The 57,671-nt window shown below is 50.2% G+C and carries 43 protein-coding genes and 13 pseudogenes (2 of these 56 running past the window's edge); 33 read left to right on the top strand and 23 right to left on the bottom strand.

The window, feature by feature from the left end:
• The 4 genes from nrdE to K7R23_RS10845 all read right to left on the bottom strand — a co-directional run.
• On the bottom strand, positions 1–1,802 hold the 5' portion of the coding sequence (gene nrdE / locus K7R23_RS10860) for a class 1b ribonucleoside-diphosphate reductase subunit alpha (protein ID WP_012907247.1). 343 nt of this gene lie to the left of the window's left edge; only the first 1,802 of its 2,145 coding nucleotides appear in the window; it begins with the start codon at positions 1,800–1,802; the stop codon falls past the left edge of the window.
• On the bottom strand, positions 1,775–2,185 hold the full coding sequence (nrdI, locus tag K7R23_RS10855) for a class Ib ribonucleoside-diphosphate reductase assembly flavoprotein NrdI (protein WP_012907248.1): 411 nt from the start codon (positions 2,183–2,185) through the stop codon (positions 1,775–1,777). The genes nrdE and nrdI overlap by 28 nt, the downstream gene beginning before the upstream one ends.
• On the bottom strand, positions 2,182–2,427 hold the full coding sequence (gene nrdH, locus K7R23_RS10850) for a glutaredoxin-like protein NrdH (RefSeq protein WP_024132867.1): 246 nt from the start codon (positions 2,425–2,427) through the stop codon (positions 2,182–2,184). Before nrdH ends, nrdI begins: the two co-directional genes overlap by 4 nt.
• A gap of 262 nt (positions 2,428–2,689) precedes the next feature.
• Entirely contained in the window at positions 2,690–3,016 is a 327-nt protein-coding gene (locus K7R23_RS10845; RefSeq protein ID WP_012907250.1) for an ElaB/YgaM/YqjD family protein, read from the bottom strand.
• 162 nt (positions 3,017–3,178) lie between these two features.
• Here K7R23_RS10845 and K7R23_RS10840 point away from each other — a divergent pair, with 162 nt between their 5' ends.
• On the top strand, positions 3,179–3,523 hold the full coding sequence (locus K7R23_RS10840; RefSeq protein ID WP_012907251.1) for a DUF2002 family protein: 345 nt from the start codon (positions 3,179–3,181) through the stop codon (positions 3,521–3,523).
• Between the two features lie 33 nt (positions 3,524–3,556).
• Here the strand turns inward: K7R23_RS10840 and alaE are convergent, their stop codons facing one another.
• A complete protein-coding gene (gene alaE, locus K7R23_RS10835; RefSeq protein ID WP_012907252.1) occupies positions 3,557–4,006 on the bottom strand; it encodes an L-alanine exporter AlaE in 450 nt (149 codons plus the stop codon).
• Between the two features lie 487 nt (positions 4,007–4,493).
• Between alaE and stpA the strand changes: the two genes are divergently transcribed.
• Positions 4,494–4,895, top strand: a complete 402-nt coding sequence (gene stpA / locus K7R23_RS10830; RefSeq protein WP_012907253.1) for a DNA-binding protein StpA — start codon at positions 4,494–4,496, stop codon at positions 4,893–4,895.
• 47 nt (positions 4,896–4,942) lie between these two features.
• On the opposite strand, the gene K7R23_RS10825 is transcribed toward stpA, so the two are convergent.
• Both K7R23_RS10825 and K7R23_RS10820 read right to left on the bottom strand, forming a co-directional pair.
• The gene (locus K7R23_RS10825; RefSeq protein ID WP_012907254.1) at positions 4,943–5,467 is read right to left on the bottom strand and encodes a rhodanese family protein; all 525 of its coding nucleotides are present in this window, start codon (positions 5,465–5,467) and stop codon (positions 4,943–4,945) included.
• A gap of 9 nt (positions 5,468–5,476) precedes the next feature.
• A complete protein-coding gene (locus K7R23_RS10820) occupies positions 5,477–5,776 on the bottom strand; it encodes an ArsR/SmtB family transcription factor (protein ID WP_012907255.1) in 300 nt (99 codons plus the stop codon).
• Between the two features lie 183 nt (positions 5,777–5,959).
• Between K7R23_RS10820 and K7R23_RS10815 the strand changes: the two genes are divergently transcribed.
• The 3 genes from K7R23_RS10815 to K7R23_RS10805 all read left to right on the top strand — a co-directional run bounded on the left by K7R23_RS10815 (position 5,960) and on the right by K7R23_RS10805 (position 8,462).
• Complete coding sequence (locus K7R23_RS10815; RefSeq protein WP_012907256.1) at positions 5,960–6,118, top strand: YqaE/Pmp3 family membrane protein; 159 nt, start codon at positions 5,960–5,962, stop codon at positions 6,116–6,118.
• Positions 6,119–6,251: 133 nt separating this feature from the next.
• Positions 6,252–6,701 carry a peptidoglycan-binding protein LysM gene (gene lysM, locus K7R23_RS10810; protein ID WP_012907257.1) on the top strand — a complete coding sequence of 150 codons (450 nt, stop codon included), beginning with the start codon at positions 6,252–6,254 and terminating at the stop codon, positions 6,699–6,701.
• 270 nt (positions 6,702–6,971) lie between these two features.
• The gene (locus K7R23_RS10805; protein ID WP_024132869.1) at positions 6,972–8,462 is read left to right on the top strand and encodes an alpha/beta hydrolase; all 1,491 of its coding nucleotides are present in this window, start codon (positions 6,972–6,974) and stop codon (positions 8,460–8,462) included.
• Here the strand turns inward: K7R23_RS10805 and K7R23_RS10800 are convergent.
• From K7R23_RS10800 to K7R23_RS10790, 3 genes and pseudogenes are all read right to left on the bottom strand, one after another.
• Entirely contained in the window at positions 8,459–9,973 is a 1,515-nt protein-coding gene (locus tag K7R23_RS10800) for a tripartite tricarboxylate transporter permease (protein WP_012907259.1), read from the bottom strand. The genes K7R23_RS10805 and K7R23_RS10800 overlap by 4 nt on opposite strands.
• A gap of 8 nt (positions 9,974–9,981) precedes the next feature.
• Positions 9,982–10,413 carry a tripartite tricarboxylate transporter TctB family protein gene (locus K7R23_RS10795; protein WP_012907260.1) on the bottom strand — a complete coding sequence of 144 codons (432 nt, stop codon included), beginning with the start codon at positions 10,411–10,413 and terminating at the stop codon, positions 9,982–9,984.
• 14 nt (positions 10,414–10,427) lie between these two features.
• Positions 10,428–11,234, bottom strand: a pseudogene (locus K7R23_RS10790) (tripartite tricarboxylate transporter substrate binding protein); the annotation flags it as partial.
• 60 nt (positions 11,235–11,294) lie between these two features.
• Between K7R23_RS10790 and tctD the strand changes: the two are divergent.
• Positions 11,295–11,969, top strand: a complete 675-nt coding sequence (tctD, locus tag K7R23_RS10785) for a transcriptional regulator TctD (protein ID WP_012907262.1) — start codon at positions 11,295–11,297, stop codon at positions 11,967–11,969.
• Positions 11,956–13,368 (top strand): sensor histidine kinase, encoded by a 1,413-nt coding sequence (locus tag K7R23_RS10780; RefSeq protein ID WP_012907263.1) that lies wholly within the window; start codon positions 11,956–11,958, stop codon positions 13,366–13,368. Before tctD ends, K7R23_RS10780 begins: the two co-directional genes overlap by 14 nt.
• A 116-nt stretch (positions 13,369–13,484) precedes the next feature.
• Here K7R23_RS10780 and K7R23_RS10775 read toward each other — a convergent pair whose 3' ends face one another.
• Both K7R23_RS10775 and iraM read right to left on the bottom strand, forming a co-directional pair.
• On the bottom strand, positions 13,485–13,841 hold the full coding sequence (locus K7R23_RS10775) for a hypothetical protein (protein ID WP_012907264.1): 357 nt from the start codon (positions 13,839–13,841) through the stop codon (positions 13,485–13,487).
• A 312-nt stretch (positions 13,842–14,153) separates the two neighbouring features.
• Positions 14,154–14,510 (bottom strand): anti-adapter protein IraM, encoded by a 357-nt coding sequence (iraM, locus tag K7R23_RS10770; protein WP_043013323.1) that lies wholly within the window; start codon positions 14,508–14,510, stop codon positions 14,154–14,156.
• 1,647 nt (positions 14,511–16,157) lie between these two features.
• Between iraM and K7R23_RS10765 the strand changes: the two genes are divergently transcribed.
• The 9 genes from K7R23_RS10765 to K7R23_RS10725 all read left to right on the top strand — a co-directional run bounded on the left by K7R23_RS10765 (position 16,158) and on the right by K7R23_RS10725 (position 24,764).
• A complete protein-coding gene (locus K7R23_RS10765; RefSeq protein ID WP_024132871.1) occupies positions 16,158–16,907 on the top strand; it encodes a GntR family transcriptional regulator in 750 nt (249 codons plus the stop codon).
• 10 nt (positions 16,908–16,917) lie between these two features.
• Positions 16,918–17,391 carry a PTS sugar transporter subunit IIA gene (locus tag K7R23_RS10760; RefSeq protein WP_012907267.1) on the top strand — a complete coding sequence of 158 codons (474 nt, stop codon included), beginning with the start codon at positions 16,918–16,920 and terminating at the stop codon, positions 17,389–17,391.
• Complete coding sequence (locus tag K7R23_RS10755; RefSeq protein WP_012907268.1) at positions 17,388–17,675, top strand: PTS sugar transporter subunit IIB; 288 nt, start codon at positions 17,388–17,390, stop codon at positions 17,673–17,675. Before K7R23_RS10760 ends, K7R23_RS10755 begins: the two co-directional genes overlap by 4 nt.
• A 77-nt stretch (positions 17,676–17,752) precedes the next feature.
• Entirely contained in the window at positions 17,753–19,111 is a 1,359-nt protein-coding gene (locus tag K7R23_RS10750; RefSeq protein ID WP_012907269.1) for a PTS galactitol transporter subunit IIC, read from the top strand.
• Positions 19,104–20,588 carry an FGGY-family carbohydrate kinase gene (locus tag K7R23_RS10745; protein WP_012907270.1) on the top strand — a complete coding sequence of 495 codons (1,485 nt, stop codon included), beginning with the start codon at positions 19,104–19,106 and terminating at the stop codon, positions 20,586–20,588. The genes K7R23_RS10750 and K7R23_RS10745 overlap by 8 nt, the downstream gene beginning before the upstream one ends.
• 64 nt (positions 20,589–20,652) lie before the next feature.
• A complete protein-coding gene (locus K7R23_RS10740) occupies positions 20,653–21,513 on the top strand; it encodes a class II aldolase (RefSeq protein ID WP_012907271.1) in 861 nt (286 codons plus the stop codon).
• 9 nt (positions 21,514–21,522) lie between these two features.
• Positions 21,523–21,792, top strand: a complete 270-nt coding sequence (locus tag K7R23_RS10735; RefSeq protein WP_012907272.1) for an HPr family phosphocarrier protein — start codon at positions 21,523–21,525, stop codon at positions 21,790–21,792.
• Between the two features lie 325 nt (positions 21,793–22,117).
• Positions 22,118–23,488, top strand: a complete 1,371-nt coding sequence (locus tag K7R23_RS10730) for an MFS transporter (protein ID WP_012907273.1) — start codon at positions 22,118–22,120, stop codon at positions 23,486–23,488.
• Positions 23,489–23,501: 13 nt separating this feature from the next.
• On the top strand, positions 23,502–24,764 hold the full coding sequence (locus K7R23_RS10725; protein WP_012907274.1) for a gallate dioxygenase: 1,263 nt from the start codon (positions 23,502–23,504) through the stop codon (positions 24,762–24,764).
• Here K7R23_RS10725 and K7R23_RS10720 read toward each other — a convergent pair.
• Entirely contained in the window at positions 24,761–25,987 is a 1,227-nt protein-coding gene (locus K7R23_RS10720) for a LysR substrate-binding domain-containing protein (protein ID WP_012907275.1), read from the bottom strand. The genes K7R23_RS10725 and K7R23_RS10720 overlap by 4 nt on opposite strands.
• Positions 25,988–26,115: 128 nt before the next feature.
• Here K7R23_RS10720 and galB point away from each other — a divergent pair, with 128 nt between their 5' ends.
• Genes galB through K7R23_RS10700 form a run of 4 tightly spaced genes read left to right on the top strand, consistent with a single transcriptional unit; the run spans position 26,116 to position 29,525 of the window.
• The gene (gene galB, locus K7R23_RS10715; RefSeq protein ID WP_012907276.1) at positions 26,116–26,856 is read left to right on the top strand and encodes a 4-oxalmesaconate hydratase; all 741 of its coding nucleotides are present in this window, start codon (positions 26,116–26,118) and stop codon (positions 26,854–26,856) included.
• A complete protein-coding gene (locus tag K7R23_RS10710) occupies positions 26,853–27,566 on the top strand; it encodes a 4-carboxy-4-hydroxy-2-oxoadipate aldolase/oxaloacetate decarboxylase (protein WP_012907277.1) in 714 nt (237 codons plus the stop codon). The genes galB and K7R23_RS10710 overlap by 4 nt, the downstream gene beginning before the upstream one ends.
• Before the next feature lies 1 nt (position 27,567).
• Positions 27,568–28,650 carry a 4-oxalomesaconate tautomerase gene (locus tag K7R23_RS10705; protein WP_012907278.1) on the top strand — a complete coding sequence of 361 codons (1,083 nt, stop codon included), beginning with the start codon at positions 27,568–27,570 and terminating at the stop codon, positions 28,648–28,650.
• Entirely contained in the window at positions 28,650–29,525 is an 876-nt protein-coding gene (locus K7R23_RS10700; protein WP_012907279.1) for an NAD(P)-dependent oxidoreductase, read from the top strand. Before K7R23_RS10705 ends, K7R23_RS10700 begins: the two co-directional genes overlap by 1 nt.
• Positions 29,526–29,529: 4 nt before the next feature.
• Here K7R23_RS10700 and K7R23_RS10695 read toward each other — a convergent pair whose 3' ends face one another.
• Positions 29,530–29,877, bottom strand: a complete 348-nt coding sequence (locus K7R23_RS10695) for an anti-adapter protein IraM (RefSeq protein WP_012907280.1) — start codon at positions 29,875–29,877, stop codon at positions 29,530–29,532.
• 1,608 nt (positions 29,878–31,485) lie between these two features.
• On the opposite strand from K7R23_RS10695, the gene K7R23_RS10690 reads away from it, so the two are divergent.
• Both K7R23_RS10690 and K7R23_RS10685 read left to right on the top strand, forming a co-directional pair.
• Positions 31,486–32,109 carry an NUDIX hydrolase gene (locus K7R23_RS10690; protein ID WP_012907281.1) on the top strand — a complete coding sequence of 208 codons (624 nt, stop codon included), beginning with the start codon at positions 31,486–31,488 and terminating at the stop codon, positions 32,107–32,109.
• Positions 32,110–32,336: 227 nt separating this feature from the next.
• A pseudogene (locus tag K7R23_RS10685) lies at positions 32,337–32,423 on the top strand (sugar dehydrogenase); the annotation flags it as partial.
• A gap of 59 nt (positions 32,424–32,482) precedes the next feature.
• Here K7R23_RS10685 and K7R23_RS10680 read toward each other — a convergent pair.
• Both K7R23_RS10680 and K7R23_RS10675 read right to left on the bottom strand, forming a co-directional pair.
• Positions 32,483–32,722 (bottom strand): EamA family transporter, encoded by a 240-nt coding sequence (locus tag K7R23_RS10680; RefSeq protein WP_232796118.1) that lies wholly within the window; start codon positions 32,720–32,722, stop codon positions 32,483–32,485.
• Complete coding sequence (locus tag K7R23_RS10675; RefSeq protein WP_231851569.1) at positions 32,719–33,228, bottom strand: hypothetical protein; 510 nt, start codon at positions 33,226–33,228, stop codon at positions 32,719–32,721. Before K7R23_RS10675 ends, K7R23_RS10680 begins: the two co-directional genes overlap by 4 nt.
• On the opposite strand from K7R23_RS10675, the pseudogene K7R23_RS25955 reads away from it, so the two are divergent.
• The 4 genes and pseudogenes from K7R23_RS25955 to K7R23_RS10655 all read left to right on the top strand — a co-directional run.
• A pseudogene (locus K7R23_RS25955) lies at positions 33,222–33,428 on the top strand (hypothetical protein); the annotation flags it as partial. The gene K7R23_RS10675 and the pseudogene K7R23_RS25955 sit on opposite strands and share 7 nt — an antisense overlap.
• A gap of 236 nt (positions 33,429–33,664) precedes the next feature.
• A pseudogene (locus K7R23_RS10665) lies at positions 33,665–33,995 on the top strand (phage tail fiber C-terminal domain-containing protein); the annotation flags it as partial.
• Positions 33,996–34,016: 21 nt separating this feature from the next.
• Positions 34,017–34,253 (top strand): phage tail fiber C-terminal domain-containing protein, encoded by a 237-nt coding sequence (locus tag K7R23_RS10660; protein ID WP_024132872.1) that lies wholly within the window; start codon positions 34,017–34,019, stop codon positions 34,251–34,253.
• A gap of 158 nt (positions 34,254–34,411) precedes the next feature.
• Positions 34,412–34,932: pseudogene (locus K7R23_RS10655) on the top strand (T3SS effector NleG family protein).
• Between the two features lie 965 nt (positions 34,933–35,897).
• On the opposite strand, the pseudogene K7R23_RS10650 reads toward K7R23_RS10655, so the two are convergent.
• Positions 35,898–36,493 (bottom strand): annotated as a pseudogene (locus tag K7R23_RS10650) (T3SS effector NleG family protein).
• 189 nt (positions 36,494–36,682) lie between these two features.
• On the opposite strand from K7R23_RS10650, the gene K7R23_RS10645 reads away from it, so the two are divergent.
• Positions 36,683–37,261, top strand: a complete 579-nt coding sequence (locus K7R23_RS10645) for a type III secrection system effector, WxxxE family (RefSeq protein WP_012907283.1) — start codon at positions 36,683–36,685, stop codon at positions 37,259–37,261.
• 210 nt (positions 37,262–37,471) lie between these two features.
• Here K7R23_RS10645 and tnpB (K7R23_RS10640) read toward each other — a convergent pair.
• The 5 genes and pseudogenes from tnpB (K7R23_RS10640) to K7R23_RS10620 form a co-directional block, all read right to left on the bottom strand.
• Positions 37,472–37,841, bottom strand: a pseudogene (gene tnpB / locus K7R23_RS10640) (IS66 family insertion sequence element accessory protein TnpB).
• Positions 37,842–38,102: 261 nt separating this feature from the next.
• Positions 38,103–43,465: pseudogene (locus tag K7R23_RS10635) on the bottom strand (DUF3491 domain-containing protein); the annotation flags it as partial.
• Between the two features lie 2,211 nt (positions 43,466–45,676).
• A complete protein-coding gene (locus tag K7R23_RS10630; protein WP_232796117.1) occupies positions 45,677–48,148 on the bottom strand; it encodes a hypothetical protein in 2,472 nt (823 codons plus the stop codon).
• 238 nt (positions 48,149–48,386) lie between these two features.
• Positions 48,387–49,083, bottom strand: a pseudogene (locus tag K7R23_RS10625) (transposase); the annotation flags it as partial.
• 38 nt (positions 49,084–49,121) lie between these two features.
• Positions 49,122–49,490: pseudogene (locus K7R23_RS10620) on the bottom strand (ATP-binding protein); the annotation flags it as partial.
• A gap of 45 nt (positions 49,491–49,535) precedes the next feature.
• Here K7R23_RS10620 and K7R23_RS25950 point away from each other — a divergent pair.
• Positions 49,536–49,841 (top strand): annotated as a pseudogene (locus K7R23_RS25950) (hypothetical protein); the annotation flags it as partial.
• A 107-nt stretch (positions 49,842–49,948) separates the two neighbouring features.
• On the opposite strand, the gene K7R23_RS10615 reads toward K7R23_RS25950, so the two are convergent.
• The gene (locus K7R23_RS10615; protein WP_012908650.1) at positions 49,949–53,329 is read right to left on the bottom strand and encodes a DUF4765 family protein; all 3,381 of its coding nucleotides are present in this window, start codon (positions 53,327–53,329) and stop codon (positions 49,949–49,951) included.
• 498 nt (positions 53,330–53,827) lie between these two features.
• Here K7R23_RS10615 and K7R23_RS10610 point away from each other — a divergent pair.
• The 5 genes and pseudogenes from K7R23_RS10610 to K7R23_RS10590 all read left to right on the top strand — a co-directional run.
• A pseudogene (locus K7R23_RS10610) lies at positions 53,828–54,863 on the top strand (IS110 family RNA-guided transposase).
• A 77-nt stretch (positions 54,864–54,940) separates the two neighbouring features.
• Positions 54,941–55,618 carry an IS66-like element accessory protein TnpA gene (gene tnpA / locus K7R23_RS10605; protein ID WP_012904569.1) on the top strand — a complete coding sequence of 226 codons (678 nt, stop codon included), beginning with the start codon at positions 54,941–54,943 and terminating at the stop codon, positions 55,616–55,618.
• Positions 55,618–55,965, top strand: coding sequence for an IS66 family insertion sequence element accessory protein TnpB (tnpB, locus tag K7R23_RS10600; protein ID WP_012904570.1), 348 nt, complete (start codon positions 55,618–55,620; stop codon positions 55,963–55,965). The genes tnpA and tnpB (K7R23_RS10600) overlap by 1 nt, the downstream gene beginning before the upstream one ends.
• A 19-nt stretch (positions 55,966–55,984) precedes the next feature.
• A complete protein-coding gene (locus tag K7R23_RS10595; RefSeq protein ID WP_012904571.1) occupies positions 55,985–57,556 on the top strand; it encodes an IS66-like element ISCro1 family transposase in 1,572 nt (523 codons plus the stop codon).
• A gap of 31 nt (positions 57,557–57,587) precedes the next feature.
• Positions 57,588–57,671: pseudogene (locus K7R23_RS10590) on the top strand (GNAT family N-acetyltransferase) (its annotated part continues 72 nt past the right edge of the window); the annotation flags it as partial.

Here is a 57,671-nt window from a genome sequence, read left to right as displayed (position 1 = left end):
CTGGAGGTCGCATGATTGATATAGGAGATCGACCCGGTTGGCGGCACCGCCTGCAAATTCTGGTTATAGATGCCGTAGCGCATCACGTCATCGCGCAGCTGTCGCCACATTTCCCGCGTGGGGAGCGTAATGCCGCTGCGGGCGAACAGGGCGCGCACCTTTTCCGTTTTCGGCTGCCAGTCGCCTTGCAGATACTGGCTGAAATACTCACCGCTGGCGTAGCGCGACTGTTTAAAACCGGCGAAGGCCTGACCACGCTCGCGCGCCAGCTTCATTGAGGTGTTCAGCGCATGCCAGGTGATGGTGTAAAAATAGAGGTTGGTGAAGTCCAGCCCCTCCGGCGATCCGTAGGCGATGCCTTCCCGCGCCAGATAGCCGTGCAGGTTCATCTGCCCAAGCCCGATTGCATGGGAAGCGGCGTTACCCGCCTCAATGGAGGGAACGCTACGGATATGGCTCATATCGGACACCGCCGTCAGGCCGCGAATCGCCGTTTCCACGGTGCGGCCAAAGTCCGGCGAATCCATCGTATGAGCGATATTCAGCGAGCCGAGGTTGCAGGAGATATCGTGTCCCGTCTGCGCGTAGTCGAGATTATCGTCATACGTGGAGGCGCTGTTGACCTGCAAAATCTCCGAGCACAGGTTGCTCATATTGATGCGCCCGGCAACCGGACTGGCGCGGTTCACCGTATCTTCAAACATGATGTACGGATAGCCGGACTCGAACTGGATTTCCGCCAGCCGCTGGAAGAAGTCGCGGGCGTTGATGTATTTTTTGCGCACCCGCGCATCGGCAACCAGTTGATCATAAAGGTCGCTGACCGCAATATCGCCAAACGGCTTGCCGTAAATCCGCTCCACGTCATAGGGGGAAAAGAGCGCCATCTGCGCATTCTCTTTTGCCAGCCGGAAGGTGACGTCCGGGATAACGACGCCGAGCGACAGCGTTTTAATGCGGATCTTCTCATCGGCATTTTCGCGTTTGGTATCGAGGAAACGCAGAATATCCGGATGATGGGCGTGCAGATATACCGCTCCCGCCCCCTGGCGCGCGCCGAGCTGGTTGGCGTAGGAAAAGGCGTCCTCCAGCATTTTCATCACCGGGATCACGCCGGAGGACTGGTTTTCGATGCGTTTAATCGGCGCGCCCGCTTCCCGCAGGTTAGAGAGCAGAAACGCCACGCCGCCGCCGCGTTTCGACAGCTGAAGCGCGGCGTTCACCGCCCGGCCAATCGACTCCATATTGTCTTCAATACGCAGCAGGAAGCAGGAAACCAGTTCGCCGCGCTGCTGTTTGCCGCAGTTTAAAAAGGTAGGCGTGGCAGGCTGGAAGCGACCGGCGAGGATCTCATCGGTTAACTGTCTCGCCAGCGTTTCATCTCCACGAGCGAGGGTCAGCGCCACCATTACCACCCGGTCCTCAAAATCTTCCAGATAGCGTTTGCCATCAAAAGTTTTCAGCGTGTAGCTGGTGTAAAACTTCCAGGCGCCGAGGAAGGTCTGGAAGCGAAAGCCGCTGGCGTGCGCGTGGGCGAACAGATCGATGACGAAAGCGCGAGGGTAGCGGTTCAGCACGCTTTCGTCGTAATAGCCTTCGCGGACGAGGGTTTCAAGACGCGCCTGCTGGCTGCTGAACGTCACGCTGTGGGGACGAACGTGCGCGGCAAAAAAGGCATCCACCGCCTCTCTGTCCTTTTCAAACTGAATGCGGCCTGCTTTATCGTACAGGTTGAGCATCGCATTCAGCGCGTGATAATCCGGCGTTGCCTGCGCTACGCGTTCTGCGGTTGTCGTTGCCAAAATTCGCTTACTCCTTTTCGGACGTTTTCAATGTCGGCCGGTGTGCCCATCAGCTCAAAACGGTAAAGCCAGGGGACGGCGCATTTTTCGGCGATCACCGCGCCTGCGCGACCGTAGGCCTCACCGAAGTTACGATTGCCCGAGGCAATCACGCCGCGGATCAGCGCCCGGTTGTGTTCATCATTTAAAAAACGGATCACCTGTCGCGGCACCGCGCCAGCCGTACCGCCACCGCCGTAAGAGGGCACCAGTAAAATGTACGGCTCGTCTACCCGCAGGCGTTTGCGCTCATCAAGCGGAATGCGGAGCGCGGGCAACCCCAGACGCTGCACAAAACGATGCGTGTTTTCGGAGCTGCTGGAGAAATAGACGAGCGGGTTCATGCCCTGGCCACGCGAGGTTCGACAGGCAAGCGGTTGATCATGTCCGGGCGGAATCCTGACCAGCTGATATCTCCGGCAATCACGACCGGCAGCTGGCGAAAACCCCGGGCGCGCAGCGTCTCTGCCGCTTCCGGCAACAGATCGACATTCACCGTCTCAAATTCAAAACCGCGGCTTTCCAGCGCCCGTCTGGTCGCGTGGCACTGAACACAGTCATTGCGAGTGTAAATAATAATGCGCATGATTCGTATTTCCATTTAGAATGAAAAGAACGGCGCGAAATGACGCGTCGGGTTAGGTATGTGCTGATACAGGGAATACTAGATGTAGTTGGTTTAAGTTTCAACCATACAAGATATGGGAATTTCCGATTAATAATGCGTCTGTTGAGAAGCTCAACGGGAAGGGGGCCGTGCGGCGTTAAGAACACCGGGCCCTTGCCCGGCATGAAGTGGAGGCAGTGAAATGCCGGATAAGCGCAAGCGCCATCCGGCATCGGTGTTGTTAGCGACGCAGGCTCAACAGCGCGCCAACGAAAATGCCGACGGCCGCCGCCGTCCCTACGCTACACCACGGTTTTTCGCGCACGAAGGTATCGGCGCAGCCTACCGCGTCCCGTGCCGCTTGCGACATGCGCGTGCGGCCCTGCATGCGTGCGCGGGTTTCTTTCAGCAGCGCCTGCGCTTTGCGACGTGCGGTTTCCGCTTCGTCCTTCGCATCGCTTCCCCATGACTTCAGTACGGCTTCCAGGCTGTCTGCTAACTGGTTGACGTCATTGTGAATGTCCTGCACGCCTTCATCGACATCGTTGCGGTTCGGTCTGTTAAACATATGATCCTCCAGTGATTTCGCTATCGCTATTCAGTTTAGTTCATATTTTTAACTTCTGAGACGCATCACGGCGTTCGCGCGTGTTTATGGACTTTTCTGAAAGCGTTGCTAATGCTGAATCAGGTAAGGTAAGCCCGCAGTAAAAGAGAATGAGGAAAAAATATGTATTTACGACCTGACGAGGTGGCGCGCGTACTTGAAAAAGTGGGGTTTACCGTCGATGTGGTGACACAGAAAGCGTACGGTTATCGACGTGGCGAAAATTATGTCTATGTGAATCGCGAAGCGCGCATGGGACGGACGGCGCTGGTGATTCATCCTACCCTGAAGGAGCGCAGCTCATCGCTGGCGGAACCCGCCTCAGAAATTAAAACCTGCGATCATTATCAGCACTTCCCGCTTTATCTGGCCGGCAGTACTCACGAACATTACGGTATTCCGCACGGCTTCAGTTCACGCATTGCCCTTGAGCGCTATTTAAATGGTCTGTTCGGCGAAGCGCAATGACAAAGCGGCTGGCACTGCCAGTCGCCTGTCGTGTTACGCTTTGACCTGTTGATAACGGCTGACCTTAAACAGACGGCGGCAGTAGTCAAGAAAATAGCCGTACACTGCGCCCATCAGCATCGATACCACAATATTCGAGCTGACCGCGGCGGTAATCTGGTGCCAGTCTGCGCCGACCGTCAGCAGGATTGCGACGTAAACGGGGGACTGGAAGGTCACATAAGCCAGCACATCCGCCAGGTTTTTCGCCCAGCCCGCGGCGCTTACCCTGCGCGCGCCTTTCATAATTAGATCGCGATACATGCCGTATGGCCAGGCAATCAGGATATTGACCGGAATGGCGACCAGGCGGGAAGAAAGGGATTGTTCGAAAGTCATTCCGGAAAGAAAAACCTCGATCAGCATATTCACGACAGAACAATAAACAACCATCGCAAACGTATCTGCAACTGCATGACGCAAGCGTGACTGCGGTGAGAACATGCTAATGCTCCTTTTAAAAAGGGGAAAATCGGCGTAAATCGCGATTTTGATAGTGTTTTAGGTTGCTGTTTTCGCTTTGTTATAGGTTATATGTCTGCATTGTAACTATCAACTAGTTAAATCTTTTTATTTTTACGCATTTTGTCGATAAAATACTCTGCGACAGCCTGTCGGATGGAGTCTGCGGAATTTTCGTTGTCAAATGGAGGAAAACTACCATAAATCAAAGGGTTGTTTTTCTGAACGGCGCAGAGAACAACGCTGCGGCGCCTGCCGCGCGCAACCGGTCGGTTGGGCGTCCTTCAGCCTATATATCAGCGGGCGTGAAAATTAGCGTGAATATTATTTATAGTACCCGCCGCAATATATCCACGGCCACGATCCGGGCAATTCCCGTACAATTTCATTGAGTCTGGAAATTGATTTTATAATCGAATACACTACCCGGCGTAATACAAATTTTTAGCGTTATAAGGTTTTAATTATTATGAATGTGATGTTACAGAACTTAAATAATATTCGGACACTACGCGCAATGGCTCGCGAGTTCTCCATTGACGTCCTTGAAGAAATGCTTGAGAAATTCAGGGTCGTCACTAAAGAAAGACGTGAAGAAGAAGAACAGTTACAGCGTGAGCGCATGGAACAGCAGGAGAAAATTAAAACCTGGGTGGAAATGCTGAAGGCGGACGGTATTAACCCGGAAGAGTTATTTTCCAGTGAAACAACGAAAGCGCGGACCGGGAAAAAACGTCAGCCGCGTCCGGCGAAATATCGTTTCACCGATGTGAATGGCGAAACCAAAACCTGGACCGGTCAGGGCCGTACGCCAAAACCGATCGCCAGAGCGCTGGCTGAAGGAAAATCTCTCGACGATTTCCTGATCTAATCACCCGGGCGGTGAGGTTATCCTCACCGCATATTTTACGGCGTTTGTTATGCGCGGCGGTTCCACGGCATTTTGTCGAGCAGACGCGCCATCCCGCAAAAACCGGTAATGCCTGCCAGTATTAGCCCCGCTCCGACAAAACCGCTCAGCAGGAAGAAGCCGCTGTTGACGGCATAGCCCAGCGCTACGCCAGCCAGCGTCAGCCCGCCTACGGCAATCTGCACCTGACGTATCAGCGGCAGCGGCTGCGTTTTATCTTCCGCGGTGGGGAATCCCACGCTTTTCCAGCCTTCAATCCCGCCTTCCAGCAGCCAGACTTCTGCCGGCGCCGCAATGGCCGCAAGTTTCGCCGCATTGTTTTGCGTGCGTTTGCCTGCCTGACAGTGAAAGATAATCTGTTCGCCCCGGAGACTGGCCGGTAAACCGTCCTGTTCCAGCGCCGTCAGCGGCGCAAGGTGCGCCTGGGGAATGTGTTCGCGCAGGTATTCGTCGGCATCGCGAATATCAATCAGCTTCGCGCCTTGCGCAATGCGGTCGTGCGCCTCGCGCGCGGAAATCGTCATCCCGGTCATGTTTACTCCTTATGGACAATATACGGTTTTTAATGTGGCGATAAGGGCATTCACCGCCGCATTTTTGATGGAATAGAGGATGCGCTGCGCATCGCGTCGGCTCTCAATCAGCCCCTCTTCGCGCATTCGCGCCAGATGCTGGGAAGTGGCGGAAGGGCTTAGCCCGGTGATTTTCGCCAGTTCTCCGGCGCTGGTGCCCGGCGAACCGCAGAGCATACAGAGAATCAGCAGCCGCTTCGGGTGACTCATCGCTTTAAGCAGAGTGGCCGCCTGTTCTGCGCTGGCCTGTAGCTGTTCAAGTTCGTTCATATCTGTTTTAGAGTTTGCTAAATTAAGTAAATCCTAAACTAGTGGCGCGCATAAGGCCAGTGTAAAGAGCGTAAAAGAGGGTAAAAGCGAAGAGAGAAACTGGCGTCTTAACGTAAAATTACTATGCTTAGAGATAAATTCTCTTTTTTAAACAATAAGTAATTTTGCTTGTATGGAGAGTATATGGGTTTCTGGAGAGTGGTTTTTACGATAATACTGCCGCCGCTTGGCGTACTGTTAGGTAAAGGATTTGGCTGGGCGTTTATTCTGAATATCGTGCTGACCTTACTGGGCTATATCCCGGGTCTGATTCATGCCTTCTGGGTGCAAACCCGCAATTAAGTTTTTTCTTAATTCATTACGCGGCCCGATAGCATTCAGCTATTCGGGCCAGCTTCAAATTGCCTTTCAGAAATTTTAAGTAAAACTTTCTGCTACACTTCGGATGTGTTTATTGTAAACAGTCGAGGTGAATATGGGACTTTTCAACTTTGTAAAAGACGCGGGTGAAAAACTTTGGGATGCGGTAACCGGCAATCACGATAAAGACGATCTGGCGAAAAAAGTGCAGGATCATCTGAACAAAACCGGTATTCCCGACGCCGATAAAGTGAATGTACAAATTGCCGACGGTAAGGCGACGGTGACCGGCGACGGTTTAAGCCAGGAAGCGAAAGAAAAAATTCTGGTGGCGGTCGGCAACATTTCCGGTATCGGCAGCGTGGACGATCAGGTGAAAACCTCTGCACCCGCCAGCGAAAGCCAGTTCTACACGGTAAAATCGGGCGATACCCTGAGCGCCATCTCGAAACAGGTTTACGGTAATGCCAACCTGTATAATAAAATCTTTGAAGCGAATAAGCCGATGCTGCAAAGTCCGGATAAAATTTATCCGGGTCAGGTACTGCGTATTCCGGAGGAATAATCGCTTTCAGGATCTCCTCCCGGCAGCTTGCCTGCGGGAGCATCTGAACCGGCGTCAGCCTGCGCTGGCGCATTAACTCACTGGCGCGCGTGGCATTGCGCGCCAGAATTGCCGCTCATTTCTCTTCTCCCATCTCCCCATCAGATAAATCAGTAGCGTGCTGTTCTCACAGGCTGCGGCATAAAAGGTTTGAGGGATCTGGCGCTTAGCCTACACTAACGCCGTTTATGGCGTGACACAGCAGAGCCGGGAGCGGAGATTAACGTAATGATGAAAACCCTTTTTCGCCGGGTGAAGTGGATGAGTGCCGGGCTGATGGTGCTGCTTAAACACGTCTCGCTTACGCTGCTGGCGGTGCTTATTATCTTTATCGGCGTGCGGGTTTATCAGAGCGAACGTGGTCCCGATCTCCAGCTCTGGCACACCTGGCGCGGCGACGAAATGTCCGTGAAGGCGCTGAATAAGGCCACGTTCGCTCAGTACCAGGCGCGTGAGGAGCGCCTGTTCAGCGCGTTGAAAACACAGATTGGCGATAAGCTCGCTGAAGAGGAACAGACGCCGATCAACCGCTACTGGCCCGGAAGCCGGGTTTATCCGCCGCAATTTACTCCGAACTGGAACCGCTCGTTCGTCCTGATGCCGCAGGGCGCACCGCGCGGCGCGGTGGTGATGCTGCACGGGTTAACCGACTCGCCCTACAGCCTGAAATATGTGGCGCAGCGCTACCAGCAGTGGGGATTTATCGTGGTGGCGCCGCGTCTGCCCGGACACGGCACCGCTCCCGGCGCGCTGACGAAGGTGACGTGGCAGGAGTGGCTGGCCGTAACGCGGCTGGCGGTGCGGGAAGCGACGCGGCTGGGGGGAGATAAGCTGCCGCTGCACCTGGTGGGCTACTCCAACGGCGGGGCGCTGGCGCTGAAATACACCCTCGACAGTCTGGATGACGCCACCCTGCGCCGCCCCCGACAGCTGGTGCTGTTGTCGCCGATGATTGGCGTTACCGCCTTCGCCCGCTTTGCCGGGCTGGCCGGACTGCCGGCGCTGTTTCCCGCCTTTGCCAAAGCCGCCTGGCTTAACGTGTCGCCGGAATATAACCCTTTCAAATACAACTCCTTTCCGGTTAACGCGGCGCGCCAGTCGTACCTGCTGACCCGCGCGCTGCAAAAGCAGGTTGCCGACGATGCGCAGCGTAACCGGCTGAACGCATTACCGCCGGTGCTGTCCTTCCAGTCGGTGATGGATTCCACCGTCAGCACCCGTGCGGTGGTCACTTCGCTGTATCGCTATCTGCCGGCTAACGGTAGCGAGCTGGTGCTGTTCGATATCAATCAGGCCGCCAGCCTGCGTCCGCTGCTGCGTTCTTCCTCTTATACCGCCGCCGCTACGCTGCAGCCGCCAGCGCCGCGCGCCTATCGCGCCACGGTGATCACCAACGCCGCGGCGGATACGCTGGCGGTGGTGGCGCGCGATACGCCAGCCGGAAAACAGGAAGAACGGGCTCAGCCGCTGCGCGAAGCCTGGCCGCAGGAGATGTATTCGCTGTCGCATGTGGCGGTGCCGTTTCCCGTCAACGACGCCCTGTACGGGCTACAGCCGGATGAACCGGAGCGCTACGGCTTGAGTATCGGCACCATTGCGCTGCGCGGAGAAACTTCCACGCTGCTGGTGGGATTAGATAGCTTAATGCGCGTCACCTCGAATCCGTTCTTCGGTTATCTGGAAGAACGGATCGAGGCGGTTGCCGTCTCCGGCAGGGATTAGCCGACGTCAGCCTGCGGCTTAGCCTGGCGCTTACGGATGATGCGCAACAGCGGCGGGATAACAATCACCGCGATCGCCATGGCCAGCAGGGTTCTGGTGACGCCGCTTTCCCACAGAATCGCCATATTGCCGTTGCTGATGGACAGCGCACGGCGCAGGTTCTGCTCCAGCATTTCGCCGAGCACAAAGCCTAAGATCAGCGGCGACATCGGGAAGTGCATTTTGCGCAGTATGTAGCCCAGCACGCCGAGCGCCACCATCAGTACCAGATCGAAGGTGGTGCTGTGCACCGCATACACGCCGACCGCGGAGACGGCGGCGATGGCGGGCACGAGGAACCACAGCGGAATGGTCAGCATCCGGGTGAACAGGCCGATCAGCGGAATGTTCATCACCAGCAGCATCACGTTGGCGATCAGCAGCGCGGCGATAAGCCCCCAGACGATATCCGGCTGTTCGGTAAACATCGCCGGACCGGGCGTGATGTTATACAGCGTCAGTGCGCCCATCATTACCGCCGTGGTGCCGGAGCCGGGAACGCCCAGCGTCAGCATCGGGATAAACGAGCCGCAGGCCGAGGCGTTATTCGCCGCTTCCGGCGCCGCCACCCCGCGAATATCGCCTTTACCAAAGCTGTCGCTGTTGCCGCTGATCTTCTTCTCGGTCATGTAGGTGATGGCGCTGGCAATCGTCGCCCCCGCGCCGGGCAGCACGCCGACGAAGAAGCCAATGACCGATGAGCGCAGGGTGGCGCCGATGCACTGCGTACCCTCTTTGGCGTTGAACAACATTCGTCCGGTCTTACGCACCAGCTTTTGTCCGCTGCTGGTGTGCTCCAGCATCAGCAGGATTTCAGACACCGAGAACAGGCCGATGACTACCACGATAAACTGCACGCCGTCGGAGAGGTGGACGCTGTCGAAGGTGAAACGGTAAACGCCGGTGTTGGCGTCAACGCCGACGGTGGCAAGCCCCAGGCCGATCAGCGCGGCGAGAAACGATTTCAGCGGATTTTGCGCCATCATGCTGCCGAGGCAGGCGATGGCGAACACCATCAGCGCAAAATACTCCGCCGGACCAAAGGCCAGCGACCACTGCGCCAGCAGCGGCGCGAACAGAATGATTCCGCCGATGGCGATCAGCGAGCCAAAGAACGAACTGACCGCGGAGATAGAGAGCGCGACGCCGCCGCGCCCCTGCTGCGCCATCGGGTAGCCGTCGAGCGCGGTCATGATCGCCGCCGCGTCGCCGGGCACATTCAATAAAATTGATGAGATGCGCCCGCCGTACTCACAGCCGATATAGACGGTCGCCAGCAGGATCAGCGCCGACTCCGCAGGCAGATGCAGGGCGAACGCCAGCGGCAGTAAAATGGCTACGCCGTTGATGGGGCCCAGCCCCGGCAGCAGGCCGACGATGGTGCCGACGAAGCAGCCGATCAGTGCGATCAGCAGGTTTTCCGGGGTCATCGCCACCGCAAAACCCTGAGAAAGATATATCCAGGTATCCATCATTTCTCCTAACTCAGCCAGGCGCCGAGCGGTAAAGTGACGTCAAGCAGGCGGTCAAAGGCGTACCACAGGACAACGCCCAGTATCACGCCGGAGATTGCCGCCGCTGGCAGGGTGGCGCCGAACAGAATGCCGATCGTCAGCGTCAGAATCGCGGTGGCGACGGGAAAGCCCAGCCACTCAAAGCCCCAGGCGTACATCAGCAGGACGATCACCATCGTTAACAGCTTTTGCAGCACCTGCCGGTGCGGCCACTCGACCACGTCCGGGTGGCGCAGCAGCATTGTCAGCGCGCACAGCGCCATCAGCCCGATAATCCCCAGCGGAAACGGGCGTGGTCCAACCGGTTCATAGCTGTATTCACTCTGAATTTGCCAGGCGATAAACAGCCCGGCGATACAGAGCAGCAGCCAGATGCCGGCGAAGATACGATCGCTCATAGTGGCCTCCGCGATTACTTAGCCAGGCCAAAGGCTTTCGCCTGATCCCGATAACCGGCGACCTGCTTTTTGACATATTCATCAAGTGCCTGGCCGGTCATATTGAATTCAAACAGGCCGCGCAGATCGCGCTGCTTTTTAAATTCTGCGGTCTGCTGGAGCTTTTCGAACGCCTGCACCCACCACTGATACTCGGCATCGCTGACTTTCGGGCCAACGTAGAAGCCGCGGATGATCGGCCAGACCAGGTCATAGCCCTGCTCTTTGGCGGTCGGCACGTTGGCTAACTGTCCCGGCAGGCGGTTTTCAGAAAACACGGCAAGGACGCGGATTTTGTCGCCGCTCAGGTACGGCACCATTTCGCTGAGATCGCCGGAGACCACCTGCACATGGTTGCCCATCAGCGCGGTAACCGGTTCGCCGCCGCCCTCAAAGGCGACATAGCGCATCTTATGCGGGTCGACACGGGCTTTCTCTGCCAGCAGCGCCGCTTTCATCCAGTCCTGGCTGCCGATCGACGCGCCTGCGCCGATCACCACGCTGTTGGGATCTTTTTCCATCGCGGTGAGCAGATCTTTCAGCGACTTCCACGGCGAGTCGGCGCGCACGGCGATCATTCCGTAGTCGGTGCCGACCGTCGCCAGCCAGCGCACGTCATTGACGTTGTAGCGACCAAATTTGCCCTGCGACAGATTCAGCAGCGAGCCGCCGGAGAAAGCGACCACCGTACCCGGTTCCGCCGGACGCTGGGCGACGATGGCGTTATAGGCGACCGCGCCGACGCCGCCGGGCATATAGGTCACGCGGATCGGTTGCGCGATTGTTAAAACATTAACCTTTCATTTCCCTTTCAATGCGGCAGAAACTTTACAGGATGTGATATGCGTCTCTTATTGGCGGAAGATAACCGTGAGCTGGCTCACTGGCTGGAAAAAGCGCTGGTGCAGAACGGATTCGCCGTGGACTGCGTGTTCGACGGGCTGGCTGCCGATCACCTGTTGCATAGCGAGAGTTACGCGCTGGCGGTGCTGGATATCAATATGCCCGGCATCGACGGACTTGAGGTGGTACAGCGTCTGCGCAAGCGGGGACAGACGCTGCCGGTGCTGCTGTTGACCGCGCGCAGCGCGGTGGCCGATCGGGTAAAGGGGCTGAACGCGGGCGCCGATGACTATCTGCCGAAACCCTTTGAGCTGGAGGAGCTGGACGCCCGGCTGCGCGCCCTGCTGCGGCGCAGCGCGGGGCAGGTGCAGGAGCTTCAGCAGCTGGGCGATCTCGCGTTTCATGACGAAGGCTATTTTTTGCTTCAGCAGCAGCCGCTGGCGCTCACCCCGCGGGAGCTGGCGCTGTTGACGGTGTTGATGTACCGCCGGACGCGCCCGGTTTCGCGCCAACAGCTGTTTGAACAGGTATTCAGCCTCAATGACGAAGTGAGTCCGGAGAGCATCGAGCTCTATATCCATCGCCTGCGCAAAAAACTGCACGGCAGCAATGTGCGGATCACGACGCTGCGTGGCCTGGGCTACCTGCTGGAGCGCAGTGATGAGGTGGGCTAAACCGCAGTCGCTGTACCTGCAACTGCTGCTGTTTTTAGGCTTGCCGCTGCTGTTGCTGTGGGGGCTTTCCGCGTTCAACAGCTATGTCAGCGCCCTGCAGGCGGCGACCCAGGCTTACGATCGCACGCTGCTCTCTTCCGCCAGGACGGTGGCGGAACGGCTGGAGGTGCGTAACGGCAGGCTGGCGGTGGACGTCCCCTGGGTGGTGCTGGACAGCTTTGAGCTGAACATGAACGACCGGCTCTATTATAAGGTGGTGGACCCGGCGGGGCGGGTCATCTCCGGCTATGACGACATGCCCGCCATGCCGCCTTCCACCTCGCGAACGCAGCTCTATCCGGCGCTGGCGTGGTTCTATCACACCCAGTACCGGGGCCAGGCGATCCGCGTTGCGCGCCTGCTGCAGCCGGTCAATGAGGGCGGCATCGTCGGGATGGCGGAAATTTATGTCGCCGAAACGCTCCAGTCCCGGCGCTATCTGGCGGGCCAGCTGCTGTTTTCGTCTTGGGTCTCCCAGGGACTGCTGGTTCTGCTGACGCTGGTGCTGGTCGGCTGGTTATTGCGCCGGGTGCTGAAGCCGATGCGTCAGCTCTCTTCGCTGATGGTGCGCCGGGAGCCGGAGCTGTTAACGCCGTTGCCGGAACTGCTGCCGTGGTCGGAGACGCGTCTGCTGATTGTGGCATTTAACCGCTATCTCGATCGTCTGCGCGTGTTGATCTCGCGACAGGAGCGCTTCAGCGCCGATGCCTCCCATCAGCTGAAAACGCCGCTGGCGGTGCTGAAAACCCAGGCGGCGGTGGCGCTGGCAAGCCGACAGCCGCAGCAGTGGTATGAGAGTTTACAGGCGATGAGCGCCACGCTGGATAACACGATTCTGTTAACCGAACGGCTGTTGCAGCTTTCCGCGGTGAAGCGCAAAGAGCAGGGCGAGCGGCAATTTTTACCCGTGAATCTGTTTGCGCTGGTGCAGGAAAGTTGTTTTACTCGCCTTGCGCAGGCGCGCAGTAAAAATATCGACCTGGGCTATGAGGGCGTACAGGAGTCGATATGGATCGCCGGCGATGAGCTGCTGCTTGGCGAGCTGTGCGGCAATCTGCTGGATAATGCGCTGAAATATACGCCGCCTCAGGGAACGGTAACGGCAAGGCTCGAACGGGATGGCGAGGCCGTGACGCTGATAGTGGAAGACAGCGGGCCGGGGATTGAGGACCAGCAGATCCCGCAGGCGCTGCTGCCGTTTCACCGCCTTGACAACGTTGGTCAGCAGGCGGGAGCGGGCATCGGTCTGGCGCTGGTCAACGATATCGCGCGCCTGCACCGCACGCATCCGCAGCTCTCACGCAGCGAGGCGTTGGGCGGGCTCAGCGTGAGGGTGCGGTTTTTAATTATGACGCAGTAACCTTCCTTTTGCCGGATGACGGGGTAAGCGTCTTTCGTTCTGCAAAAGGATTTAAATCCGGGCCTGAAAGCAAAAAAGCCGCAAGAGCGGCTTTATATTCAGGAAGAGATAAATGCTTACTCGCTGACTTTCCGCTCAACGGAAGCGGCGCCTTCTTTGGTCTTATTCCAGCCCTTTTCCGCGCCTTCTTTTGTGGCGTTCCAGCCTTTCTCCGTCCCTTCTTTGGTGCTGTGCCAGGCTTCCTGAGAGCCTTCGCTCACTTTGCTGCTCAGGTCGTTGCTGGAACCTTCAGCGGCGTGCTTCGCTTTCAGCTGCTGCTCTTCGCCCTGATTTTGCGCCTGATGCAGTTTTTCTTTGGCGGTATTGGCATTTTCATGCGCCGCGGCAACATCATTATCGGTAGCGTGTGTGGTTGCGGCAAAGACCGGGGAAGCCAGCAGAAGAGCAGATAAGGCGATCGTTGTTTTTTTCATAATATCCTCGCTTAACGTTATCAGTGATTCACGTTATTAAGCCTGGCAGCAGAACGAAGCGGCGGCTTTAGGATAAAACTGTAAGTGAAACGGATCGTCGCGGGAGGATCTGCGCCCGCGATTTTCGCAGGTGCACCGGATCGTCAGAAAACTGACAACGAAGAAACTGTCCGCTTTTTATTTAACCGGTCCCGCAATTTACGGGACCATATCTGGCAGGGGGGCTGATGCGCAAGAGCATAACCGGAACGGCGCATAGCGTCCGATAAACCGGGAAAGGTGTTGCAAATGGCGAAAGTTTGCACAAAACGATCACCCTATGTCGGCAGCTAAATACTGTTTTTTGCCGTAAGGGCAAACTTTTAACGCACATCTGATCGGCGACAGACAATATTCAGACTCGCTGTCCTCACTGCCTGGGCACGTAATTTTCTGTTTCATTTCGAGCCAGACAGATTTACGAAAAGTTGTGATGTTATAGACTTTAAGCTCAGAAAATTTACCATCAATATTGATCCCTGTTCCGGCTGGCACAATTGTCGCCCCTGGCGGAATGACAACATCACCTTCGTACCAGATCACAAGTTTTATCATCTTCATACTTACAATGCTGGAGAAAGCGATCCCTGTGCTTGGACACGCCAGCGTGTCGATAACTGTCCACTTCATGTTTACTCCAAAACACCAAAAATATATTCAGTCAAAATTGAGAAAAGGATTATTTTAGAAGGTAAATTAACTTTACAGATTATTCAAGTTGACGTAACTCATTGATTATGATCGTTTTTATTTTTCGCCCAGGAAAATTCCTTATATTTCATAAAGTAATCTAAAATAGCATTTTAGGAATAATACATATCTTTACAAATAGCTTGTTGGCGGGGTGCGTGTTTTTTGATCTTTTTATTAGAGATAAACATTGATTTAGCAATAAATATCACTCTGAAATTATATCCCTCACGGGATGATAACGGCTGTGAGAATTTACAATTAGATGCGCCGTGTTGTTGAGGTACTTAACCTGAGTGGCTTTGAGCGGCCCGGAGATAACCTGTAGTGAAAGGTCATACTCCTCCGGTAGTAGACTAAAAATATCACTTTGTCCAACCGGATTATGCCAGAAGGCAGAACTATCTCATTGGCGTAGTATAGTTCAATACTATTAGGCTCCTTATAATCCCGTGACCAGGGGAGAAGCGGAAATTAAACAAGGCAGAGTGTTTCTTAATAAACCTAAATGTTACAAGGTGTGTTTTAATTAGCATCGTTTTAGCTTATAGGAATTTTCCTGCCTCCGGACAGGTTTGCGTCAAAGGATTTTCCTCTTGCTTTCATCTATATAGGCAAGAATTAAACTTATGTGAAACGCTGCCGGGTTTATTTGAAGGCTTAATTGTTTAACACTTTTAATGAGTTTTCTTTGGCGTTGAATTAATGATGCCCTGTTATTCAGGAAGAATTTCAGGCAGTAAAATAACATTAAAAGGGGAAGCGATGCCTCTGAGAGAGGTTTGTTTATGGGGGGTAAAAAATTATTCGGTAATACTGACATGATGGGAAGCGTGTTTCTCTGCTGGAATCCCTGAGGTAGCGGCTATTATTCAGTCTCGTCTTTCCGTTGCTCATCCCCATTTTGCCTGTTTATACGATGGAATCTGAATCAATTTCCCGGTTTGAACATTGATGACAGGTCGAATACCGCCATTGTTCAGGCTCTCACGTTAATCCTGCTGGCAGTGTCTTATTGTCGGGAGGGCAGTATGCCGCGCCGGGTAAGGTGAGCTACGCGCTGCTGGCGTTACTGAAGGTATATTTCCCTCCGGCTCCTTTAGCCGCTGTCAGCAGCAAAATAGGGGTTTCGACAAAACGGTTTCAGGGTGGAAAAATAATACTGCCAGTAAATGTATAGTAAAAAAGTCTGGGAGAACTTATTTAATAAGCGACCAGCTTAGCGGTGTCCTGTAACAATTCATCCGTCGCCGCTGTTTTTATATCTGCGCAATAGCACAAAGCGAAAAGGGAACGGTTGCGTATCAGAATAAATTTTGGCATGGCTTAATACTGGCGCGTTAGTCCCTGGGACTGGGGAAAGATGATCTTCATCTGGCGTGTGGTGACGAAGGCCCGATGATTTTTAACTCAGCGTATGCTGCCCTGGCAGGCACCTTACTGTGATATGAATCACAGTATGGTGATCCTGAATTGAACACCAAAACTGTGACTCCTTCCCGTCCCTCTTTTCATAAATTTCCCTATGATACGTTTCATGTTGTACATGGTTGTCCATAGACAACTCTAAATGTTCAGGTGCGCGCCATGAAAGCATTGAGTAAAAGTTCGCAGACTCCGCTGTACCAACAGGTAGTGGAGTGGATAAGGGAAAGTATTTATAGCGGTGAGCTGGTTGAAGACGACCGCATACCTTCCGAGTATCAGATCATGGATATGCTGGAGGTCAGTCGCGGTACGGTTAAGAAGGCGGTTAACCAGCTGGTAAGAGAAGGTGTGTTAGTTCAGGTTCAGGGCAAAGGCACGTTTGTGAAGAAAGAAAATGTTGCCTATCCGCTGGGCGAGGGGCTGCTCTCTTTCGCCGAAGCGCTGGCCAGCCAGAAGATTAACTTTACCACCAGCGTGATCACCTCCCGACTGGAGCCGGCTAATCGTTTTGTGGCAGAGAAGTTGAATATTAAACAGGGGCAGGAAGTTTTATTTCTTGAACGCCTTCGCGCTATCGGCGATGAAAAAGTCATGTTGATTGAAAACCGTATCAATATTGATCTTTGTCCCGGTATTGTTGATGTGGATTTCACCCGCGAAAACTTATTTCCCACAATAGAAAAACTGTCTGCCAGGAAAATAAGTTTTTCTGAAAGCCGCTACGCAGCCAGATTAATCGGGAAAGAACGGGGCCATTATCTGGGTATCGCTGACGATGCCCCGGTGTTGCATCTTGAACAGCTCGTCTTTTTCTCCAGAGGATTGCCCGTTGAGTTTGGTAACGTCTGGTTAAAAGGGAATAAATATTATCTTGGCACCATTTTGCAGCGCCGGGATAGCAACCCGTAAGGAGGTTATTGTGCAGGATATTCATTTTCGTCGTCATTATGTCCGACACCTTCCTGAAGAGGTCAGCCAGAATGACATTATCAGGGCGCTTGCCAGTCCGCTAATTAACGATGGGATGGTGGTATCTGATTTTGCCGATCATGTGATTGCGCGGGAACAGAATTTCCCGACAGGCCTGCCGGTGGAACCCGTTGGCGTTGCGATTCCACATACCGATCATAAGCATGTCCGGCAGAATGCCATTAGCGTTGGAATACTGGCTGAGCCCGTTAACTTTGAGGAGATGGGCGGGGAACCCGACCCCGTTCCTGTCAGGGTGGTGTTCATGCTTGCTTTAGGAGAAAGCAACAAGCAGCTCAACGTTCTGGGCTGGATTATGGATGTTATCCAGGACCAGGACTTTATGCAGCAACTGCTGGTTATGAATGATGATGAAATTTATCAGTCGATTTTCACACGTATATCTGAAAGAGGTGAGTTATGAGTCAAATGATACTGTTTGTCTGTGCTACGGGCATTGCAACCTCCACAGCAGTGACAGAAAAAGTGATGGAATATTGCAAGGAGAATGGCCTGAACGTTAATTATGCTCAGACCAATGTGGCTTCGTTGCCGAATAATACCGATGGTGCAAGCCTGATTGTTTCGACCACTAAAGTGCCTTATCAACTGGATATTCCGGTGATTAATGGTCTGCCGATAATTACGGGCGTAGGCGAAGATAAGGTGCTGGAAAAAATAGTTTCTATTCTCAAAAGTCAAGCCTGATTCTATAAATAAAAACGCAGATAAATTATCCAGGCGCTAACGCGAGGTCTGGTTGCATCTGAAATAAGAGGTCTGAGATGAATGAAATAGCACATACCCTGTATACCGTTGTGCAATATATACTGGGATTTGGCCCCACGGTTTTATTACCGCTGGTGCTGTTTTTCCTGGCATTATTCTTTAAAGTCAAACCGGCGAAAGCCCTTCGTTCGTCGTTAATCGTCGGTATTGGCTTCGTTGGGATCTATGCCATTTTTGATATTCTTACCAGCAACGTAGGCCCGGCTGCGCAGGCAATGGTTGAGCGTACCGGCATCAGCCTGCCCGTTGTCGATTTGGGCTGGCCGCCGCTGGCTGCGATTACCTGGGGATCACCGGTCGCTCCTTTTGTCATCCCGCTGACGATGCTGATTAATATCGCCATGCTGGCACTGAACAGAACCCGAACCGTGGATGTGGACATGTGGAACTACTGGCACTTTGCGCTGGCGGGGACGCTGGTGTACTACAGCACCGGCAGTTTTGTTCTGGGACTTTCCGCCGCCGCTCTTGCCGCGATCGTGGTTCTCAAGCTGGCGGACTGGTCCGCGCCATTAGTGGCTAAGCACTTTGGACTGGAAGGGATTTCACTTCCGACTCTGTCAGCCGTCGTCTTCTTTCCGATAGGACTGCTGTTCGACAAAATCATCGACAAGCTCCCCGGACTCAATCGCATTCATATTGATCCTGAAAGCGTGCAGAAAAAGCTGGGGATCTTTGGAGAGCCGATGATGGTCGGGACTATTCTCGGCGTTCTGCTGGGGATCATTGCCGGTTATGACGTTAAGCATATTCTGCTTCTCGGGATCAGCATCGGTGGCGTTATGTTCATTCTTCCCCGCATGGTGCGCATTCTGATGGAAGGCTTGCTGCCACTCTCTGAGGCTATCAAGAAATACCTGAATGCCAAATATCCGGGGCGCGACGACCTTTATATCGGGCTGGATATCGCAGTGGCGGTCGGTAACCCGGCAATTATTTCCACCGCGCTGATCCTGACGCCCATCTCTGTCTTTATTGCGTTTTTACTGCCGGGCAATAAAGTCCTTCCGCTGGGGGACCTTGCGAATCTGGCGGTTATGGCGTCGATGATTGTTCTGGCCTGTCGCGGCAATATTTTCCGGGCAGTGATTACGGCAATTCCGGTCATCATCGCCGATCTGTGGATTGCGACAAAAATTGCGCCATTTATTACCGGGATGGCGAAAGACGTTAATTTCAAAATGGCAGAAGGTTCCAGCGGACAAGTGTCAAGCTTTCTTGATGGCGGGAATCCTTTCCGTTACTGGCTGCTTGAGATTTTCAACGGCAATGTGATTGCGCTTGGCCTTATTCCGGTGGTTGCTCTGGCCTTATACGGCGTCTTCCGTCTGACAAAAGGAGCGGTTTATGCCTGACTACCGCGCAGCGCTTGTCATTGATATTGGCACCACCAACTGCAAAGTCAGCTGCTGTTCATGTCATGACGCGTCAGTTCTGGAAGCCCGTAAGTTTCCGACGCCTAAAAGGGAATCAGGCAACGGAGAGGTCGATTTCGATATCGAAGCGCTGTGGCAGGCATTGCGACGGGTAATGGCTGAGCTGGTTTCCAGTTCACCGTTCCCGGTGACGGATATCAGTATGGCGAGTTTTGGTGAATCCGGTGTCTTCGTGGATGAAAAAGGAACCATCCTCACCCCCATGCTGGCCTGGTATGACAGGCGCGGTGAATCCTGGCTTGCGTCGTTAAGCGAGTCAGACGTTGAAGAACTTTACGCTATCACCGGGCTGCCTCCGCACAGTAATTACTCGGCGTTTAAAATGCGCTGGCTGCTCGATAATTATTCACTGCATGAGCGGAAAGACATCTGCTGGCTGCATGCGCCGGAAGTTCTGTTGTGGCGGATGACGGGCGAGAAAAAGACGGAGCTGTCCCTTGCCAGCAGAACATTGTGCCTGGATGTGACTCGTCGGAGCTGGTCACGTAAAGCGGCGGAGATCCTCGGCGTGCCGTTCCATGTTCTGGCGCCGTTGATAACGCCGGGAGAGGTAGCCGGTTGGATGACGCCAGCCCTCAGAAATGAGCTGGGGCTCTCTAATGAGGTAAAAATCACTCTGGCAGGTCACGATCATATGGTGGGGGCCCGCGCACTGCAGATGCAGCCGGGCGAAGTGCTGAACTCTACCGGGACGACCGAAGGTATTCTGCTGCTGAATACACAGCCAACCCTCAGCGCGCAGGCCCGGCGGGATAAGCTGGCGAACGGGTGTTATTCCGATGGCGAATTTTACACCCTTTTCGCCTCATTGCCTGTCGGGGGCTATGCGCTTGAATGGTTACAGAAAACGTTTCGTTTAACCGTTGAGGAAATCAGTACCGCGCTGGAAAGGGCAAGGGAACGGTATCTCCGGCCCTGCTGGTCCGCCGATCATGTGCCGGTGTTTATCCCTCATCTACGTGGCTCCGGTTCGCCAAATAAAAACCGGCTTACTCGCGGCCTGATGTTTGGTCTGACAGATTCGCTCTCTGCTGAGGCACTTGTTGAGAGCGTATTCATTGGCCTGGTCATGGAATTCGCCCACTGCTACGAAAGTTTTAATATACCGGCTGGCAGGACAATAAAAGTCATTGGTCCTGCGGTGAAAAATCCCTACTGGATGCAATTAAAGGCTGACATTCTTCAATGTCCGGTCGAAGCCGTGGCGTTTGAGGAAACCGTCTCCGTTGGCGCACTGTTAATTGCCTGTCCGGAGGTGATTCCGCCAGCGGTTCCGGTCGCTGAACGGTATACCCCTGACGCGCTGCGTTCAGCAAAATTAAAAGCGTATCAGCAGCAATGGCTGGCATTTTATCGCTTTAAATTGTTTCAGGAGGGCGTCATTACTGACGAATAATTGCGACAACCAGAGCGTTAAATAAATTTATTTATCCTTATCCGTAAAAATATCTGGAGTTAATATGCCTTTAGTCAATGGTAGGATCCTGCTCGATTGTATTCAGGAAAAACGAGTCCTTGCTGGCGCATTCAACACGACAAATCTCGAGACAACTATCTCCATTCTGAACGCCATAGAGCGTTCGGGATTGCCTAATTTTATTCAGATAGCGCCAACCAACGCCCGGCTTTCTGGTTACGATTATATTTATGAAATTGTTAAGCGCCATACCGATAAAATGGATGTTCCGGTCAGTCTGCATCTGGATCACGGAAAAACGCTGGAAGATGTGAAGCAGGCGGTCAGGGCGGGTTTTACTTCGGTAATGATTGATGGCGCAGCTTTATCGTTCGAAGACAATATTGCCTTTACCCGGGAGGCGGTGGATTTCTGCAAATCATTCGGTGTGCCTGTTGAAGCAGAGCTGGGGGCTATTCTGGGTAAAGAAGATGATCACGTCAGTGAAGCAGACTGTAAAACTGAACCGGAAAAAGTCCGCCGCTTTGTCGAGGAAACAGGCTGCGACATGCTGGCCGTCTCCATTGGCAACGTGCACGGGCTGGAGGATATTCCACGGATTGATATCCCGTTACTCCAGCGTATCGCTGCTGTCACTCCTGTCCCTCTGGTTATTCACGGCGGCTCAGGAATTGATGCGGATACGCTGCGCAGCTTTGTTCATTATAAGGTGATCAAAGTGAATATCGCCAGCGACCTGCGCAAGGCCTTTATCACTACCGTTGGTAAAGCCTGGGTAAATAATAATAACGAGGCGAATCTGGCACACGTAATGGCGAATGCCAAACGAGCCGTTGAAGAGGATGTGTATTCTAAAATAGCGATGATGAATAAATCACACCCGGCATTGCGTAAAGCATCCTGAGGAGGAGATATGATCAGACAAAAAGTACGCGTGGTGAATCGCACCGGGCTACATGCGCGACCTGCCGCGGTGCTGGCGAAGATTATCAAAAAATATGAGTCATCCTTAACGCTGGTTAATAATGATATAGAAATTCCCATCAAGGGCATGATGAGTATTCTGGGGGCCGGGGTAAAAGGAAATACGATGATCGATTTAATTTGTGATGGTCAGGACGAACTGGCCTTTATGAATGAATTAAAAACCGCTTTTGCTGATGGTTTCGGTGAGTCCGTTTAGGGGAATCCTGTCTTCAATAAGCGATGCGGGGCTCTGCATCGCTTGTTTAAAAGGAGGCAGGGGCCATGTCGCCATGCTCTCTCTTTCAGAGAATCTGAATATTTTCAGGGGCCACGCCGGATAAAACCAGCCTGCAATGTCGCCATACCCCATCAATAGAGCCCCCCGTCTTTTCGTAACGTTCATCACATTATAAACAGAACTCATATCTAACGCGGGTTTTTCGAACCAGACTCGGCCTTCGGTCTGCCTTAAGTTGGTGGCGAACGTTCATGACATAACACTAACCAGAACATTCGTACCGCCTGCTTAAGGAAGTGACCCTATGAATCAAACAAACGTCGTTGATGTAAAGGCGTGGATCGATGCCCGACCGATATCACGTTTTCAGTGGCATGTTCTGCTGCTCTGCTTTCTTATCATCATGCTTGATGGTTATGACGCAGCGGTGATGGGCTTTATCGCCCCCGCGCTGATTGAGGACTGGGGCATTAGCCGCGCCGAACTGGGGCCGATCCTTGGCGCTGCGATGTTTGGCGTTGCCGTCGGGGCGCTGGTGGCGGGGCCGCTGTCCGATCGCTATGGGCGCAAGCGGATCCTGCTCTGGTCGGTGGCCTTTTTCGCCCTGTTCAGCCTGGCGGCAGCGGTGGCGCAAAGCCCGTTACAGATGGCGCTGATGCGTTTTTTAACCGGGCTTGGGCTGGGGGCGGTCATGCCAAACTGCGTGACGCTGGTCGCGGAATACATGCCAGAACGTCGCAAAGGATTAATGATCACCCTGATGTATAGCGGATTTAATGTCGGCTCAGGTCTGGGCGGCTTTATCGCCGCCGGTCTGCTGTCACATTACAGCTGGCATTCGGCGCTGATCTTCGGAGGGGTACTGCCGTTGGTGCTTCTGCCGGTGATGATCGCGCTATTGCCGGAGTCAGCGATGAGCATGGTGGCCCGCCGGGTGCCTGCGGCGAAGATTGCTCGCGTGCTGAACCGCCTGGGCGGTAGCTTCGGTGAAAATACCCTCTTCAGGCTCAACTCTCCGCAGATTTCCCGTCGCAACCGGGTCATACAGCTGTTCCGTCACGGTTACGCCCGGGGGACGTTAGCGCTGTGGTTGACCTACTTTATGGGGCTGTTTGTCATTTACCTGCTGAACGGCTGGCTGCCGACTATTCTGCGTTCAGGGGGGCTCTCTTTGCAGCAGGCGGCAATTATTACCGGCCTGTTCCAGCTCGGCGGACCGCTGGGCGGCATTATTGTCGGCTACCTGATGGATCGCACCGCGGCGAAAAAAGTGATTGCCTTCACCTATTTTCTCGGCTGCCTGTGCCTGCTTTCACAGGGGCTGATGGATTTTGGCTCTCTGACGCTGGCGGTACTGATCTTTATCAGCGGCATGTGCATTAACGGCGCGCAGAACGGACTGCAGGCCTATTCTCCCGCCTATTATCAGACGGAAATCCGCGCCACGGGCGTAAGCTGGATGCACGGCATCGGACGTACGGGGGCGATTCTGAGCTCCACGCTCGGCGGCGTCATTATGCTGGCCGTCCCTGGGCATTCGTCCATTTTTCTGGTGCTCGCGCTGCCGGCGTGTCTGGCGGGCTTCGCGATCCTGCTGCACCGGATGAACCGAACAGAGCCTCGTGCAACAGAGGCAGAGTTGAGCGCACTGTCGCAAACCTTGCATAACCGATAACTGGAGTTAACCTATGGCCCGAATTCTTGGCGGCATCGCCGTCTCACACACGCCAACCATTGGCTTCGCCGTCGATCATCATAAACAACAGGATCCGGCGTGGTCGCCCATCTTTCAGAGCTTTGAGCCGCTCCGGCGCTGGCTGGATGAGAAAAAGCCGGATGCGCTGGTCTATATCTTTAACGATCACGTGACCGCCTTCTTCTTTGACCACTATTCGGCGTTTACCCTCGGGATCGACAATGAGTACGACGTGGCGGACGAGGGCGGCGGTCCGCGCGATCTGCCGCCGGTAAAGGGCGACGCAGCGCTCTCGCGCCATATCGGCGCCAGCCTGATGGCCGACGAATTTGATATGTCGTTCTTTATGAATAAAAAACTCGACCACGGCCTGTTCTCCCCGCTGTCGGCGCTTCTGCCCTGGCAGCAGGAGGCGGGCTGGCCGACGCGGGTGATCCCATTGCAGATTGGCGTACTTCAGTTCCCGATCCCCAGCGCAAAGCGTTGCTACAAGCTTGGTCAGGCGCTGCGCCGTGCGATTGAAAGTTATCCTGAAGATATTGGCGTGGCGATTGTGGCGACAGGCGGCCTGTCGCATCAGGTTCACGGGGAGCGGTGCGGGTTTAACAACACCGACTGGGACGCGCAGTTTATTGACATGCTGGTTAACGATCCGCAAAAACTCACGGAAATGACCATCAGCGAATATGCGACGCTGGGTGGCATGGAGGGAGCTGAAATTATCATGTGGCTGGTGATGCGCGGCGCGCTTTCGGCTAATGTGAGCGAAACCTGGCGCGATTACTACCTGCCTTCGATGACCGGCATCGCCACGCTGATTCTGGAGAATAACGCCCGAATCCCGCCGGTGGATACCCTGAGTCGCCATCGCCAGCATATGGCGCAACAGCTGGACGGGGTCGAAAAGCTGCCGGGAACCTACCCCTTTACCCATGAACGTAGCCTGAACGGCCTGCGGTTGAACAGTTTTCTGCATAAGCTGACGCAGCCTTCCTGGCGTGAACGCTTCCTGAGCTCGCCGCAGGCGCTGTACGACGAGGCCGGGCTGAGCGAAGAGGAGCAACGGTTACTCAACGAACGCGACTGGCGTGGCCTGATCCACTACGGTGCGAGCTTCTTCCTGCTCGAAAAAATGGGCGCGGTGGTCGGCGTGTCGAACCTGCATATCTATGCCGCGATGCGCGGACAGACGCTGGAGGAGTTTCAGCAAACGCGTAACCAGCAGGTCACCTATTCTGTGGCGGGTACGCGTTAGCCTTTCGCAACCTGTTGATGGATAAAGCCCAGCAGCGCCTGGGTGGCCGGTGACGGCAGGCTCCCCTCACGGAACGTCAGCCCGATAGTGCGGGTGGTATCGGGCAGGCGAACCGGCAAAACGGTGAGCAGGCCATTGTCTATTTCAAAGCGCATCTGGCTGGCGGAGACCGCCGCCAGCATATCGGAATGGTGCAGCAAACCGCGCACCATCGCCGCGTCGCCGGTTTCGACACAGGGCAGTGGTAACGGCAGCCCTGAAGCGACAAAGGCGTTATTCAGCAGACGGCGCGCCGGAGCATTGGAGCGGGGCAGCACCCACTGCGCCTGCGCCAGTTTGCTTCTGGGATCCGGGTCGCGCAGCAGCGGGTGGTCGTTACGCACCAGAATTAACATATCTTCTTCAAACAGCGCTTCGCTTGTCAGGTCGGGCAGATCTTTATCCTGACGCAATGCGCCAATAATAAAATCAATATTGCCCGCACGCATGTCCGACACCAGGGATTCATACGGGCTTTCGTTCGTCATGATCGTGATGCCCGGATGGCGCGCCAGAAAATCGGCGATCGCGCCGGGCAGCAGTTGCGTACGGCTGAGCGGCAGCGCGCCGATGCGTACGCTCCCCTCCAGCACGCCGCGACGGGCGGCGAGATCGCTCCAGATGTTTTCCAGTTCGTTCAGCGCCCGGCTGATGTGGGGATAGAGCACATCTGCCGCAGGCGTCGGACGAACGCCTTCCGGCGTACGGCGAAACAGCGCCGTATCGGCCCCTTTTTCGAGGATTTTAAGCGCGGCGCTGACCGCCGGCTGGGTCACGCCAAGCTGGGTGGCGACGGTTTGCGTATGGTTCACATGGTAAAGCTGAATAAAAATCTCCAGCCGACGGGTATGAAACAACCAGCCCGCATCCGGCAGCGCGGCAGTGGCGCTGGCGCGCGCCCTGAGCTTCTGCATGAGCGCCGGTACGGCCTGTAGATCGTCTATCGCCCGTCTGGCGCGGGGCAAAATACATTTGCCGTATTCGGTTGGCACCATGCCGCTGTAGTGCCGTTCAAACAGAGGCACGTTAAGAGTGGCTTCCAGATCGCGAATGGCCCGGGTGATGGCTGACTGAGTGCGGAATAAATCATCGGCAGCACGCGATACGCTACCCCGCACGGCGACCTGGCAGAAAAATCGTAGCTGCATGATGTTAATCGCATTATCGCGTTTTTTTCTCTGCATGTCGCGCCAGGCCTTAACAGGTGAAGGAATCGACAACATAAATAAAAATCATAGCATTCGCAAGTTAACGCATTACCTTCCCGTCGGCGGGGCATGACAAGCTGATAAAAACAACAGAGGAAGCCATCATGTCGCAACCGATTCGTGAAAAAAGCGCGCTTATTGTCAGCGCCCACTCCGCTGATTTCGTCTGGCGCGCAGGGGGCGCGATAGCCCTGCACGTTGAGCAGGGTTATCAGGTGCATATCGTCTGCCTGTCATTCGGCGAGCGCGGGGAGTCTGCAAAACTATGGCGTAAAGGGAATATGACCGAAGAGACGGTAAAACGTTATCGCCGGGAAGAGGCGCAGGCCGCCGCCGACATTCTGGGGGCCAGCGTCGAATTTTTTGATACTGGCGACTATCCGCTGCGCGCCGACAAAGAGACGCTGTTCCGTCTGGCGGATGTCTATCGTCGCGTACAGCCGCACTTTGTCCTGACCCACTCGATGCAGGACCCCTATAACTACGATCATCCGCTGACGTCGAATCTGGCGCAGGAAGCCCGCATCATCGCCCAGGCGGAGGGATATCGCCCTGGCGAACCGGTTGTGCAGGCGCCGCCGGTGTACTGTTTTGAACCGCACCAGCCGGAACAGTGCAACTGGAAGCCGGATGTCCTGCTGGATATTACCCGCGTCTGGGAGAAAAAATATCAGGCGATCCAGTGTATGCAGGGCCAGGAGCACCTGTGGGAATACTACAGCCGCGTGGCGCTCCAGCGGGGCGTGCAGGCGAAACGCAACATCGGTATCACCGCCGCGCGCGAGATCGTACACGCCGAAGGTTTCCAGAGCATTTTCCCGCGCGTAACGGAGAACCTCGCATGAAATTGCTGAACCGAAAAGGGATTGTGATCCGCTCGCTTCCCCGTCACGACGCTGCCGCGCTGCGCCAGTTTGCCGCCGCCGGGGTCGCCACGCTCCACGAAGCATACGATCGCCAGGGGCTTATGGCGCCGCATATCAGGCCGGTGCAACAGGGCGTATGCCGGGCCGGAAATGCGGTTACGGTACTGGTCACACCGGGCGATAACTGGATGTTCCACGTTGCCGTCGAGCAATGTCAGCCGGGGGATATGCTGGTGGTTGCCCCGACGTCGCCGTGCGGAGATGGTTTCTTTGGCGATCTGCTGGCTACATCGTTACAGTCGCGCGGCGTCGTGGGGCTGGTGGGCGATATCGGCATTCGTGATTCGCATACCCTGCGCGAGATGGGATTCGCCGTCTGGTCCCGGCAGGTTTACGCCCAGGGAACGGTGAAAGAGACGCTGGGCTCGGTTAACGTTCCGGTGATTTGCGCCGGTCAACTGGTGACGCCTGGCGATGTGGTTGTGGCCGATGACGACGGGGTGGTGGTGATTGCGCACGCCCGGGCCCGCGCAGTGCTGGCAAAAGCCGAAACGCGGATGGCGAACGAAGAGGCGAAACGCGAGCGGATGCGCAATGGCGAGCTGGGGCTGGATATCTACGCCATGCGCCCGCGTCTGGCCGAGAAAGGGCTGCGCTACTACGACAGCGCTGACGACGTGGAGAGTTAATATGGCGCAACGCAGAATTCCCTGCCTGCTGATGCGCGGCGGCACCTCGAAGGCGGCCTGCTTTCTGGCGGACGATTTACCTGCGGATCCCGCCCGGCGGGACGCGGTTCTGCTGGCTGCGATGGGCTCGCCGGATGCGCGGCAAATCGACGGGATTGGCGGCGCCGATCCGCTGACCAGCAAGGTGGCGATTATTCGCCGCTCAGCACGACCGGATGTCGATGTCGATTATCTTTTTGCCCAGGTTAACGTCGATCGCGCCGTGGTCGATTACGGGCAAAACTGCGGCAATATTCTGGCTGCCGTCGGACCGTTTTCTATTGAACAGGGGCTGGTGAAAGGTACTGCGCCGCTGACCCGGGTGCGCATCTTTATGGAAAACACCGGACAGATGGCGGTTGCAGAGGTGCCCTGTAGCGCCGATAGCGTGGAGTATGCCGGCGATACGCGTATTGATGGCGTACCCGGTACGGCCAGCAAAATTGTGCTCAATTTCCTCGACGTGGCGGGTTCAGCCTGCGGCGCGCTGCTCCCTACCGGGCAGGCAAGCGATCGCTTTGACGACGTTGACGTGACCTGTATTGATAACGGCATGCCCGTCGTCCTGATCCGCGCCAGCGATCTGGGGCGCACCGGTTATGAGAGCCGCGAGCAGCTCGACGCCGACGAGGAGCTGAAGCAGCGGCTGGAGTCGATTCGGCTACAGGCCGGGCCGCGAATGAACCTGGGCGACGTGGCGCAGCGTACCGTTCCCAAAATGACGCTGATTGCCGGACCGCGCAGCGGGGGCGCTATCAGCAGCCGAACCTTTATTCCCCACCGCTGCCATGCCTCGATTGGCGTTTTTGGCGCGGTGAGCGTTGCCAGCGCCTGTCTCATCCCGGGTTCGGTGGCGCAGGGGCTGGCCAGCCTTGAGGGGGCGCCGGAGCTGAGTGTTGAACACCCGAGCGGTGAATTCAGCGTGGCGCTGCGGCTTGATGACGACGGCCGGTTGGCTGGCTGCGGCCTGATACGCACCGCGCGGCTGCTTTTCGCCGGTGACGTCTGCATTCCGGCCAGCGTCTGGCCGCATGAGGAGCAGTGATGACGACGATAACGTTTATTGGTTATGGCGAAGCGGGCGGCATTTTCGCCGATGCGCTGGCGAAGGCGAACCCGGTCACTATCTGGGACTGCAAGCTCAATGGCCCGGAGCGTGACGGGATGCTGCAAAAAGCGCGCCGCGGCGGCGTACGGGCGGCCTCTTCGCTGGCTGATGCGCTGAAGGAGGCCGACCTGGTCTTTTCCACCGTCACTGCGGGAGCGGCGCTGGACGTGGCAACCCGGGCAGCCCGGCTGATGAGTGAATCGCAGTATTTTCTCGATCTTAACTCGGTCGCGCCGCAGACCAAACGTCAGGCTGCAGAGTGTTTTGCGCCAGGCGCTTATGTGGATGTGGCGGTGATGGCCCCTGTGCCACCTTCCGCACTCCGCACGCCGTTGCTGACGGGGGGCGCTCAGGCGCAGGCGGTCGCCTCGTTGCTGACTTCTCTGGGATGTCATGCCCGCTACGGCGGAAACGATGTGGGCAGCGTATCGGCAATCAAAATGTGCCGCAGCGTGATGATCAAAGGGCTGGAGGCGCTCACCACGGAATGCATGTTTGCTGCCCGTCAGTACGGGGTAGAAGAAGCTGTGCTGGCATCGCTGCACGCCAGCTTTCCGTCGATGGGCTGGGATGGGGACTTACCCGGCTATTTAATTAGTCGCGTAGCGGAGCACGGTATTCGCCGTAGTGAGGAGATGGAAGAGGTGGTCAAAACCCTGCGCGATGGGGGGAGCGAGAGCCTGATGAGTCAGGCGACGGCAAAGACCCAGCGCCATCTGCCGCAGACTATGGCGGCGCATGGCATCACCTGGCAGCAGCTGGAGCCGTTCGACTGGGAAGCGCTGGGCGCAATGCTTAAAGCGCAGCGCTGAGTGATCAAAGGTCCCGGGGCTGTATAGCCCCGTAGGGACACAATGTGAATTTACATGTTTTCATCTGATTGCATATCTGAAGTAAAGGATTCGTGTTTCCCGGACAGAGGATACGTTGCGCGAGAGTTTGCCATAACTCCTTTGTATACGGGAAAATATGCAGGATGTTGACAAAGACGGGTTTCCCGTTGACGGTCACCACTTTCTTCGAGATATGTATGACCGTACCTGTTCTGAGGAAGTACTCCCCCGTATACCATATGATTAATTTCAGGTTTTTTGCTGCGACAGCCAATGAAAACCCCGTTCCTGTTACAGGACACACAAGGCTCTTTTCTATTATCCATTCCATGTAAGACACTTATTATTATCAAGTTGAAGAATATTTAACATTGAAAAATGTTGTCTTATTCACGTTTGCTTTTTTTGATTTGTAGAGATGATGAACCCTCTGGCATTCAGTGCCGATGGTTCAAAACATTATTAGCATGTTGCCTTCTGGTTGGTGAATATTGTTTTTATGATAGCAGCAAATAAAAGAACTAATAATGTATAAGAGTATAAATCAGTAATCTATTTTTCTGTAATTGTAAAGAGTAATAAACTGCCCAATGTGACATGTATGAATTGAAAGATCGAAATAGTGCCAAAATACGATCTTATTCACTGAGAATGATTCTCATTATAGTGATCTGTGCTTTTCTGTGTATGTGCCTTGTTGTTGACTCAAATCAATAAAGAATAAGGGTTTTGTCTGCCCTGTCAGGGAAAATTCTCTGAGGCAGAAGATGATATTTTACGCCAGAAGTGAAAGAAAGTCGTCTGGAAATATTATCTTCTGCGACTGAATTTTATATATCATTATTTGTATTTTGTGCGATATTGATTTATATCACTTTGGCATATATTTGGAGCCTGAATGAAAGTGATTTTATAAGAGAAAGCCTTTTGGTTTTTAAAGCATGAAAATTGATCCTGAGTCGTATCTGATCTTTTTACAGATATACGGGTATAGGTAAAAAATAATTCGGGAAACAGATTTCCTGCAACGATATTTAGCATCATCCGAACGTTATGAGGTGTGGATGATGAAAAAGATATATTAACGAGGCTCAACGTGATGTCGCTCCTCCACAGGCAAGGCTATCGCCCGTCTTTGTGCTTCACCTGATTATCTGGACCGCCGGGGACGCCAGCCACCCCTGCCGATCGGGAAAAACATCAGCAGTTTCTGAGCGGGTCGAGGGAAAAAACCAGGGAATGGTTATGACAGACCGGTGCAGAAGAACCCGTGTCTGTGTCCGGCAAGCCATGGCATCTTTCTGACTATACGGGGCTATCCGTGACGCAGCGCTTTTGGGGGCAGGTATGACTGGCCGACAGAAAATCTGGCGCAGCATGATGAAGGTCAGGCTATGTGAGGGAGCAATAAATGAAATAAAGCTGTTTTACCCTGGCTTTGCGGCATGTCACCACCAACCCAAATATATTCATTAGCAAGGCCATGGTTGAAAAGGCTACGGCGAAAGCCTCCCGCGAAGCAGTCTGGTAGTTTAATGCCATCATACGATTCATTACTAACTTTATTTAAAATGCTTTATTTGAAATGACTCAATATTAATCATATTTATTATATCTTCTTTGGTAAACTCATCAACTTTACCATGAGCCACGCTATTTCGAATTCCAGTCATGGCAGTAATAGCTTTCTGCGGTATTAAATTATAAAAACTATACTTAGCTAAGTAGTATTCATCTTATCAATTTTACCATCAGGTATGGTGCTCCTTTCACAAACTTTTTTAAGGTTTGTCACTGGTATGGTTCCTGCTTTTATGTTCAAACTATAGTCCACTGATCGTAATTTGAGGTACTTGTCCTGTCTCAGTTTATAGTTTGATCGCCATATGCACTCCCCACTCAGTTTTTTTATCCAGTAAGCTATTTTTTCTGCAATAACATGGTATTTTACACGTTTACAGAATCATCAGGAGATGAAGATATGCGGGGGACATCCAGTAGTCATTCTGGGAAAACATTGCCCAAAGCTCCGGCACGGAAAAGGAAAGTATATGTTATCGTATATGCCTTAGATGCGGATAAGAAACTCTGTATTCTTGTTGGAAGACATGCTGTACATGGATTTGGTACATTTCCTGGCGGCACTCAGGATCCGAAGGACAAAAGAAATGATGTTGCCACTATTAAACGAGAGTTTCAGGAAGAAATTGGATTTAATTTGAGCTCATGCCCTGACGATTTATTTAAACCACAGTCCAGGCCAGAAGAAGTTGTACAAATATACAAACTCGGTGTGACTTATGAACGATTAATGTCTATATGTGTCCAGTTTTCACCTCAAAAGTCTGATCATCGAGATCCGGGTATAGATTTAATTGCAATAATGGAGGCCAGTGTCAGTTTACGGGAGGTCTTCTCAAGCACGAATTCAGATTATTTTCATAGCGTTTTAAGTACATTGCCAGGCGCAACACCTGTCGTTTCAAAATATACTGATAAAGCACAAGTAGCAGATGCCTGGAAGCAGGTTAGATTTTCCAAAGCAGCACCTAAGTCAGACTGAAGGCTCAATACAGAGAGGTGACGTGAAAACAACATCACCTCCTGAATGATTACTCGAGTAGTTTTTCCGATTCACGCTGTAGGTGTCAGGCAGGTCCCGCCGGATTTTTTCAGATACATCAATGCTGCATGATGAACGAGATACCATTACTGCAGCCGGGGCTTAAAAATTCCCGCTAAGCCGCTCTGATGAAAGAAGAGGGGAGGCGGTGCGTGGTGGGTATCCTTGCCGGAATTAAAGGCTCAATCGTCAGTATCGGCTCTCTGTGGGCGCAGCAGGTCATCGGTGCTACATTGTCTTCAGCTTTCTCCATGGTAAATTAAGAGCGGCAGCGTTCCCTCCGGCATGATGAAACATAGCGATATGTGGCTGCTTATTCATGGCGCTTCCCTTCAGCAATACGCCCCAACAGGGCCGTACATATAATGATCCTGCTCCCTATTGCTTGCAGCAAACCAAGGGTTTCCCCCATGATGGTAACGGCAAATATAGCTGCAAAAGCCGGTTCGAGAGACAAGAGTAACCCGACGCGTGTCGGACTGGTTATTTTAGCAGCATATAATTGCATCAGGAATGCAAATGCCTTCGCCAGCAGACTCAGAAAGAGAATCAAGTTCCATGTCGAAAAGATATTTCAGGAATATATTGCAGCGCTGTGGGTTCGGTCAGCACAATAGTAACCAGGCCGAGGGCAACGATAACCAATAATTCAATCAATGTGATATTGATTAGCGAGTAATCCTTACCAGCGATCTGCCGATCAAACATAATTATCTGAAAACCGCAAATCAATGCAGCCGATAAGATAAGAATATCGCCTTGATTGAACTCTATATTACCATGGGCTGTAAAACTCAACATGCAGCCACCAGCAAGAGATATAAAACAGGTGAAATAGATGAATTTGCTTTTTTTCCTCTTGCCGATAAAACGTTCAAAAAAGGGAACTAACACTACCGATAATGCAATCAAGAAATCTGCATTTGCAGCAGAGGTGTGTTTAACGCCAAACGTTTCAAATGTCAGGATTGCATAAAGAAGTACGCCAAATACGATCCCGTTAATCATTTCATCACGAGTGAAGCTATTTAAACTGACACGAGTGCCTTGTCTCCACACAGCGTGAGAGTCATTTCAGCTCATGGGCACGCCGTGGCATCATTTCTGACCCTCTGGCCTTAGCTATTCTACTCCATGCGGGAAGCACGGCTGAACTGATGGGCGGACAGACCTTGACACAGCCGGAAGAAAAACCATTACCTGACACGCCATCAACATCACCGGGTAAAATGACCGGGATGACCACCCTGTTTGCTTATGCCATGCAGGTAGATCCAGGGCGTTATCGTATGACTCTATTACAGGAAGGTCGTTAGCCCGCCTTTGTGGGTGAGATTGAGGTGTCGGAAGATGATAAGCCTGGAACGCTGAATGCTTTTCTGATGCGTGAAGCGGATGCGGTTTATTATCCGGACTCACTGAAAAAGCTGGAAGAAGCTGCTGAAGAGGCTGTTCGCAGTGCGGAGGAGGCCGCAGGAAGGCTGAAAACGCAGTGGGGTCGCGGGGGCCGAAAGGTGACAGAGGCGAGCCAGGAGAGGCAGGACCAGCCGGTCCGGCTGGTATACCTAGACCGAAGGGCAACCCGGGCGAGACACAAATCCGGTTCCTTCTGGGACCTCCAAACATTATTAAAACTTAATAGTCATGGCTGGTTCCCGGATACAGACGGTACGCTAATCACCGGTCTGACATTTCTGGATCCCAAAGATGCCACACAGGTTCAGAGGGTATTTCGGCATTTACAGGTCTGGTTTGGTGACGGGCCGTGGCAGGATATTAAGGATCTGGATGAAGTGAGCAGTGAGACAGGCAGAACAGGAGGATGATATGAACATATTGAAAAACTTATGCACAGTCTGTGTGGTTGTGGAAAGCGTGGTGCCGGTGAAAACGGGCAGTCAATTACTGCGCAACTGCGTCCTGGACCGGCAAACATCCTGGTGTCTGACGAGAATGGCATTATTCCGGAGCAGGATACGGTTATCACGCAGGTGGTGATACTGGATGCGGAGAAAAGCGTGGTGAGACCGCTGCAAATCCGGCGGGCTGACGGCGCATGGGAAAATATTGGTGAGATGAAATAGCCCGACAGGTTCACAAAAGCCGGCGTTCGGATCCGGTTTTTGTTGTCATGTCAGGGGGATGTTTGTTATTGCTACCTGTATTAGGAGTCCATATTAAAATAGGGAGTTTTGTTATGCCATCAATCTCAGATATTGGAGCAAATTCATTTAATACTTGAATGGAGGCTTTTCGTTCTCAAGTTGCAGCCAATGGAAGCGGAGAATTTAGATTTGGTGGTAAAACGGTCAGGATTGTATATGATTCAACAGATGGGCGCTTTTTATCCAGTAACGGCAATGGGGGATTGTTTACTTAATGGGGTTTAATAGTGGTCCTGCAGCTCTTGGCGAGAGAATGTTAAGTATGCTTTCAGCCTCAAGTGAAACACAATCGCAAGAGAATATACAGGAAAAAATATTAAAATCTAAGTTTATTGTTGCTCAGAAACAGCTTCAGTGTCCTCCTGAGGCGGTTCAATGTCCAATCACATTAGAGATGCCAGAAAAAGGGATATTTGTTAAAAATTCAGAGCGTTCAGTAGTATGCTGTTTATTTAGTGCTGATAATTTTTCTCGTTTAGTTAAGGAAGACTTACCTCACCCGCTGACACGAGAGAAAATAATGGCATCAATGATTGTAAAAACTAATAGATGTATTTATGACCATGCCAAGGGGAACTTCGTTATAAAAAATAATTAAAATATTTTTCTTTGAAATAATATTAACTTTCAATAATTTATATAAAACGTCACAGGCATTCAGGATATAAGCAGATGCCTGTGGCTGGTAAACATAGATGATACGCAAGTTATCTTCTACGGACTGGAGCGAAAATTATGAAAGTAAGTTGTGTTATATCACAAAACGCCGTATAGCCTTTGATGTTACATCGGTCAGAGTTTCAGTGCGGGATGAGAGCATGTAACTGTTTCTCGTCCATAATTTAACCCACTTTAGATGTTGGATTGAATATGTCAAAATTAGACAATTACACAAATCTATGTATAAGCTCGACTATGAGTGCCGTATGTATCCTACCCGGATATTGTATAATATGCTAAATAACGTATTATTTTTATACGATCGTTTTTCTTGGCAGGGCTCGTAAGAGCTGCCACTGAGTTTAGTAATAAAGGAGTTTTGCTCTCTACTTGTTGTGAAGTATATTTTTTGTTTAAGTGATTTGATTTTTTTAATTATTTCTCAATAGGGTGAAATAATACTTACCTCTGTTTTTATCTGCTGCATTCTTTCTAGATTTATCCTGAGCTTCGATTTAAAATATATAATAATATTCAAGTCTATGTTTTTTAATATTGAAACAGCCAATTAGCAAAGGAACCTCTATCAGCATTAGCGTGATCTTATGTCTGATAGGTGTTACTGTTTTAGTCAGATATTAACAGAACATCTCTGACGATTCTAATTGTGATGTAGGATGTATCGATAAATTCAATTTTCATGAAGTAAATAACCATAATGTATGCTACATACAGCCTGCTTATTTAGAAAGCATATGTAGTTCAAAGTCATGTTCTCTATATACTCTGGATAAAAGCGGGGTCAAATTCAACAATCAGCAGAATAATGCAGTCAACCAGGAAAAAGTGAAAACATGTCAAAATCATTCAAAGACATGTATTTTGCGTGGACAATACGTAAAATCATTGTTTTGTCACATTAAAATTGCACTTATCTCTGCTGATATCATTTTTGGAGTAAATGTCTCACGGCTCAAAGGATGTGGGAGGTTGCGTCGGATAGTTCAGTTAGTGCTTTCTGGTTAAACAACGAACAAAATCTTGAGATGTGTGCATTTCTGACCAAAACGCCTATTTCAGGAACACATAATGTTATCGAACAGTTTAGGTGCTACTCATTGCAGGAAAAGTCTCGCAGACTAACGGAGAAAGCATGAGCGTTAATTAGGTTCAGTACTGTATTTCTAACATTCTCCTGCAAAGAAGGGGGGCGGTTCTGTTCTATATATAAATTGTATGCTTGTAGAAAATTACTCCCCCTGTTAAGTTGTATCTCAATGCTTTCTGCGAGACGACGATATCCTTTTGCCCCAGGACGGTCCCAAATCCCACCCGCAATCGGTTCTACGCTAAAACCATCCATAAATGAGATATAATAAATCCTCATATACCCCCTGCAATAATGGTATCATTCTCATTGCTTCTTGCGACATTTCGTAAAGCCTCCAGTTCACTTTTTGGCAACAGCCTTCCATTAGATAATTTAATATAACAGGCATGTTCTTTCTCTCTGCAGTTCATTTTGGTGAGCCATCTTGGTAACATTAGTCAACACACCAAATATGTGATGTGATTCAAAAAAATATAAAGAGATTTTTGATTTAATATTATTTGCATAGATGTTGTTTCTGACTAAAATAAACACATGCATGCAATTTGTAAATAAATTTTAATAAAAAGGTATAACTATGCCAGTGAATGTTCAAGGTTTATCTTTTAATTCTTTTGGTATCAGCTGCCATCAGAAAAAATCCTTCTGGGGTGAGTGTGATGAAGTTGTAAAATGCTCAATGGGACAAAGGCGCATCAGCTTTTCTGTTCAAAAAGTTAGCGATAACATACTGAGTTTGGTAACCCGGCAGAGTACTAAAGATATTGATGGATGGATAAAAGATGAACAGAAAGTGTATCCATCAAGGGTGGTGAATCAGGAAATCGATAAGTTCTGCCTTGAAAATAGGCGTAACATCACTAACAATGACAGAAAAAGAGTTTTCGCTATTATTTCAAAGCATTATGGCCTGGAACTTGATTCTGGAGCAGCTCAAAGCTCCATCAATCATATGATAATAGGAAATGGTTCTTTTGGTAAAAAAATGGATAACCTTTGCGAGGGGATGACCAGGAATGTAAAAAATCATACATCAGATTACATGGCCAACTTGCTTGCAGACAAGTTTTATGAGAAACATATCGAACCGGATGTTGATATTACAAGATTAAGGGGTATGATTCCTCGTTATATGAGGTATGCTATATCGCTGTAAAGGGCTCTAATAAGTTGAGCTGGATGTCGAACATTTATCCAGGGATGCTAAAATCAATATATTAGCTGTATTAGTCGCGACTTGATCTGACATATGGCCTTGAAAGATTGAGAGTTACCGGTTTTGATATGATTGTCGAATCCTTATATAAAACACAAGGTAACTCTCATGCTCCATACTACCAATCCCGTCTTCGAACACAAAGCCGGTTTACTTAATATGGCTGAAGAACTCAGCAATATATCTTGTCAGTGCGTTAAGGCGGGATGTTTTCGGCTGACGCCAGTCCAGTTTATTGAAGAGCATTGCCAGTTGTGAGCGGGTCATGGAGATCTTACCATCACGCACCGCAGGCCAGATAAACGACCCTTCTTCAAGGCGTTTGGTCAGGCCATCAGCATCTACCCAGAGGTTTTTAACAGTATTCCCCCCGTCGGCTACGGAAGATAAACAGGTGATCGGAGAAGGTGTTATCATTCAGCATATGTTGTATTTGTTCCCTCAGTCCGTTGAAGGATTTACGCATATCTGTCACACCTGCAACCAGCCAGATACGGGTACCTGATGGGAGGGAGATCATCGTCCCCTCCCGGTCAGTTCGCGAAGCAGTGTTTTCAGGATAGTGGGAGATAAATTCCCCATCAACAGTCACTTCGCAGGCATAACCTCACCGTGAACGGGACAGGATGGTTCCTACAGTGGTCCGCATGGTATGGCAGTGTCGTGGTCAACTAATTTTGGCCACTACATTATCGGGTTTAGTGACCGCCTTGACGGTCACTTTTAAGAAAAGGCATTAACACTGAATGGTAAACAGGCTCTTATATGGAAATTTAATCAGTTAAAAAAGGCTGTCACCGCCTGGCGTTTTACTTTGCCCTGCGTGGTCTTTGCTACAGGGAGCCAGTAGGACATAAATAATATTCCTTCCATAATGCCTTTCATCCACACCTGTCACTTCAAAACATGTTTCAGGCCTGAGAGTACAGAGGGTTTCACCAGGTTCATTATCCACTATATTCGCACCATAAATGTTGCTTATACGGTAATATACCTGATATCCGGAGCCCTGACGATGAAATACACTGTTCTGCGTGGTGGTCAGGTATACCATTGTATTTTTATCTTCCGGAGTCCGGAGTATCGTGCCTGTTTTTAGCCATCCGTAAGGCCATTCTGACACCGTGGTTCTGACGTATCCCGATGCGTGTCGCAATATTTCAGGGGTGATTTTCCATTCACCGTTTCTTGCCACAGTATCCATCAACCAGCTATCCTGTGCCCGGGCGCTAGGGGCTTCAGATACCCGTTGTTGTAATTCCCACAGCATATATTCTTCTCTGGAACGGAATTGTCTTGCGGAACGCGAGCCATGACTCAGCATCTGTTCACCATCTATGAAAGTTGTATCTGAAAAAGATACTACAGGACTGTTTATATCTGTCCCTCTGTAATCAATGGTGCGCTTCAGCATTGTGGGTCCATTGACCCTGAGGACTGAATGCACAACAGTATTATTGTTCTGAGGGATTTCGGATAAAATACTTAAAGGATATTTTTCCCACTGTTGCCGGTAGTTTGGCAGGGAGACAATCATTGCCTGATTCACCATTTTTTCAGCTACCTGATATGTTATCTGCAGGTCACCTTCTGGTGTCAGGTAATATAAGCTCTCTGCTTTCGGTGTCGCAGGTAAGCTCTCATAGCGTTCAGATAATCCCTCAATGAACCATGAGTGGAAGGACGGAAATTTTTTCCCCGAATCCGTTGTGAAACTGATAGTCGTAATTGCATTTTCCATCAGGGAAAGTCCCTCTGGACTTTTTTGCATGGCACCATGACTTGTATGGATTATTTCTGACGTTTCTTTCTTTTGAATACGGGCGTGCTCCATAACGATTTCCGCCAGATTCAGGTTTCCATCTCCTAACTTTACATTCAGATGCTCTTTATAAATGGAATTAATAAAGCGATGTGTGTCACCTATCAGAATGGGCCTCAGTTCTTTCTCGATTATTTCACTGTCTTCTGTATCCATCACTTCTGTGAAAAAATTCCTGAACGTTATACGCAAACTTCCAATACCGGTCTGTTCACGGTGATAGAAAAGTTTGACAGATAATGTTCTGCGATCGATACGGACCATACCCTGATGGCACATCAGTTTTAAAGAAAATGTTTCATCTGATGAAATACTGAAACGACGAAATTCCTCAAGTATTAATGAGGGGGCATACTTGTCGGGATTGACAATAATACTGTCCTGTTGCTGCCACTGCCTTTCAGATAACCGCATCTCTCCGCCGGATTTTATTTTCAACGGAGCTGCATGTACTTTACTGCGTAGCAACACATTCTTTTCTCCTTCAAAAACCAGATACATCCGTGAATGGGGAGGGATATTCAGTTCCGAGATATTTACCGGAACCGGCGGCTTACCATCGGCTTTCCATGCTCCTTTTAGCGTGCCGGAGAGTAATTCACCTTCCAGTTTTTTCCTGGCGCCACTCAGATTCTCAAGGCACAATACCTGGTCTGCACTTCCGGCTCCCCGGGGCAGGAACGTCATTACATGGTCTGATGTCATCAGCGTTTCCAGCCGGTTTATCGTTGGCCTGTAACCACTCCGGAAAATCCCCACCCAGTTACCATCCTCCGGTAACAGCCGGAGTACGTCACTCAGCAAACGGGTATCCTGGGGCTGAATTGACACACGGGTTGTACCGGGTAACGTGTCTTCGATCCCGGATATTGTCAGCTGAAGGGAATACTGGATCGTAGCAACCGTCAATATCACGCTGTCTTTGTCTTTTTTCCCTTCAACCAGAACAGGACCGGCCTCAAGCAAATCAATTGTTTCCGGGTGGTCATTGTCACCGGCCAGTATGATTTGTACCGGTGATATCTGTGCTGTATCCGGCTCCATGAGAATATACCGGCTTCCGGGGGTTCCGGTTACAGTCGTGGTATAATGGCGGCTGCCGGTCAGCCGGAATTCCGAATAACGCTCCTGAAGCTGGTAAACGAGCTGATGAGTCAGGGGGGCATAGCTGGCGAATGTTTCTCCCCCCGGAACCGGACTTCCGGTGCCAGACTCCAGCCCATATCATGCAGCCTGTCCAGTATGGCATCCGGTCTGTTGTTTTCTTCCGGATAAACAGCCTGCCAGCGTTGAACATCACATGATGAAACCGCCAGCTGAGTCCCCTTTTCCCGGGAAACAGCCTCCAGAGTTATGCCATCACGGGTATGCCCCCTGAAGTTTCCGGCAAAACGGTTCAGTTGTGTCTCATCCTCCAGCTGAACTTTTATATTGTTCCCGGCCCAGTAAATCAGACTCAGCTCAAAGGCATCAGGTTTTAATTCTGTCAGGGTTGTTTCTGGCAGAAGGATTTCGTGAGAGAGTGAGTGATTAGACAGCGTCAGTGTCAGCGGCGTTTTTAAATCGCGGGGGATAATATAGCGGTTATTCCCTCCACCAGAGATGACAGTACCGCCACCGGAGCTCGTATGGAAGGTATTGTCCTCATCGTTACCTGTTAGTCTGTCTTTACCGGCGGCTGTTCCTACCAGGGTGGTTATCCCCTTCTGGGTGATGGTCATTACCGGCACCTCACCGTCTGTTGTTTTCAGCATGACAGGCTGCGTTTGTTTTGATAAATCAAAGGTGAGCGGAAACTCTTCCGGCAGCCCACGGAAGGAGAGTATATTTTCTTGTGCCGCAGGATTTGCATCAATATCATAATTTCCCGCTCCGCCTACCTGAACAGTCAGTCCACCGCTGCCCCCTTTCAGTATGAATTTATAATCTTTTAACGATATAGCCTGTTCTGTACGTTCTGATGTAAGTTCATCAAGCACCCTCAGGGGAAGGACTGTGGTTTTACGCTCTCCTGCTATCACAGTACACTGGCTGTTAAGCACTTCCAGTGGAGGACGCCGGTCGCGGGAAGTACTGTCCGCTACAGCTTCCCGCCAGACCACTTTGTTGGACAGATACTCTATTTCCGTATTGGCCTTATACTGTTTACCGTAGCCAAGAATAATGGTGTCATACTCTCCGGCAGGGATTTCCGGCAGGGACCGGGGCCATTTACTGTTTGCGTAACCATGTGCCAGGGCGTAGTAGGGGCTGATGCTGTAGGCATAGCCCACCTTCTCACGAATCTGCCAGTCCCCCAGGTCCGGACGATGACCGATTTTTCTGTCAGCGTTAAAAGAGCGTTCACCGGTCAGGAGAGGGGGGGACTGACGCAGATCCAGCACCATTTTTCCAAGTACCTGGTTTGCGGAGAAATCCAGCAAACCTCTTTCCGGAGAGGCCACGACAATGTGTTTACTGCCGTCAGTCAGGAATTTTTTATATTCCAGCCATTGTTCATGGCGTTCTTCTTTCAGTGCCACATTGCGGGCAATACTGGATGCTCCCATACCAATAGCGGCAACAGGCCCGGTGGCAATAATAAGAGGAGGGAAGACCGCGGAAGCAACAGCCAGCCCCAGAGAGAGGGAGTCAAAGGCGACCTGTACCCGGGCAGCCATAATATCAGAATGGCGTGTGGCCTGCTGGAGCTGGGTGACACTGTTGTACAGATTCCAGGTACCGAGAGCGGTTTCCAGTACGGGCAGTTCAAGAACGCGGGCACTGGCGGAGAGTGCTTTGCCCATTGTGCCTCCGGTACGGGTTGCCGCTGAGCGCAGACCTTCAGCCACGGCACTTTCCAGTCTGAATCCCTGAATACCCTCTGTATTGAGAAATTTATTCCCGGCAATCTGAATCATGCTGCCGAGAGTGGCTTCGGAAAGTTGTTTGATATCCATAGCCAGATTGAGCCTGGCCAGGGTGCTGTCTTCCTGCCCCTGCTGTAGCATGCGGGCATACTGAACAATACCGACCACACTCATGCCGAGATCGAAATCCATGACCCCGCTGGCAGGCAGGGCTGAAAGCATGGTAGAGAGTTTCTGAAAACGGGATACCACATCCGGGGCTTCAACAGAAACAGGATGCAATGTTTCTCCGTCCCGAACCTGAAGACTGAATCGCCCGCTTCCGACATCAGTCAGTTCAATCTGTTCCACAGAAAGATGACGACCGGATGAGCGGGTAACACTCTGGAAGCGTTGCTGCAGAGTTTCCAGTACGCCGGCGAGTTGCTGTTTAACCCGCGTTGCCTGCCGTTGCAGGCGAACCTGTGAGGAGGCCATATCATCATACGTCCCGCGAATCATATCCGGATCGATTAGGCGGGTGCCACTATACAGTCCCTGAGTCTGCAGAATTTTTCTTATGTTATTAGCCTGTTCTGTTGTCAGTACTGTGCGGGAGAGGTAATCATGCAGCACCTCACCGTTCAGACGCAGGGAGGGGATTTGCTCCGGAGTGGGGAGAGAAGTGATACGCCGGCCGTCAAGGGTGGCTCCGATATCATAAAGCATTTTTACTGGCAGGGAGACGCCAGCAACCGCGACCGGTTCAGCCAGCTGTGCCAGACGGTCAGCGGTGGTATGCTGAAGACGGTCAGTCAGTATGTTTGTGGCGTCCTGCAGGAGCGTGTAGCGCGCTTCTTCTGAATCTGTATAGTATACCTGTAGTTGCTTTCTGACGTGGCCCACCGACAGGCCGTAATACTGTTGAAGCACAGGGGTTAACTGCACCGATGACTCAATAAAGTGCAGCGCATCCATGAGGGAAGCAAAGTCTGCATGCCCGAAATTCGGATCGGTGACCCGGAAACTGTCTTCAAGTTGTTGCACTACCAATGTATGGGTGGGAGTGGTCACCAGGAGATGTTGAATGCCCTTTTTATAAAACAGTGTCACCAGGGTGTCAGGTTGCCACGAGGCTTTATTAAAAAATGTATTGCTCTGGATGTACTGGTTCCCCTGCACCTGAAGTTTGTCAATCAGCTGGAGGGCATTGTCCAGTAAGCTATTATCGGCTTCTGTGAGAGGCAGGTGGCTACGCTCGCGGGTCTGACGGAGTGCACTGACCGTCATCAGATTCTCCTGTAACACGGCATAGTGAATGCTATCTTCAGCCTGGAGGTAAAGCCAGGCCAGCCCCATACAACGACCTTCCTGTGATATCAGGAGGGACTGCGGATGGAAGTCGGTCGTATCAGCAGCGTGCCCTCTGGCCAGCGAAAACCAGAGTTGTGCATGGTCACGGTAAAACTCAGGCCAGGAGAGCAAGGTATATCGTGGCTGTCCTGAGGGGCCTGCCACAGGAGCTTTGGGGAAAATCCCTAACTGGCTTTCATATATCAGTAACGATGACGAAAGTTCGTGAGCCAGTAGGGTATCTGGCATCAGTTTTTTGAGCAACGGGTACTCTTCCGTTGACCATATCAGTGCTCCCTGTGCAAGAGTAGGGGATTGTGTCAGCAGGGTGTGTATCTGTGTCAGAGACTGATAAGGTTTTGTTGCCATTTTTTCGACAAAGAACTGTACCCTCTCTGATGTGAACCTCTCCGTCATGCCCAGGGACTGTAGCTTCTTTTGAACGCGTTCGGTGGTCAGTTGCCCGGCAATGGCACGCTGGTGAAAATAATAGAGGGCATCCAGATAGAACAGAAAGTTACGTGTGCTGGTACGCAGCGGATTTTCACCAGCAATAATGGCATGGTCTGTCAGTTGATGCTCATCAGCGCTGAAACGAACACCGGTTCCAAGCAGAGGGGTACTCCAGACTGGCATCTGAAACCACTGTTCCGCAGGAAGTAAGGACAGCAATAAAGAAAATGCCTGAAAATTCTCCTGTAAGGACGCCGGTAGAGTCGGCGGTACGGCGATACTGAAAGTTTCCTGTGGGTGAGCCAGATGGTTTTCCATTGCCTTATACAGTTCCTCCCTCAGTGCTGGCATCCGGGTATATTCTTCCCCCAGGTGTTCTGTTATCAACTCGTTTACCGCCTCAGAGAATGGAGGCTGCAGCTCACTGGTAAACAGCCCCTGTTTCCCTTCGGCCGCCAGCAGAAAACGGATGATTGTATCCCGGTCATTAAAGGTGTAATGGTCGGCTTTCAGGCGCTGATAGAGGGAGTTCTCTGTGAAGAAATCACTCAGTTCACGTACTGTCACCTGCTCAGGAAGAGTGGACAACACTACTGCTGGTGCAGAAAGCATTTGCAGATATTGTCTGGCTTGTTGAGAAAGCGTCTGATGATTGTATTTATCAATATAGCGCAGGAAAGCCTGTTGCTGTTCAGGCCGGAGTAGTAGCCCCCATTCTGCAATTTTCTCGGTAAGCAGCTTATGGGTATGAAAGGCCAACGAGGCTTCCACCTGTCGGATATAGCGGTGAAGTTCTGGCTCCAGGCTGATTTGTTGTAACAACCTTTCTCGTTCGTGACGGTCGGGCTGGATCCGGGTCATCAGTTGGCGATAGGCCTGCAATAACTGGATATGCTTTGGACTCAGTTTTTCCTGAACAGGCACGGCTGCCACATCAATTCCCCGCAGCGCATCAATTTTGTCATCAATAAATTTCATTATGACGATACGTCCGAAGATATCTTTGAGACGGGCATCATGCAGGCGCGGGCTGTCTGTCCATATAGTGAGTGAATCTGACACACTTTTAAGTATATGGAGGGGGAGCGTCAGGGCATATTCCGGGGCGCGGTTAAACAGCAGATGAATATCTTTAGCAGTAGGTACCTGGATATTCTGGAAATGACGGAACATAGCCTCTCGGATGGAGTGAACGGTTGCTTTAGCATTATCCCCGGTGAACTGTTCCAGCATCTGTGTCAGTGCAGCATCCATTTTGGTGATGTCCGCCAGGGTGGGCGATGTTTTTTCGGCCAGTTTCTTCAGGCCATACATCAGATGAGGTGCGACCCTGGACTGTACTTTCTTGTCATGAGATGACCAGAGATCCATCATGCTGATATCACGTTGTGTGAAATCGCTCATCAACCAGGGGGCTGGTTGTTTATCCGGTAGTGGTTTCATTTTTAATGTCGCAGGCAGATTATCCTGCAGCTCCCTGTGCAGAATGTATACCTCATTTTTTGCCTGGTCACTGGTCAGATGTTCCCAGAGAGCATGCAATTTATCATCAATCTCCGAGAGATATGTCTGGGAGATATTTGCATGATTACGGATCTGTCTCTTAAGATGATTAATACTGTTGGTTATAGAGGGAAATATCACTTCTACCGCCTGCTGCTCCTTGCTCAGCCAGCGAGACAGATGAAGAACAGAGGTAAAGCTGGATTCTGGTAAATTTACAGCTGGGGCAACAGGAGCGGGAATATATTCCGGCAGTGGTTTCATTTTGAACGATCGTTAACCCGCCGCAGTAAGATTTTCCTGTAACTCCCTGAGCAGAGTGTAAACCTCACTTTTTGCCAGTTCACTGGTCAGATGTGTCCAGAGAGCATGCAGTTTATCATCAATCTCCGAGATTTATTTCTGGGAGATACCTGCATAATAACGGATCTGTCTCTTCAGATAATTAATACTGTCGTTCATATTGGGAAATATCATTTTTACCGCCTGCTGCTCATTGCCCAGCCAGCGAGATACATGAAGAGAAGAGGTAAAGCTGGCTTCTGGTAAATTTACAGCTGGGGCAGCAGCAACAGGAGGGGGAACGGGAACGGCAATATATTCCGGCAACGGTTTCATTTTTAATGATGGATTGCCTGCCGCAGGCAGATTTTTATGCAGATCCCTGAGCAGAGTGTAAACTTCACTTTTTGCCAGGTCACCGGTCAGATGTTCCCAGAGAGCATGCAGTTTATTATCAATATCCATGAGACGTTGTTGGGATATAATACGATGATTGCTGATATCTGCCTTCAATTTGGAAACATTCACATGCATATTGGGAAGTATTTGCTTTAGTGCCAGTTGATCGCTATCTGACCAGCGAGATAGGTGTAGAGAAGAGGTGAAGCTGGCTTCCGGCAATCCTGTTTGGGGATCAATAATATACTCCGGCAGGGGGAGCATTTTTAATGATGGATTGCCTGCTGCAGGCAGATTTTTATGCAGATCCCTGAGCAGAGTGTAAACTTCACTTTTTGCCAGGTCACCGGTCAGATGTTTCCAGAGGGCATGCAGTTTATTATCAATATACGTGAGACGTTGTTGGGATATATTACGATGATTGCTGATATCTATCTTCAATTTGGAAATATACACTTGCATATTGGGAAGTATTTGCTTTAGTGCCTGTTGATCGCTATCTGACCAGCGAGATAGGTGTAGAGAAAAGGTAAAGCTGGCTTCCGGCAATGCTGCCCGGGGATCAATAATATACTCCGGCAGGGGGCGCATTTTTAATGATGGATTACCCATTGCAGGCAGACTGTTCTGCAGTTCCCTGAGCAAGGTATAAATCTCATTTTTTGCCAGTTCACCGGTCAGACTCGTCCAGAGTGTGTGAAGTTTACCATCAATCACCGTAAGTCGATCCTGAGAGATATTTTCATTATAGCGGATATCTGTTTTCAGATGATTAATCGTGCTGACCATTGTGGGGAATATAGCCTTTACTGCCTCCTGGTCATTACTCGACCAGTGAAGCAGATGTAGAGGAGCTTCTGGTAATCTAACCGGATGGATTACTACATATTCCGGCAGTGGTTTCATTTTTAACGATGGATTACCCGCCGCAGGGAGATTTTCCTGTAACTCCCTGAGCAGAGTGTAAACCTCAATTTTTGCCCTGTCACTGGTCAGATGTTCCCAGAGAGCATGCAGTTTATTATCAATCTCCGTAAGTCGATCCTGAGAGATATTTTCATGATTGCGAATACTTTCCTTCAGATGACCAACAGTTCTAATCATACGAGGGAATATCTCTTCTACTGCCTTCTGCTCATTGCTTTGCCAGCGGGAAGGATAAAGGAAAGAGGTAAAGCTGGCTTCTGGTAAATTTACTGCTGGGGCTGCAGCAACAGGGGCGGGAATATATACCGGCAGTGGTTTCATTTTTAACGATGGATTACCCGCCGCAGGGAGATTTTCCTGTAACTCCCTGAGCAGAGTGTAAACCTCACTTTTTGCCTTGTCACTGGTCAGACGTTCCCAGAGAGCATGCAGTTTATTATCAATCTCCGTAAGTCGATTCTGAGAGATATTTTCATGACTGCGAAAACTTTCCTTCAGATGACTAACAATTCTAAGCATACGAGGGAATATCTCTTCTACTGCCTTCTGCTCATTGCTCTGCCAGTGGGAAGGATGAAGGGAAGAGGTAAAACTGGCTTTCCGGGAGGAGAGTATTTTTAACGATGGATTACCCTCAGCAGGTAGATTATCCCCCTGATGTCTTGCGCGCTTTTCTGCCAATTCTACATCATTATCTGTCTCAATGGGCCGTTTCCCCCCTCTGGATGATGATGCAACTTCTCCATCTTCCCCTCCTGCACGTTTAACCCGGCGACTTCTTTTTTCAGTATGTGATTCAATGTGAGTAAGTTCGGTTTCCTTGTGTAAAGAGCCTAATACCGGTGAAGGGGGATATTCCCTTGGTGAGAGTGAAGAGGACTCAGTCAATGGGTATTTAGTTGCCTGGTAAATACGGGAAGTAACCAAAAGCAGGTTATGAAGTAAGGAGGATTTCCTGTTTCCTGAGTGTTTGACGAGATGGGAGAGGTTGCTTATTTCTTCCGCATTATGAGGTCGTAGGTCTCGTTGTATCATCGCCCCAATAGCGACGACGTCTTCAGTTGAATTATTTTGGTTAACAAGATAATTATAATATCCCAATCGCGAAGTCGTAAGTGATGCCTGGTTATTTCTCAGTGTCTTAATAATTCTTCCACTGGAAGATGGTCGAGGACTATTATTTTTTTGTTCCTCTGGTATGTAAGTAATAGAGCCTTTTGGGGCAGAAAGTGTGTTAGTGCTTTGTTGTGGTAATCTCATTGCGAATATTATCCTTATACCGTTTTTTTAGTTTTGTAGTGGCCAGCTAAATTGACCACCGTTTTAGAGTGTTCCTGGCCTACTATCTTAAGACTGACTTTGATTTTTAAGTTAATGTTACCAGATGACGCCAATATTCCTTTGATTTGCTTATAGTGCTGGCCAGTTCTGAATCAGGGACAATATCCTCATCTGTAGAAACAGCATTAAGGCTTCCTGAATCGCCACGGATAATCCAGACACTTATGAGCCGTTGATAATATTGATTTTCATATTCCGTCGGTGGCATTTGATCACTCGAACCATGCCGACGCTTACTATTATAAAACATTTCGATGTAATCAAAAATATCGCTTCGGGCTTCTTCCTGCGTTCCGTAGATCTTTTTCTTTATCCGTTCACGCTTCATCAGCCGCAAGACCGGTTAATCCCACCTTGATGCCCGCTATCTTTCAGGTCAAGATGGATCTTGCGATAGCCATAAACGCAACCGGGCTACAGCCAGAATTGTTTGATTTGTCCTGTCAGCCTGAGATGCGCCTGCTGAAGCCTGGCGTAAAACCCACCCGGATGAACATTCAGCAACCGACAGAGCAGACGAACAGGCCAACAATAGGAGTTGTCACGGATAAAGGCGTACTTCAGTCGGACAGCTTTGCGAAGTATGCCGCAGCTTTTTTTAATATGTCCCGTTCGTCAGTAACCCGCTTCAGCGCCTTCTGGAGTCGGCGGATCTCAGCCTGAGCATCTGACGGTTCTTTGTTGGTGAAAGAGTCCGATCCGTACTTCTTTATCCAGGCATAAAGACTGTGGGTAGTGATATCGGGACGTGTTGCAACACTGTAAACAGAATGACCACAAGCAACAACCTGTTTAACTCCTTCAATTTTAAACACTTCAGGATAACTGTCAACGACGGGTAAAAAGTGAACCACTTACATCTCCACCGACGGTCTAATATTGATCCACCGTTTTACTCAGGATTAGCTTCAGTGATAACCCGGGCTTTCTTTCTGTTTAAGTCGATAGCTCTCTCCTTTATCTGAATAACGTGTGAGTGGTGTAAGATCCGGTCCAGCATCGCCGATGTCAGTGCCGCATCTCCTGCGAACGTTTAATCCCACTGCCCGAACGGCAGGTTAGATGTCAGGATCATCGCTCTCTTCTCGTAACGTTTGGCGATGATCTGGAAGAACAATTTTACTTCTTCCAGGCTGAACGGCAGATAGCCTATTTCATCTATGATGAGCAGCTTCGGCGCCATCCCACCACGGTGAAGCGTTGTTTTATAGCGGTCCTGGCGTTGCGCTGTAGACAGCTGAAGCAACAGATCCGCCGCTGTTGCGGGTGTACTGCACCATCCGCTCCACTTTGCCTGTTGTCTGTGCCCGAACCGGGTAGCCAGTTGGGAAGATGTTCAACGACTGAAGTGTACAAGGCGTTTGCTTTCTGGCTGAAGTATTCTCCGGTGACAGCCTGTACCGCCCCTGCGTGGTGGATATTACCCCGGAATCCATGAAATTCTGTGTTGACTATATCTCTGGCGGAACAGGCAGCGTTGGTTAAATCGGTGGAGCGGGATATGAAGATTGTCGTGGTTCGGTTTAACCGCGAGTACAATAAAAAAGAGGGTGGAGATAAACAGGACATGCCCCGTACGGGAGTGCGGGGCTGTTTAAGAAGTAATGATTGATTGACCATTAACAACCGTAGCTATTAGCATTCAATGTTAGATTAAGTTATGGTTATCTTGTGATTTATGCATATCTTTCGATATGCGATACCGAATGACAAACGTTACTATGATGCATTTGCTTGTTGTATGTTTTCAGGTTGACCATATGTCCTGTCAATTAAACCAACTGGCTCGATGGGAGCGTTTTGGGGAATAATCCAACCACTTTCGCTTATACTGCCTCTTGTAAGATATTTCACCCTTACTTTGACAATAACTAAGTGATGTCCACGGCTAAATCGGTCGGCAACACTAATATCTGTTGTATATTCAGGTTCAATTCTTCCACTTTTTATTTGCAATTTTGCAATATCTTCAGAAACCGGATTTACATTTGGGTTTGCAATTTCGGCTCCTCCAGCGGTACTATAAGAAACAATGTTTTCAGCCTGAGAGGCAATAGTTCCTCGGCATAATGTCACCTCTGTCATTCCCGCCTCAATATCACCACTTTTAAATTTACTGTAAATGTTTTGTACATTCTCTTCTTCGCTAGGGTATAAATCTTCTGATATTGCAGGCAAAGTTTCCTCTAACTCAGGTGAATCATCAGTAATATCCAGAAGTTCCTCATCATATCCTATATCACCTTCTTTCAACTCTGAGTATGGCTTATCCGTATGCCGGATAAGCCCTCCTCCTTTTAATCCTTCTGCTTGATAAAAGCTACCATCGGAACTTTTATAAAACTTTACAATTGAATTTTTTCCGTTGTCGGTAAATGTTCCACAGTAAATTTCTGAGTTTGATTCTTTTATTAATTCTAATTCTCTATTATTGTATGTTATTTTGTTTGGTGTCTCTTTCGATAAAGGCTGGAATGAGTGCTGTTTTCTATAAAAACCATCACCAGATCGTTTGTAGTATCCATAGTTTTCATTGTTAAACCCCGTAGCACTATACAGCTCATTATTTTCTGTGGTCATTAATTCTAAAATTTTTTTAGTGATTTTTTGATAAATAAAATCAGTATTTTCTATTGACTCTATTACTCTATAAGATGAGCCGCGTTGCAGAGGTTCATTAATTAAATTTTTATTAATTTTTTCCTCAACAAAACGAAGACCTATGTATTTGCTATTTGACGATTTTTTTGTGAATTTCGACTCGGCTACCGGAACTGCTTCCATACCAATACGTATTGCATCTTGTATGTAGCTACATACATCCGTAGATTTTTCAACAACAGCGTGGTTTAGTATACTGCTAGTTCCTGCTAAGGCGTTAAATCCAGGGACCGCACTCATTACTATATTCCAGATAGTACCTAATAAATGAAGTCCATTTCTTGATGCAGGACTAAGTGACGATAATGCTCGATGATGCCACTCATCGTCAATGTCAAAACTTAACTCGATTAGTCCTCCAAGCCCTTCCTGAATAACTTTGTTAAAACCATAGACAAATCCCTGACCTCCATTCAGGGTTGATATCTTTGTTTTGAACATCTCGAGAGCCAGAATTTTTTTTGCATGTTGTTCTTCTGATGACATCCAACTGGATTCTGTTATTTCATTAATCTGATGGATAAATCCAGTAATGGCATCTCTGACCATTTTGTTTGTATCCATTAAACCTAATAATTCACAATCCTGAATATGACTTTCAATATGCTTTTGTGCTTTATAGTGAGCCTCCGCCCATGAGAGCTGTTTTTCTGTTGCTAATATCATTAACCATGGGTTGCAGTAGTTTTTTTGTGAGTTTAATTTTAATATTTTTGATTTTATTTGATTCGAAAGGTCATTATTAGTAATTATTGCTAGTGATATTTTTTCTATTATACTTTCATTAATATGTCTCTGGTGATGTTTGCACCGTGTTACAATCTCATTTAATATAAGACGATGATACTTAACTCCATAAGAGGAGCACAGGATTTTATCACCGCCATCTTTTGATAAGTGATGGATTACTAATTGAGCGATTTTAAATAGATGTTCAAAATCTCTTTTGCTTAGTTTTTTATTTGATTTTAGATCATGTAATGCCACTGATAAGAATATAGATTCTTTACCGTATAGATTATCAAAATGTAGTGGTGCACTATGTGAAAACTTCTGTCTCACAGTTTGCATATAATGATTTGCTGGTTCTGACCTTATGATCCCACCTTTTTCAGGAGGAGCATAGTCTAAATCAAATGGTAGCGGGTGCACGATTATATCTCGCGCAAACGTTTCATATATATTGTACTCATACTCTCGGTGTTTTTCTATGAAATCCTGGAAAAAAACAACTCTTCCGCTATTATATTCTATTTCAAATTTGTAAAAGTGTTGTTTCATTATTTCAACTATGTAATTTCTTGCAGCATCTCTGCCATTACGAGTCCAAATCCCTGTTTGAGAAAATGCAAGTAATTCATGATACCCTCTTATGTAATTTTCTAGTTGCAGTTCTAGCTCTAAGTTAGTCAGCAAGTTGTAAAGAGAGGCTGCTTTTTTTAATATAAACTCATTGATTCCTTTTACAATGGAACTGCTTTTGGTTTCAGCAGGTGCAGAATGTTCTTCAGGAAGAGACCTTGAATGCCTGACATTTATTTTATCTAATGAATTCGAATTACCGCTATGTTGGTTATTATTTAATGTTTGAAATAAGCCTGAGGTAAGCAATAATCCATTAAGTGCGATTTTTTTAAACTGAATTCCTTTTTTTTGCGAGGGAATGGGATCAAGTTCTTTATTTTTTATATAACTATCAAAAAACTCTTTCTGAAGGGTGCTTCCCTTTGATATGACTTGTTCAATATTATCTATTTGTTTAGTCGAATTTTCGCAATCGTATAGTTTGTATTTATCTCTCACAGAAGCATGTTGAAATGATTTTGAAGTGTGAGCTATTGCCTGGGGGGATAATTCCTTAAAAATTATATTGGTATATGTGTCAATATCATCATAACCAAGGATGTCTGGGTTGCTGATATGTTTCAAAAAGAAATTCAACAATATTTTTTCTGGTGATATTTCTTCTAATGATTCTGTTTTAGGGACAATAAAATTTCCCTTTTCATCAAGTGCAATGAATAGTTCACTTACACTATCTTCTTTTTTATTGTATGCAAAAGTATTGGTAATGTATATTTGGCATTTATTTATATCGTAGTTTGGTAAATTGTCAGTATGGTAGTTTACCAGGCGTCTGAATGTTGGGCTATTTGAGTATTGAAACTGTAATATTCTTGTTATGTTTTCTTCTATAATGTTACTGCATGGTTGAAAATAAATGTCATACAGATTTAAATTGTAGTAATTTTCATTTGTGGCTGTTTTGTCAAAATCGTATTGTTTCTCTGTTATTTTAGAAATCTGATCGTTAAAAATATTGTCATTATTGAATTTTGATAATGTTTTTAGGTATTTTTCTGTATCCCAGGATTTAATATCTTCAGTTTTTGATAAGGATGTTGGTGCATGCAAAGTATTATACACTATAGGCGGCATTTTGTCCTCGTTTGAAAGTGATCATGTTTGCTATCAAATGTTAGGGCTGAAGGTAAATCGTGCGAAAATATGTATATAAGCCACAAATTATGATATTATATCCCATAGTTGTTTCTCATCTTTAATGATTTTTATATCAGAACAACTTTGATTTGTAAAGAGTATAATTAACATCATTACCTGACAGTTTTTACTGATAATTTATAATTAACTTTAGGATTATTTACAGTAGTAACTTATCATAATCAAAATTAATGGCTTTTTATCCTTATCCTATCTTATTCTTATTCTTATCCTTATTCCTTATTCCTTATTCCTTATTAAATATTTAAATCATTTTCTCCCGACGGGAGGGGGACCTAATCGCTCAAAAACGCTCTATTTCTTTTAATGGAGTAGTTGTTAGTGATTCATCTTGTAGTGATGTGATGGACGCCCTTTCCTGAAGCAGCCAGTACCATACTTTTACTGTCTGCGTTTGCTACGGGAGTAAATCACATGAGCACGATCAGAGTTGTTGGTATTGATATCGCCAAATCAGTTTTTCAGGTCTGCGTCTGGATGGTCGATGGCTCCGTCGCATGGAACAAAAAAATCTCTCGTTCTAAATTGCCGGATACTATCCGACAGTTTGAACCTGGAACCCTTGTTGCGAAGGAAGCCTGCGTCACTTCGCATTTTTGGGGGCGAACCTTCGCATCTATGGGCTATTGCGTCAGACTCATCCCCGCACAACACGTAAAAGCTTTTGTCCGTAGCCAGAAAAATGATGCCAATGATGCGTTGGCAATTTGCGAGACAGCATTTCGCCCGGGTATTCACTTTGTTTCTGTAAAAACCACAGAACAGCAGGATATCAAGGCGCTTCGGAACACACGCCAACTGATGGTTGAGCAGAGAACAGCGCTGACCAACCAGCTTCGTTCTCTGCTCGCTGAATATGGTTTCACTATTCCTGTCGGAATCCTGCGTCTCCAGCAACAGCTACCGGAGCTGATTGAAGATGCCTCAAACAGCCTGACATTTACTCTTTGTCGACTGTTGTCTTCGCTGCGGGAAGATATGCAGGCATTAAATGAACGAATTACCCGTCTGGACAGCGAAATTGTGGCGCTGTCATCACAACAAATCGCGTACCGCCATCTATTAACAATCCCGGGCGTCGGTCCCCTGATTGCAGCAGCGTTTCTCAGCGAAGTTGATGCCACACAGTTCTCGAGTGGGCGAGAATTATCGGTGTGGTGTGGACTGGTTCCCCGCCAGTACAGTTCGGGCGGAAAACAGCGCCTGTCTTCTGTGACGAAAAAATGGCAATCGGAGTCTGCGAATTCTCATTATTCATGGTGCGCGGTCTGTAATGCGCTGTGTGAAAAAGCGCGATGACAGTCTGAGTATTTGGCTGCAAAGGATGGAGGCCCGTCGAGGGTTCCTGAAAACCACGGTTGCGCTGGCGAATAAGCTGACGAGAATCATCTGGCGTGTTTTGACCGATGGTATTGATTTTAATATGCAGAAGGCCGTTGCGATGAATTAAATAAAAACAGCAAGTTATAGAAAGGTAAGCGTCTCATTTAAACCGTCTGGTCTGTTTCCTCCGGCTCCACAAAAATAATGTCCATCATTTTTAGTGGACACTATCGTATGGAATACCGGACCTGGATTACTGAAGCTTTACGCCTTCACTTCGAAGAACATTTACCTCGGGTTGTGGCCGGACGTCGCCTGGGTGTACCAAAATCAACAGTTTGTAGTATGTTCGTGCGCTTTCGGAGAGCTGGCCTTTCGTGGCCTTTGCCCGCAGGCATGTCGGAGCAGGAACTTGATGCCTGCCTTTACGGACAATTTTCCACGGTACCAGTCGTACGTCCTGAAAGCACCGTTATATCCGAAACCCCCGTGGTAAAAAAACGTCCCCGGCGGCCCAACTTCCCTTATGAGTTTAAAATCGCCTTAGTGGAGCAGTCACTGCAGCCCGGAGCCTGTGTGGCGCAGATCGCCCGGGAAAACGGAATCAACGATAACCTGCTCTTCAACTGGCGCCATCAATACCGGAAAGGTGGCCTGCTGCCTTCCGGAAAAAATATGCCGGCACTGCTTCCCGTGACGTTAACGCCGGAGCCGGATAATAAAATCCCGGCCCCCGCACAGGAACCAGAGCAGATAAATACACCGTCCGACAGTCTGTGTTGTGAGCTGGTTCTGCCGGCCGGAACTCTCAGGCTTAAAGGTAAACTGACGCCGGCGTTATTACAGACACTTATCCGCGAAATAAAAGGGAGCAGCCACTGATGATATCTCTCCCTGCAGGTTCGCGTATCTGGCTGGTTGCAGGTATCACCGATATGCGAAATGGCTTTAACGGCCTGGCATCAAAAGTTCAGAACGTCCTGAAGGATGACCCGTTCTCCGGACACCTGTTCATCTTCCGCGGACGCCGGGGTGACCAGATAAAAGTGTTGTGGGCTGACAGTGACGGACTGTGCCTCTTCACCAAACGCCTGGAGCGGGGCCGCTTCATCTGGCCAGTCACCCGTGACGGCAAGGTGCACCTTACTCCGGCTCAGTTATCCATGCTTCTTGAAGGTATCAACTGGAAGCACCCGAAACGAACGGAACGCGCTGGAATCCGCATATAACCCGTTGTAAAGTGAGGATATGGACACCTCACTTGCTCATGAGAACGCCCGCCTGCGGGCACTGTTGCAGACGCAACAGGACACCATCCGCCAGATGGCCGAATACAACCGCCTGCTCTCACAGCGGGTGGCGGCTTATGCTTCCGAAATCAACCGGCTGAAGGCGCTGGTTGCGAAACTGCAACGTATGCAGTTCGGTAAAAGCTCAGAAAAACTTCGCGCAAAAACCGAACGGCAGATACAGGATGCACAGGAGAGAATCAGCGCACTTCAGGAAGAAATGGCTGAAACGCTGGGTGAGCAATATGACCCGGCACTGCCATCCGCCCTGCGCCAGTCTTCAGCCCGTAAACCGTTACCGGCCTCACTTCCCCGTGAAACCCGGGTTATCCGGCCGGAAGAGGAATGCTGTCCTGCCTGTGGTGGTGAACTCAGTTCTCTGGGATGTGATGTGTCAGAGCAACTGGAGCTTATCAGCAGCGCCTTTAAGGTTATCGAAACACAACGTCCGAAACTGGCCTGTTGCCGGTGCGACCATATCGTGCAGGCACCAGTACCTTCAAAACCCATTGCACGCAGTTATGCCGGAGCGGGGCTTCTGGCCCATGTTGTCACCGGGAAATATGCAGACCATCTGCCGTTATACCGCCAGTCAGAAATATACCGTCGTCAGGGAGTGGAGCTGAGCCGTGCCACACTGGGGCGCTGGACAGGTGCTGTTGCTGAACTGCTGGAGCCGCTGTATGACGTCCTGCGCCAGTATGTGCTGATGCCCGGTAAAGTCCATGCTGATGATATCCCCGTCCCGGTCCAGGAGCCGGGCAGCGGTAAAACCCGGACAGCCCGGCTGTGGGTCTACGTCCGTGATGACCGTAACGCCGGTTCACAGATGCCCCCGGCGGTCTGGTTCGCGTACAGCCCGGACCGGAAAGGCATACATCCACAGAATCACCTGTCCGGTTACAGCGGAGTGCTTCAGGCCGATGCTTACGGTGGCTACCGGGCGTTATACGAATCCGGCAGAATAACGGAAGCCGCGTGTATGGCCCATGCCCGGAGAAAAATCCACGATGTGCATGCAAGAGCGCCAACCGATATCACCACGGAAGCCCTGCAGCGTATCGGTGAACTGTATGCCATCGAAGCAGAAGTCCGGGGATGTTCAGCAGAACAGCGTCTGGCGGCAAGAAAAGCCAGAGCTGCGTCACTGATGCAGTCACTGTATGACTGGATACAGACTCAGATGAAAACACTGTCGCGTCACTCGGATACGGCAAAAGCGTTCGCATACCTGCTGAAACAGTGGGATAGCCTGAACGTGTACTGCAGTAATGGCTGGGTGGAAATCGACAACAACATCGCAGAGAACGCCTTAAGGGGAGTGGCCGTAGGCCGGAAAAACTGGCTGTTCGCGGGTTCTGACAGCGGTGGCGAACATGCGGCGGTGTTGTACTCGCTGATCGGCACATGCCGTCTGAACAATGTGGAGCCAGAAAAATGGCTGCGTTACGTCATTGAGCATATCCAGGACTGGCCGGCAAATCGGGTACGCGATCTGTTGCCCTGGAAAGTTGATCTGAGCTCTCAGTAAATATCAATACGGTTCTGGCGAGCCGCTTACGATTCAGGTGGCGGAGACTATCGGCATTCGCGGGATGCTGGTTCACGCCCTGTCGGATGAAGCGCGGGAGTTTTACCTGCGGGTG

Origin of the sequence: Citrobacter rodentium NBRC 105723 = DSM 16636, assembly GCF_021278985.1 — a bacterium.
Taxonomy (GTDB): domain Bacteria; phylum Pseudomonadota; class Gammaproteobacteria; order Enterobacterales; family Enterobacteriaceae; genus Citrobacter_A; species Citrobacter_A rodentium.
Note: the sequence above shows the minus strand (reverse complement) of the source record. Positions and strands in the feature narration are given on the sequence as shown.

Excerpts from the sequence above, each read along its gene's own strand:
- K7R23_RS10800 (WP_012907259.1), bottom strand. The coding sequence starts at position 9,973 with ATGGATACCTGGATATATCTTTCTCAGGGTTTTGCGGTGGCGATGACC.
- nrdH (WP_024132867.1), bottom strand. The coding sequence starts at position 2,427 with ATGCGCATTATTATTTACACTCGCAATGACTGTGTTCAGTGCCACGCG.
- K7R23_RS10630 (WP_232796117.1), bottom strand. The coding sequence starts at position 48,148 with ATGAGATTACCACAACAAAGCACTAACACACTTTCTGCCCCAAAAGGC.
- K7R23_RS10695 (WP_012907280.1), bottom strand. The coding sequence starts at position 29,877 with ATGGAATGGATAATAGAAAAGAGCCTTGTGTGTCCTGTAACAGGAACG.
- K7R23_RS10755 (WP_012907268.1), top strand. The coding sequence starts at position 17,388 with ATGAGTCAAATGATACTGTTTGTCTGTGCTACGGGCATTGCAACCTCC.
- K7R23_RS10780 (WP_012907263.1), top strand. The coding sequence starts at position 11,956 with ATGAGGTGGGCTAAACCGCAGTCGCTGTACCTGCAACTGCTGCTGTTT.
- K7R23_RS10700 (WP_012907279.1), top strand. The coding sequence starts at position 28,650 with ATGACGACGATAACGTTTATTGGTTATGGCGAAGCGGGCGGCATTTTC.
- K7R23_RS10750 (WP_012907269.1), top strand. The coding sequence starts at position 17,753 with ATGAATGAAATAGCACATACCCTGTATACCGTTGTGCAATATATACTG.
- tctD (WP_012907262.1), top strand. The coding sequence starts at position 11,295 with ATGCGTCTCTTATTGGCGGAAGATAACCGTGAGCTGGCTCACTGGCTG.
- K7R23_RS10740 (WP_012907271.1), top strand. The coding sequence starts at position 20,653 with ATGCCTTTAGTCAATGGTAGGATCCTGCTCGATTGTATTCAGGAAAAA.
- K7R23_RS10795 (WP_012907260.1), bottom strand. The coding sequence starts at position 10,413 with ATGAGCGATCGTATCTTCGCCGGCATCTGGCTGCTGCTCTGTATCGCC.
- K7R23_RS10745 (WP_012907270.1), top strand. The coding sequence starts at position 19,104 with ATGCCTGACTACCGCGCAGCGCTTGTCATTGATATTGGCACCACCAAC.
- lysM (WP_012907257.1), top strand. The coding sequence starts at position 6,252 with ATGGGACTTTTCAACTTTGTAAAAGACGCGGGTGAAAAACTTTGGGAT.
- K7R23_RS10710 (WP_012907277.1), top strand. The coding sequence starts at position 26,853 with ATGAAATTGCTGAACCGAAAAGGGATTGTGATCCGCTCGCTTCCCCGT.
- galB (WP_012907276.1), top strand. The coding sequence starts at position 26,116 with ATGTCGCAACCGATTCGTGAAAAAAGCGCGCTTATTGTCAGCGCCCAC.
- K7R23_RS10735 (WP_012907272.1), top strand. The coding sequence starts at position 21,523 with ATGATCAGACAAAAAGTACGCGTGGTGAATCGCACCGGGCTACATGCG.
- K7R23_RS10725 (WP_012907274.1), top strand. The coding sequence starts at position 23,502 with ATGGCCCGAATTCTTGGCGGCATCGCCGTCTCACACACGCCAACCATT.
- K7R23_RS10595 (WP_012904571.1), top strand. The coding sequence starts at position 55,985 with ATGGACACCTCACTTGCTCATGAGAACGCCCGCCTGCGGGCACTGTTG.
- tnpA (WP_012904569.1), top strand. The coding sequence starts at position 54,941 with ATGTCCATCATTTTTAGTGGACACTATCGTATGGAATACCGGACCTGG.
- K7R23_RS10730 (WP_012907273.1), top strand. The coding sequence starts at position 22,118 with ATGAATCAAACAAACGTCGTTGATGTAAAGGCGTGGATCGATGCCCGA.
- K7R23_RS10705 (WP_012907278.1), top strand. The coding sequence starts at position 27,568 with ATGGCGCAACGCAGAATTCCCTGCCTGCTGATGCGCGGCGGCACCTCG.
- K7R23_RS10845 (WP_012907250.1), bottom strand. The coding sequence starts at position 3,016 with ATGTTTAACAGACCGAACCGCAACGATGTCGATGAAGGCGTGCAGGAC.
- K7R23_RS10645 (WP_012907283.1), top strand. The coding sequence starts at position 36,683 with ATGCCAGTGAATGTTCAAGGTTTATCTTTTAATTCTTTTGGTATCAGC.
- K7R23_RS10805 (WP_024132869.1), top strand. The coding sequence starts at position 6,972 with ATGAAAACCCTTTTTCGCCGGGTGAAGTGGATGAGTGCCGGGCTGATG.
- K7R23_RS10720 (WP_012907275.1), bottom strand. The coding sequence starts at position 25,987 with ATGCAGAGAAAAAAACGCGATAATGCGATTAACATCATGCAGCTACGA.
- tnpB (WP_012904570.1), top strand. The coding sequence starts at position 55,618 with ATGATATCTCTCCCTGCAGGTTCGCGTATCTGGCTGGTTGCAGGTATC.
- K7R23_RS10820 (WP_012907255.1), bottom strand. The coding sequence starts at position 5,776 with ATGAACGAACTTGAACAGCTACAGGCCAGCGCAGAACAGGCGGCCACT.
- K7R23_RS10615 (WP_012908650.1), bottom strand. The coding sequence starts at position 53,329 with ATGCCGCCTATAGTGTATAATACTTTGCATGCACCAACATCCTTATCA.
- stpA (WP_012907253.1), top strand. The coding sequence starts at position 4,494 with ATGAATGTGATGTTACAGAACTTAAATAATATTCGGACACTACGCGCA.
- nrdI (WP_012907248.1), bottom strand. The coding sequence starts at position 2,185 with ATGAACCCGCTCGTCTATTTCTCCAGCAGCTCCGAAAACACGCATCGT.
- K7R23_RS10775 (WP_012907264.1), bottom strand. The coding sequence starts at position 13,841 with ATGAAAAAAACAACGATCGCCTTATCTGCTCTTCTGCTGGCTTCCCCG.
- K7R23_RS10815 (WP_012907256.1), top strand. The coding sequence starts at position 5,960 with ATGGGTTTCTGGAGAGTGGTTTTTACGATAATACTGCCGCCGCTTGGC.
- K7R23_RS10840 (WP_012907251.1), top strand. The coding sequence starts at position 3,179 with ATGTATTTACGACCTGACGAGGTGGCGCGCGTACTTGAAAAAGTGGGG.
- K7R23_RS10765 (WP_024132871.1), top strand. The coding sequence starts at position 16,158 with ATGAAAGCATTGAGTAAAAGTTCGCAGACTCCGCTGTACCAACAGGTA.
- alaE (WP_012907252.1), bottom strand. The coding sequence starts at position 4,006 with ATGTTCTCACCGCAGTCACGCTTGCGTCATGCAGTTGCAGATACGTTT.
- K7R23_RS10690 (WP_012907281.1), top strand. The coding sequence starts at position 31,486 with ATGGTATTTTACACGTTTACAGAATCATCAGGAGATGAAGATATGCGG.
- K7R23_RS10660 (WP_024132872.1), top strand. The coding sequence starts at position 34,017 with ATGCACAGTCTGTGTGGTTGTGGAAAGCGTGGTGCCGGTGAAAACGGG.
- iraM (WP_043013323.1), bottom strand. The coding sequence starts at position 14,510 with ATGAAGTGGACAGTTATCGACACGCTGGCGTGTCCAAGCACAGGGATC.
- K7R23_RS10825 (WP_012907254.1), bottom strand. The coding sequence starts at position 5,467 with ATGACCGGGATGACGATTTCCGCGCGCGAGGCGCACGACCGCATTGCG.